Annotated in this window: 39 protein-coding genes and 1 pseudogene (1 of these 40 only partly in view); 21 read left to right on the top strand and 19 right to left on the bottom strand. The window is 38.4% G+C overall.

What is annotated here, in order from left to right; genetic code table 11:
• The 3 genes in view from HDE68_RS22050 to HDE68_RS22040 are tightly spaced (at most 24 nt apart) and all read left to right on the top strand, a layout consistent with a single transcriptional unit that may run on beyond the window.
• Nucleotides 1-420: the 3' portion of an MlaE family ABC transporter permease gene (locus tag HDE68_RS22050; protein ID WP_183884400.1), read on the top strand. Its footprint begins 315 nt before the window's first position; the window shows 420 of its 735 coding nt (coding positions 316-735); its start codon lies off the left edge, out of view; the stop codon is at nucleotides 418-420.
• Nucleotides 417-1,169, top strand: a complete 753-nt coding sequence (locus HDE68_RS22045; RefSeq protein ID WP_183884399.1) for an ABC transporter ATP-binding protein — start codon at nucleotides 417-419, stop codon at nucleotides 1,167-1,169. The genes HDE68_RS22050 and HDE68_RS22045 overlap by 4 nt, the downstream gene beginning before the upstream one ends.
• A 24-nt stretch (nucleotides 1,170-1,193) precedes the next feature.
• On the top strand, nucleotides 1,194-2,081 hold the full coding sequence (locus tag HDE68_RS22040; RefSeq protein ID WP_183884398.1) for a class I SAM-dependent methyltransferase: 888 nt from the start codon (nucleotides 1,194-1,196) through the stop codon (nucleotides 2,079-2,081).
• Nucleotides 2,082-2,096: 15 nt separating this feature from the next.
• Here the strand turns inward: HDE68_RS22040 and HDE68_RS22035 are convergent, their stop codons facing one another.
• Nucleotides 2,097-3,266, bottom strand: a complete 1,170-nt coding sequence (locus HDE68_RS22035) for an HmuY family protein (RefSeq protein WP_183884397.1) — start codon at nucleotides 3,264-3,266, stop codon at nucleotides 2,097-2,099.
• 217 nt (nucleotides 3,267-3,483) lie between these two features.
• Between HDE68_RS22035 and HDE68_RS22030 the strand changes: the two genes are divergently transcribed.
• Both HDE68_RS22030 and HDE68_RS22025 read left to right on the top strand, forming a co-directional pair.
• Nucleotides 3,484-4,536 (top strand): hypothetical protein, encoded by a 1,053-nt coding sequence (locus tag HDE68_RS22030; RefSeq protein ID WP_183884396.1) that lies wholly within the window; start codon nucleotides 3,484-3,486, stop codon nucleotides 4,534-4,536.
• Between the two features lie 170 nt (nucleotides 4,537-4,706).
• Nucleotides 4,707-5,300: a HupE/UreJ family protein gene (locus HDE68_RS22025; protein WP_183884395.1), complete on the top strand. Its 594-nt coding sequence runs from the start codon at nucleotides 4,707-4,709 to the stop codon at nucleotides 5,298-5,300.
• Between the two features lie 773 nt (nucleotides 5,301-6,073).
• Here the strand turns inward: HDE68_RS22025 and HDE68_RS22020 are convergent.
• Nucleotides 6,074-8,686, bottom strand: a pseudogene (locus HDE68_RS22020) (DNA gyrase/topoisomerase IV subunit A); the annotation flags it as partial.
• A gap of 105 nt (nucleotides 8,687-8,791) precedes the next feature.
• Nucleotides 8,792-9,280: a cytidine deaminase gene (locus tag HDE68_RS22015; RefSeq protein ID WP_183884394.1), complete on the bottom strand. Its 489-nt coding sequence runs from the start codon at nucleotides 9,278-9,280 to the stop codon at nucleotides 8,792-8,794.
• Between the two features lie 210 nt (nucleotides 9,281-9,490).
• Here HDE68_RS22015 and HDE68_RS26590 point away from each other — a divergent pair, with 210 nt between their 5' ends.
• The 5 genes from HDE68_RS26590 (at nucleotide 9,491) to HDE68_RS21995 (ending at nucleotide 18,719) form a co-directional block, all read left to right on the top strand.
• Complete coding sequence (locus tag HDE68_RS26590; protein WP_260171837.1) at nucleotides 9,491-9,691, top strand: Rpn family recombination-promoting nuclease/putative transposase; 201 nt, start codon at nucleotides 9,491-9,493, stop codon at nucleotides 9,689-9,691.
• Nucleotides 9,692-9,711: 20 nt separating this feature from the next.
• Nucleotides 9,712-10,167, top strand: coding sequence for an Rpn family recombination-promoting nuclease/putative transposase (locus HDE68_RS22010; RefSeq protein ID WP_260171836.1), 456 nt, complete (start codon nucleotides 9,712-9,714; stop codon nucleotides 10,165-10,167).
• A gap of 166 nt (nucleotides 10,168-10,333) precedes the next feature.
• A complete protein-coding gene (locus HDE68_RS22005; RefSeq protein WP_183884393.1) occupies nucleotides 10,334-15,352 on the top strand; it encodes a translocation/assembly module TamB in 5,019 nt (1,672 codons plus the stop codon).
• A gap of 14 nt (nucleotides 15,353-15,366) precedes the next feature.
• The gene (locus HDE68_RS22000) at nucleotides 15,367-17,658 is read left to right on the top strand and encodes a BamA/TamA family outer membrane protein (RefSeq protein WP_183884392.1); all 2,292 of its coding nucleotides are present in this window, start codon (nucleotides 15,367-15,369) and stop codon (nucleotides 17,656-17,658) included.
• A gap of 47 nt (nucleotides 17,659-17,705) precedes the next feature.
• Nucleotides 17,706-18,719 (top strand): YihY/virulence factor BrkB family protein, encoded by a 1,014-nt coding sequence (locus HDE68_RS21995; RefSeq protein ID WP_183884391.1) that lies wholly within the window; start codon nucleotides 17,706-17,708, stop codon nucleotides 18,717-18,719.
• Here the strand turns inward: HDE68_RS21995 and HDE68_RS21990 are convergent.
• On the bottom strand, nucleotides 18,716-20,632 hold the full coding sequence (locus HDE68_RS21990; protein WP_183884390.1) for a DNA topoisomerase IV subunit B: 1,917 nt from the start codon (nucleotides 20,630-20,632) through the stop codon (nucleotides 18,716-18,718). The genes HDE68_RS21995 and HDE68_RS21990 overlap by 4 nt on opposite strands.
• 108 nt (nucleotides 20,633-20,740) lie before the next feature.
• Between HDE68_RS21990 and HDE68_RS21985 the strand changes: the two genes are divergently transcribed.
• The 3 genes from HDE68_RS21985 (at nucleotide 20,741) to HDE68_RS21975 (ending at nucleotide 24,880) form a co-directional block, all read left to right on the top strand.
• Entirely contained in the window at nucleotides 20,741-22,117 is a 1,377-nt protein-coding gene (locus HDE68_RS21985; protein WP_183884389.1) for an APC family permease, read from the top strand.
• Nucleotides 22,089-23,426, top strand: a complete 1,338-nt coding sequence (locus HDE68_RS21980; RefSeq protein WP_183884388.1) for an MFS transporter — start codon at nucleotides 22,089-22,091, stop codon at nucleotides 23,424-23,426. The genes HDE68_RS21985 and HDE68_RS21980 overlap by 29 nt, the downstream gene beginning before the upstream one ends.
• A gap of 128 nt (nucleotides 23,427-23,554) precedes the next feature.
• Nucleotides 23,555-24,880: a DEAD/DEAH box helicase gene (locus HDE68_RS21975; RefSeq protein ID WP_183884387.1), complete on the top strand. Its 1,326-nt coding sequence runs from the start codon at nucleotides 23,555-23,557 to the stop codon at nucleotides 24,878-24,880.
• Nucleotides 24,881-24,960: 80 nt separating this feature from the next.
• Here the strand turns inward: HDE68_RS21975 and HDE68_RS21970 are convergent, their stop codons facing one another.
• The 3 genes from HDE68_RS21970 to HDE68_RS21960 all read right to left on the bottom strand — a co-directional run bounded on the left by HDE68_RS21970 (nucleotide 24,961) and on the right by HDE68_RS21960 (nucleotide 29,120).
• A complete protein-coding gene (locus HDE68_RS21970) occupies nucleotides 24,961-27,609 on the bottom strand; it encodes an outer membrane beta-barrel protein (RefSeq protein WP_183884386.1) in 2,649 nt (882 codons plus the stop codon).
• A gap of 93 nt (nucleotides 27,610-27,702) precedes the next feature.
• A complete protein-coding gene (locus HDE68_RS21965; RefSeq protein ID WP_183884385.1) occupies nucleotides 27,703-28,431 on the bottom strand; it encodes an acyl-CoA desaturase in 729 nt (242 codons plus the stop codon).
• A 191-nt stretch (nucleotides 28,432-28,622) separates the two neighbouring features.
• Nucleotides 28,623-29,120 (bottom strand): phosphoheptose isomerase, encoded by a 498-nt coding sequence (locus tag HDE68_RS21960; protein ID WP_183884384.1) that lies wholly within the window; start codon nucleotides 29,118-29,120, stop codon nucleotides 28,623-28,625.
• Nucleotides 29,121-29,389: 269 nt separating this feature from the next.
• On the opposite strand from HDE68_RS21960, the gene fabF reads away from it, so the two are divergent.
• On the top strand, nucleotides 29,390-30,634 hold the full coding sequence (gene fabF, locus HDE68_RS21955; RefSeq protein WP_183884383.1) for a beta-ketoacyl-ACP synthase II: 1,245 nt from the start codon (nucleotides 29,390-29,392) through the stop codon (nucleotides 30,632-30,634).
• Between the two features lie 54 nt (nucleotides 30,635-30,688).
• On the opposite strand, the gene HDE68_RS21950 is transcribed toward fabF, so the two are convergent.
• Complete coding sequence (locus HDE68_RS21950; protein ID WP_183884382.1) at nucleotides 30,689-31,294, bottom strand: TetR/AcrR family transcriptional regulator; 606 nt, start codon at nucleotides 31,292-31,294, stop codon at nucleotides 30,689-30,691.
• A 181-nt stretch (nucleotides 31,295-31,475) separates the two neighbouring features.
• On the opposite strand from HDE68_RS21950, the gene HDE68_RS21945 reads away from it, so the two are divergent.
• Nucleotides 31,476-33,164, top strand: a complete 1,689-nt coding sequence (locus tag HDE68_RS21945; RefSeq protein WP_183884381.1) for a sodium/sugar symporter — start codon at nucleotides 31,476-31,478, stop codon at nucleotides 33,162-33,164.
• A 251-nt stretch (nucleotides 33,165-33,415) separates the two neighbouring features.
• Here the strand turns inward: HDE68_RS21945 and HDE68_RS21940 are convergent, their stop codons facing one another.
• From HDE68_RS21940 to HDE68_RS21920, 5 genes are read right to left on the bottom strand one after another with little or no spacing between them, the layout of a single operon-like run.
• Nucleotides 33,416-34,162, bottom strand: coding sequence for a succinate dehydrogenase/fumarate reductase iron-sulfur subunit (locus HDE68_RS21940; RefSeq protein ID WP_183884380.1), 747 nt, complete (start codon nucleotides 34,160-34,162; stop codon nucleotides 33,416-33,418).
• Between the two features lie 6 nt (nucleotides 34,163-34,168).
• Nucleotides 34,169-36,085, bottom strand: coding sequence for a fumarate reductase/succinate dehydrogenase flavoprotein subunit (locus HDE68_RS21935; RefSeq protein WP_183884379.1), 1,917 nt, complete (start codon nucleotides 36,083-36,085; stop codon nucleotides 34,169-34,171).
• A complete protein-coding gene (locus HDE68_RS21930) occupies nucleotides 36,076-36,759 on the bottom strand; it encodes a succinate dehydrogenase cytochrome b subunit (protein ID WP_183884378.1) in 684 nt (227 codons plus the stop codon). Before HDE68_RS21930 ends, HDE68_RS21935 begins: the two co-directional genes overlap by 10 nt.
• A 19-nt stretch (nucleotides 36,760-36,778) precedes the next feature.
• A complete protein-coding gene (locus HDE68_RS21925) occupies nucleotides 36,779-38,248 on the bottom strand; it encodes an anion permease (RefSeq protein ID WP_183884377.1) in 1,470 nt (489 codons plus the stop codon).
• Between the two features lie 12 nt (nucleotides 38,249-38,260).
• Nucleotides 38,261-39,385, bottom strand: a complete 1,125-nt coding sequence (locus tag HDE68_RS21920) for a porin (protein ID WP_183884376.1) — start codon at nucleotides 39,383-39,385, stop codon at nucleotides 38,261-38,263.
• A 610-nt stretch (nucleotides 39,386-39,995) separates the two neighbouring features.
• Between HDE68_RS21920 and HDE68_RS21915 the strand changes: the two genes are divergently transcribed.
• Nucleotides 39,996-41,228, top strand: a complete 1,233-nt coding sequence (locus HDE68_RS21915) for a PepSY-associated TM helix domain-containing protein (protein ID WP_183884375.1) — start codon at nucleotides 39,996-39,998, stop codon at nucleotides 41,226-41,228.
• 292 nt (nucleotides 41,229-41,520) lie between these two features.
• Nucleotides 41,521-41,712 (top strand): pinensin family lanthipeptide, encoded by a 192-nt coding sequence (locus tag HDE68_RS21910; RefSeq protein ID WP_183884374.1) that lies wholly within the window; start codon nucleotides 41,521-41,523, stop codon nucleotides 41,710-41,712.
• Nucleotides 41,713-41,753: 41 nt separating this feature from the next.
• On the opposite strand, the gene HDE68_RS21905 is transcribed toward HDE68_RS21910, so the two are convergent.
• Genes HDE68_RS21905 through HDE68_RS21890 form a run of 4 tightly spaced genes read right to left on the bottom strand, consistent with a single transcriptional unit; the run spans nucleotide 41,754 to nucleotide 49,594 of the window.
• Nucleotides 41,754-43,709 carry a lanthionine synthetase LanC family protein gene (locus HDE68_RS21905; protein ID WP_183884373.1) on the bottom strand — a complete coding sequence of 652 codons (1,956 nt, stop codon included), beginning with the start codon at nucleotides 43,707-43,709 and terminating at the stop codon, nucleotides 41,754-41,756.
• A 12-nt stretch (nucleotides 43,710-43,721) separates the two neighbouring features.
• On the bottom strand, nucleotides 43,722-44,612 hold the full coding sequence (locus HDE68_RS21900; RefSeq protein ID WP_183884372.1) for a thiopeptide-type bacteriocin biosynthesis protein: 891 nt from the start codon (nucleotides 44,610-44,612) through the stop codon (nucleotides 43,722-43,724).
• Between the two features lie 6 nt (nucleotides 44,613-44,618).
• Nucleotides 44,619-47,339, bottom strand: a complete 2,721-nt coding sequence (locus HDE68_RS21895) for a lantibiotic dehydratase (RefSeq protein WP_183884371.1) — start codon at nucleotides 47,337-47,339, stop codon at nucleotides 44,619-44,621.
• Nucleotides 47,340-47,389: 50 nt separating this feature from the next.
• On the bottom strand, nucleotides 47,390-49,594 hold the full coding sequence (locus HDE68_RS21890) for a peptidase domain-containing ABC transporter (RefSeq protein ID WP_183884370.1): 2,205 nt from the start codon (nucleotides 49,592-49,594) through the stop codon (nucleotides 47,390-47,392).
• Between the two features lie 79 nt (nucleotides 49,595-49,673).
• Between HDE68_RS21890 and HDE68_RS21885 the strand changes: the two genes are divergently transcribed.
• From HDE68_RS21885 to HDE68_RS21870, 4 genes are read left to right on the top strand one after another with little or no spacing between them, the layout of a single operon-like run.
• Entirely contained in the window at nucleotides 49,674-51,101 is a 1,428-nt protein-coding gene (locus HDE68_RS21885) for a DUF3526 domain-containing protein (protein ID WP_183884369.1), read from the top strand.
• A gap of 3 nt (nucleotides 51,102-51,104) precedes the next feature.
• Nucleotides 51,105-52,523, top strand: a complete 1,419-nt coding sequence (locus HDE68_RS21880) for a DUF3526 domain-containing protein (RefSeq protein ID WP_183884368.1) — start codon at nucleotides 51,105-51,107, stop codon at nucleotides 52,521-52,523.
• A 26-nt stretch (nucleotides 52,524-52,549) separates the two neighbouring features.
• Complete coding sequence (locus HDE68_RS21875) at nucleotides 52,550-54,748, top strand: TonB-dependent siderophore receptor (protein ID WP_183884367.1); 2,199 nt, start codon at nucleotides 52,550-52,552, stop codon at nucleotides 54,746-54,748.
• A gap of 11 nt (nucleotides 54,749-54,759) precedes the next feature.
• Entirely contained in the window at nucleotides 54,760-55,455 is a 696-nt protein-coding gene (locus tag HDE68_RS21870; RefSeq protein ID WP_183884366.1) for an ABC transporter ATP-binding protein, read from the top strand.
• A gap of 64 nt (nucleotides 55,456-55,519) precedes the next feature.
• Here HDE68_RS21870 and HDE68_RS21865 read toward each other — a convergent pair whose 3' ends face one another.
• The gene (locus HDE68_RS21865) at nucleotides 55,520-56,755 is read right to left on the bottom strand and encodes an MFS transporter (RefSeq protein ID WP_183884365.1); all 1,236 of its coding nucleotides are present in this window, start codon (nucleotides 56,753-56,755) and stop codon (nucleotides 55,520-55,522) included.
• Between the two features lie 44 nt (nucleotides 56,756-56,799).
• Entirely contained in the window at nucleotides 56,800-57,621 is an 822-nt protein-coding gene (locus HDE68_RS21860; protein WP_183884364.1) for a glutaminyl-peptide cyclotransferase, read from the bottom strand.
• Nucleotides 57,622-57,671 lie beyond the last annotated feature (50 nt).

Here is a 57,671-nt window from a genome sequence, read left to right as displayed (position 1 = left end):
GAGATCGGGACGATGAGAGTAAGTGAGCAGATTGATGCACTTGAGATTATGGGCATCAATTCACCTGGTTACCTGATCCTGCCTAAACTGATTGCAGGCATTACCATGGTGCCTGTACTGGTGATTTTCGCCATGGTATTAAGTATTACAGGCGGTTATCTGGGTGGTACTTTGTCTGGCGCAGTAACTCCTGCTGAATATATCCAGGGTATCACAACCGATTTCAATCCTTATACGATCACTGTAGCGCTGGTTAAAGCATTTGTATTTGGTTTTATCATCACTACTGTTCCGGCATATGAAGGTTTCTATGTAAAAGGTGGTGCATTAGAAGTAGCCCAGGCAAGTACAAGAGCAGTTGTTGTGAGCTGTATCAGTATCCTGGCTTGTGATTACATTGTAACCCAATTATTACTATGATCGAAATCAAAGACATTGAAAAATCTTTCGGCTCCAATACTGTTCTGAAAGGCATATCAGGAATATTCAAAGAAGGTCTGACAAATTTAATTATTGGTGGTTCTGGTTCCGGAAAAACTACATTGCTTAAATGCATGATAGGTTTACACACACCTGAAAAAGGAAGTGTACAATATGATGGAAGAGAATTTATAGACATGAATTTTGAGCAGCGCATCGAGATCCGTAAAGAGATCGGTATGCTTTTTCAGGGCTCTGCACTTTTTGATTCTATGACTGTCGAAGAAAACATTATGTTCCCTTTGAATATGTTTACGGACCATTCATTCAAGGAGAAACTGGAACGCGTCAATTTTTGTCTGGAGCGGGTTAACCTTGCAGGCAAAAACAAGCTTTTTCCTGCAGAACTTTCAGGCGGGATGAAAAAACGTGTGGGGATTGCCCGGGCAATCGCGATGAACCCTAAGTATCTTTTTGTTGATGAGCCAAATTCTGGCCTTGATCCAAAAACCTCTATCGTTATCGATGAGCTGATTAAAGAAATTACTGAAGAATACAATACTACTACGATCGTAGTTACCCATGATATGAACTCTGTAATGGGAATTGGTGATTATATTCTTTTCTTACATGAAGGAAAAAAATTCTGGGAGGGTTCTAATAAAGAAATCGCCCATACAGATATAGAAGAACTTAATGACTTCGTTTTTGCCAGCCGGTTTATGAAAGCTGCCAGGAAAAACTTTTAATAACAATTTGTACAAAAATATTTTATGATAAGCCTATTAACGCCCACGCACTGGAAAGATTATGAGTTAATTGATTGTGGTGATTTTGAGAAACTAGAGCGCTTTGGCAATCTTATCCTTTGCAGACCTGAGCCACAGGCTGTATGGAAAAAAGTCCTTCCTGAACAAGAATGGAAAAAATTAACACATATCCGGTTCAAGGGACGCTCTGCTACTTCCGGAGAATGGGTAAGAGCAGCCGGGAATGTACCTGACCGCTGGAATGTGGGATATAAAAACGATGATGTAAAGATTAATCTTCGTCTGGGTTTGACTTCCTTCAAACATGTTGGTGTTTTTCCTGAGCAGGCGGTAAACTGGGATTATATCTCTTCATCGATTAAGAAATTTAAGACACCGAAACCAAAAGTCCTTAACCTTTTTGCCTATACAGGTGCCGCATCATTGATTGCAAAAGCAGCTGGTGCAGACACGACCCATGTGGACTCGATTAAACAAGTTGTAAACTGGGCAAATGAGAATCAGGAACTGTCTCAGTTAAAAGATGTGAGATGGGTTGTAGAAGATGCTTTGAAGTTTGTAAAGCGTGAATTAAAACGTGGTAAAAAATACAATGGTATCATTTTAGATCCACCAGCATTCGGACATGGTCCAAATGGAGAAAAGTGGAAGCTTGAAGATCATATTCAGGAAATGATGCAGGATGTAGTACAGTTACTGGATGAAGAAGAACACTTCCTGATCCTGAATACCTATTCATTAGGTTTCTCTTCTGTAATTGTAGAAAATCTGATTAAAACGTCTTTCCCTCAGGTAAAGAACCTTGAGACCGGCGAATTATACCTTCAGGCAACCTCAGGGATAAAATTACCCCTGGGTGTATTTGGAAAATTTAATACATTCTCTTCTTAACAAGAGAATGTATTCTTAAAGTGATGGGTTTGCTATTCCCTGAACCAGTCTATATTCAATTACAGGTCTTCCCATCGCACCTCCATCAAGATTACTAGAGGTTTTGAACCTGAGCTTATAGACATTTCCTTCGCCATCTTTAATCACATAAAAAAGATTACCCTTTATTTTAGATAAGTTTTTAGTCTTGGTTGCGTCATTCGGATCTGCAATAAGATCCCTCCATTTTTCACCTATAGCATCACGTGTTCTCACATAATCTTCGTCTTTAACATTTGCCAGATCAGCAGCTGTAAAATTCTCAAACGTCTTTGTAGCAGTAATTGTATATTGTATGGCACCAACACCCCCTAAATAGTTAACCATTACAAAATTATTTGTGGAGTCTGGCTTACCATTTGCATCCTTATAAGTGGTCCATGTCCATTCAATATCCCATAATGATTTTGCAGGTTCTACATTTACATTCTTGCTGTTAAAACTCATATAGTTGAAGTTATAAGAAAGATTCTTATTGATGGTAGCCGGACTAAAAGCCTGAGCATTCAGAAGTCCATATTTAACGGTATATCCATTGACCGTTTGATAAACTTTGAATTTATACCATGGAAACTGAAGCAATGATGGATCTATTATAGGCCCGGTAGCAGGTGGAATCCGATTTCTTGTAGTCCCTGCCATACCCGAGCTAACAATATAAACCGGGCTTTCACCTTCTGTTGCACCAACCTTCACCAGTGTCAGGCCGCTCAAATATTCAGCAGCAGTGCCTATTACAGGATCAATCCGTTTTGAGCTTTGAGATGATCTGAAATCCAGAGTGCCATTTGTCAGATCCTGGGTTATAGCGATGGAATCGGCAGCCCCTACCGCAGCAATATCCGTTTTCCCCGTATTAATAGCCATTGCACCCATAGAATGATTGATAATAGCTTTGAAATCTGCTCCCGGATACAAGCCAAGGTTCCAGCTATCCCGCCTCGCTGTAGAAACAACGCCTTTGCTAAAATCTACAAAAACACTATTGGCCGCATAAAATCCCTCTTCATTTCCAGAAATCCCAGGTAACTGTACAGTCTGCCCATCAAATGGCTGTGGATACTTATAGTCGACTTTATCCTTTTTACAACCTGTAAAAGCAAAAACTGCAAGGCAGCATATAATGATTATTCTAAATCTATTCATGTGATATCTCTGATTCTTTAAAACGCTAAGAGACGTAAAGATAATACTCCTGGCCTTGAATTTTATACAAATTCAAGGCACACCATACAGATTAGCCGATTAAAAGCGAACTAATCCTTATTAATTTGATAATTCTTATACAGATAGGAGATTTTGTCTGTCGAATGTGTAGTTTTGCAGACTTACGAAAATTCATATTTAAACCCTCATAGAACCTATGAAAATACCACAACTCGCGGGAACACTATTAATTGCATTTACAACTGTCACCTTATTTGCCAACTGCACTTCAGACACAAATAAGAAAGGTGAAAAAACAAAAACAGCCTTAAGTGCGTCAGGAGATTCTTCGGCAGTTGCTGTTACAGATACGACACGTAAACCTATTGACACGGCAAAATACAATGCCTTAATGTTGAAACTGGCACATGGTGATACCACGGGAAGATGGCCTGTTAAACCTCAGCCTTATCCTCTGCCAGGAGCTATCCTGCCTTACAAAAGGATCGTTGCCTATTACGGAAATATATATTCAAAAAGAATGGGTGCATTAGGTGAATACGCTCCTAAAGAAATGTTGTCCAGACTTGATGCTGAAGTAAAAAAATGGGAAAAAGCTGATCCATCGACACCGGTACAGCCTGCTTTACACTATATCGCAGTTGTAGCACAGGGCGATGGTGGTAAAGATGGCAAACACAGATTCAGAATGCCGGATAAACAAATTGATTCTGTACTGGCTATTTCAAGAATGCGCAAAAACATGATCGTATTCCTTGATATTCAGGTATCACTAAGTAATATCAGAACTGAGTTACCTTTATTGGAAAAATATTTAAAAATGCCTAATGTGCATTTAGGTATAGATCCTGAATTCTCGATGAAAGACGGAGTAAAGCCAGGAAAAAGAATTGGTACATATGATGCTGCAGATATCAATTACTGCTCTCAGTATCTTGCCGACTTAGTGAGAAAATACAACTTGCCTCCAAAGGTTTTCACCGTTCACCGTTTCACAAAGAAAATGGTAACGAATTACAAAAACATCAAGTTACGTCCTGAAGTTCAAATGGTCATGCATATGGACGGATGGGGTGAGCCCGAACTGAAAAAAGGTACTTACCGTCACTTTATCTTCAGCGAGCCTGTAGAATTCACAGGGTTTAAATTATTCTATAAAAATGATTTGAAGAAAGCACCAAACAGAATGATGACACCAGAAGAACTGCTAAAACTTGTACCTATACCAGTTTATATACAGTATCAGTAGAATTGATCATATTCCTATAAAAAACGCCTTGTTAATTAATTAACAAGGCATTTTTTATTTACAGGCCAAAAAGATCTTTAAAACGATTATGCTTTAAAATTATTAAATCAGGTGCGGGCAGCAGTATGATTATACTTTCATTGTTAATTAAAAATTAATAAGTTTGGTCTATGCAAGATTTCGCTTTATACTTTGAATTGGGCTGGCAGCATATATTAAACTGGAAGGCATATGACCATATTCTTTTTGTCATAGTTTTATGCGCAGCCTATACCCTGACAGATTGGAAGAGAATGTTATTGCTCGTCACTACTTTTACAGTTGGTCATAGTATCACACTTGCATTAAGTATTTTAAAAGTCATTACAGTAAAAACAGATTTAATCGAATTCCTGATTCCGGTGACAATACTGGTTACTGCCGCATCAAATATAATGTCAGGAAAATCATCGAGACCTAAAGGAGTACAATTAAAATATATACTTGCGCTGTTCTTTGGATTAATCCATGGATTATTGGGCTTTTCAAATTACCTGAACAGTCTTCGGGGCAAAAGCACCAATATTGCAGCAGAAATATTTGCTTTCAATATCGGGCTTGAATTTGGTCAGATACTTATTGTAACTGGTATACTGCTGATTTTCTTTATCCTGATCAATATTTTCAAGGTGAAGAGGTGGAACTGGAATTTCTTTCTGTCCTCAGCAGTATTTGGCATATCATTTATGATGGCAGCAGGGCGATGGCCCGGCTTATTCCATTAGAATAAGCCCAGCTGCCCTTTATCATCTATTTCAACATCATCAGGATTAGTAATTTCTAATCTTACATTTTTATTCAGCGTACCTTCTTTTGTGACCTTACTTTTAGCATCAGCCATTTTCTTTGGTTTTGCAGCAGGTTTAGCCACTGGTGTCTCCGTTTTTACAGGAGCAACCTGTACTTCCGGTGTTTTTTCAGGAACAACTGGTTTTTCATCTATCTGCTCAGGGGCTGCCTTTTCATTAATTACCGAGGATTCAGGAGTTACTTTTTTAACACGTTTTACCGGTGTAGCATCCACAGCCTTTTCAGCAGAATTAACTTCTTTGGCTTCTACACGTACCGTTGCCTGAATTACCGGTTGATTTCTAACCCACTCTTTTTTAGGAGCAGGGGCTGTTATTTCTTCTTTAGCAACAGGAACTTTTATCTCTTCTTTAGAAGAAGCTCCTTTTACCTCTTCTTCAGGAGCAGCAATTTTTATCTCTTCCTTAACTTTAGATACCTCTTCTTTTTTCTGAGGAACAATATCTCCCGCTATTTCTTTTTTAGTGATACTTTCCTCAGCAACAATTATTTCTTCAACTACAGTTTCTTCTATTTTATTATCCGTTTCCGGAGTTTCTTCTTTAATTACAACTTCTTTTTCGACAATAACCTCAGCATCTTCCGTTTCAGCTATCTTAGCTTCTTCAGCATTATCTTCTTCCTGATTATCTTCCATAGCTTCATCCGCAGCATTTACTTCCTCTACGGCTTCAACTATAGTCTCTGCATCTTCTGTTTCAGTCAGCTGATCTTTCTCAACCTGAACACTTTCCTGGTTCTCATCAGTAACCTCTTCCGCAACAGCGGCCTCTTTAGTTTCTTCCTCCAATACAGGCTCATTCTCCTCAGCATTACTGATGGTGATTTGTTTCACATCATGCTGGCTCAGTCTGTTACCATTAGCTTTTATACCTTTTACATCTATAAAATCAGCCAGTACAATCTCTAATGTTTCGGGGATCTGTGTTTTACCTTTCAATACATCAACAGTTAATATCGCTTCCGGATTGCTCGTAAGGTGCAGGAATTTAGAACCTGTTTCTTCACTGATCAGACTTTGTTTCTTCCCTATTGCGATAGATTCAAAAACAAAACGCTTAATAAAGTAATTCTTTGCTTTTCCTTCATATTGTACAACTGCAAAAGCTTTCTCCGGATCGAATTTCTGAATCAGTAAAAGATCAGCATCAAAATGATTGCTCAATTCAAAAGAACTCAGCTCATACCAGCCTTCTTTATGAACCTGAAGTATCCTATCGTCCCCATCAAATTCACCAAGATATTTACCTCTGCCGTCAACATTTAATCTTCTTAACAAATCATCATACCAGATTTTTAATCCTGATAAAGTTGAAACACCCTTACTTTTCAGTAACACCTTTTTAATAGGGTACTTAGATACAATATTTCCCTGAGAGGCACGTCCTTTGATCGCAATATCTGCGAAATCAATATCAAACTGCAATTTTTTCAGCTTGCTATGTGGTTTCAGCATTACCGTAACGATTTCAGCCTCACCGTTAGGATTAGGTGTGAAATATAACATTTTAGAGCCTTTACTGCCTTTTGTCAGGTCATATTCCTTATCACGGGTAACTCCCATTACAGCAAAACGCTTGATATAAGAAGTACCGCTTGCTCCGTCCTTATAAATTAAATTATAGATCGTACGGTCATCATTTTTCTTAAAGACCTGTGCGTAAACAATACCTTTTCCTACAAATGTCTTATCTGCGACTTTCGTGATTGTACATTTACCATCTTCTCTGAAAACAATAATCTCGTCCAGATCAGAACAATCAGCAATAAATTCATCCTTTTTAAGTCCGGTTCCAATAAAACCATCCTCACGGTTCATATATAGTTTAACATTGGCCAGTGCAACCTTAGATGCTTCTACCCTGTCGAACAGGCGGATTTCTGTTTTGCGCTCTCTGCCTTTGCCATATTTATCTTTTAATTTCTGATACCAGGCGATGGCATAATCAGTCAGATGACGAAGATGGTTCTTCACTATCTTAATTTCATCAGCGAGCGCCTTCATCTGATCATCCGCTTTTTTAACATCAAAGCGGGTAATACTGCTCATTGGTTTATCAATAAGTTTTTTAAAATCTTCTGGTAAGATCTCTCTGTATAGTTGTTCCTTGAAAGGGGCAAATAATATATTCAGAACATCTACTACAGCATCGAAATTACTTGCATTCTCGTAATCAGCATGCTTGTACATTCCTTCCTGGATGAAGATCTTCAATAAAGAACTAAAGAATATCTTTTCCTGAAGCTCATGCAGCTTTATTTCCAGCTCCTGTTTAAGCAGGTCTTTAGTATTCTTGGTATTCTCAATAAGAATAGCATTTACACTCAGAAACTGAGGTTTGTCATCCTTAATGATACAGGTATTTGGAGAAATAGAAACCTCACAAGAAGTAAATGCATATAAAGCATCGATAGTTACATCCGGCGAAATACCAGGTGCAAGCTGAATCACAATTTCCACATGTGCGGCTGTATTGTCTTCAATCTTCTTGATTTTGATTTTCCCTTTATCATTCGCTGATAAAATACTATCAATTACAGATCCAGTCGTTGTACTGTATGGAATCTCTGTAATAACTAAGGTCTTTTTATCTTTCTCTGTAATTTTTGCACGTACACGGATTTTACCGCCACGCATCCCTTCATTATAAGCAGAGAAATCTGCCATACCTCCGGTAAAGAAATCCGGAAGGATATTAGGTGTTTCACCCTGCAAAATGGCAATTGAAGCATCCAGCAATTCATTAAAGTTATGCGGCATAACTTTAGTAGCCAGACCTACTGCAATACCTTCTGCTCCCTGTGCCAACAGCAAAGGGAATTTTACCGGCAAAGTAAGTGGTTCATTATTACGTCCATCATAACTTAACTGCCAGATGGTTGTATCAGCATTAAATACAACTTCGGTTGCAAATTTGGATAAACGCGCTTCAATATAACGCGGAGCAGCAGCACTATCCCCGGTAATCGGGTCTCCCCAGTTACCCTGACAGTCAATCAACAGGTCCTTCTGACCTATTTGTACCATTGCATCACCAATAGAGGCATCACCATGCGGGTGATACTTCATGGTATTTCCAATTACGTTGGCTGCCTTATTGAAACGTCCGTCATCCATCTCTTTCAGAGAGTGCATAATTCTACGCTGAACAGGCTTCAATCCATCATTAATATGGGGTACTGCCCGGTCTAAAATTACATAAGAGGCATAATCGAGGAACCAGTTCTCGTAAAGGCCATTAATAGGTATTACGGTATGTTTTGTCTCTTCGTTTACGTTATTATCTAATTCGTCGCTCATTAAGAAAGGGTTTGGATGGCGTAAAGATAAGGCATCCGCTCAAATTTTGAGAACACAATTTCCCAACAGTTCTAAAAAGATTTTATTAACACCTGCAATTTGGGTTTACACCGCCAGGCGATCTTCCACAAACACAAATGGTAACAGACTTTTAACTCCTTTTACTTTCAGAATCTTACCATCAAGACAGTAAAACAACACCTCTATCTCTTTATTCTGTTTACGCTCAAATTCAGCTATCACCTGCAAACAAGCACCGCAACAAGTAATAGGCTGCTCAATTTTAAAATTGTCTGTGTGCGCAGTAATGGCCATGCTTTCAATGACAGCGTCCGGATAAGCAGCACCAATAGTAAAAAGCGCTACACGTTCTGCACAAAGGCCGGAAGGATAAGCCAGGTTCTCCTGGTTACTCCCTAAAATAACTTTACCGTCATTTAGTCTTACCGCGGCAGCTACTTTAAAATTAGAATAAGGAGAATAAGATGTTTTGAGTGCTTCCTTTGCTTTTATACATAAAGACTGATCAGCTGCATTCAGTTCCTGTAACTGGTCATATGCTTCATAAGCAATGGAAATATTTAATTTATTCATTGTATAAGTTTAAAATTTAAAATATAACAGACATAGTTATTGATGGTTCATGCCTGATGAAAAAATAGGGCTTACAATATACGTTGTTAAATTGAACAGCGCTTAAATAACATTGATACATGTAATAATTCAATATATTGTTTCCAATATAGATAAATATAACCACATATAAGAAAAATGGAATTGAGTTGTACATAAATCAGTTGAATTATGTCAGAGATAATAAATAAATACATTGATCCCCTATCGGATTTTGGTTTTAAGCACCTGTTTGGCGCAGAGCCGAACAAAGACATTATGATTGAGTTTTTGAATGCACTGTTTGATGGACAGAAGGAAATTACCGATATCGTTTATAGTCCAACGGAATATGCTGGTGATGAAAAAGAATATAGGAAGGTTTATTTCTGATTGCCATCCTGGATTTTAAAATGAAAAGCAGTTTTGAGGATCATTACCTGCAAAATATTTCTCTTGTCAATACAGGAACAGGTGAAATATTCCACAATGGACTGGGATTTAAGTTTTTGGAACTACCTGAATTTGACAAAAGGGAAGATGAACTGGAAAATGAACTGGACAAATGGGTTTATGTGCTTAAGCATATGCATAGTCTGGGCAAAATTCCTGAATATCTGGACAAACGTATTTTTCAAAAAATATTTAATGTAGCCGAAATGGGTAAATTATCACCAGAACAACGATTTCTATATGAATCAGACCTGCAGAAACAATCCGACTATCAATGTGTCCTGGCTGACATGGTCGAAAAAGGAAAATTGGAATTCTCTATTGAAATAGCCAGAGCAATGAAAAAAGAGAACTTTGATATTTATAAAATTGCAAAATTCACAAAACTCTCAATCGAACAAATTAACAATTTATAAATCTTCATTATCTGAATAAAGGTCCTGTAAAGGGTCTTTATTCATCCTTTCAAATATTTATTTAAACAAAGTTTTGGTTTATTTGTAGTATACTGCAGGTTAAAATTTGCAGTGGCATAGTTTTTATACCATACATTAATTATAAATCTATAAAAATCTATTTGAATTGAATAAATACGTACGTAAAAGTTTAAAGATTGTTCTTTGGATAATCGCCTTTATTATTTTATTGGTGGTTGGAATTGCAATTTCTTTAAATATCCCGGCTGTTCAGAACTTTGTTAAAGGTAAAGCTATCGATTACCTGAAAAATAAAACCCATACAGAGGTTAGCCTGGAAAGCATCAAAATAGCTTTGCCTAAGGATATTGTACTTAACAAATTCTATATAGAAGATAAAAAGGGTGATACGTTATTATATGCACAAAAATTAGCTGTTGACATCAGCCTCTTTAAATTATTAAACAAGAAAATTGAAATTAACAATATAGAGCTGGAAAAAATCAGGGCTAACGTCACGCGTATTAATCCTGACTCAACTTTTAATTTTTCCTTCCTTCTGGATGCATTCATGTCTGAACAGAAAAAACCAGAAGAGCAGGTAAAACAGGACACTACCTCTACTATGAAATTTTCAATCAGTAAAATATCTTTAAAAGATATAGGTATTGTTTATCGTGATGATGTTGCCGGTAATGATGTTAGTGTAAATCTTGGAGAATTTCAGACAAATATTAAAGACTTTGATCTGGATCATCAGCATTATGTGATCAAAGACCTGATTTTAAAAAATACCTCACTTAAATATTTACAGCAAAAACCACTTACACAGCTGGCTGCTCACCTGGAAAAGAGTTTGGATACCGCAAAAACAGCATCAGGAAAACTTCCGCTGGTAGAAATTCAGGATGTTGCTTTCAATAATGTGAAGATCAATTTCAATGATATGTTATCAGATATGCGTGCTGATTTAAATATTAATGAACTCAATCTGAAATCGCTTTTTGCCGATCTTACAAAAAGTAATTTCAAACTGGACGAAGCAACATTGAATAAATCTAATATCCTGTTTGCTTTTAAACCACTTTCAGTTGCTGCAGGCACAAAATCCGCAGATAGTACAACGGCTAAACCATCTGCATTAGCTGTACTGGTCAATAAATTAAATTTGGCAGGAAACAATGTACAATATGATAATCTGGCTGTAAAACCTGCCGCAAAAGGAATGGATTATAACCATTTAAAAATTAACGGGCTTGGTTTAGCAGCAGAATCGCTCTCTTACAGTAATGCTGGTATCAAAGTAAATGTGAAGAGTGGCGCATTAAAAGAAAGAAGTGGTTTTGAATTATCGAAATTACAGGGTGATGTCATCTATAATGATAAAATGATTAAACTGACCAATCTTGTTTTTAAAACGCCTTATACCAATATTGAGAACAATACAACACTTAATTATACTTCACTGGATGATTTAACGAAACATCCGGAAAAAGTAAAATTAGCCATACAACTAAAAAACTCTGTCCTTGGTTTAAAAGATGCCACCTATTTCAGTGATGCTATTCCAGCAAATTACCGGAATGAAAAAATTAAAGTCACTACCCGTGTAAATGGTTATCTGAATAATCTTTCCATTGCTCAACTTCAGATCAACGGACTAAAAAGTACAAATATAGATGTGAATGGTACTGTTAAAGGCTTACCGGATGTCAATAAAACATTTCTTGACCTGAACATCAAACGTTTCTCTTTGACAAAAAGCGATTTGCTGGTTGTAATCCCAAAGAAAACCCTGCCTGCTAATATTGAATTGCCAAACAGCATAGTTGCCAATGGAAAGTTTAAAGGTTCCATGACCAATTTCAATACTGATTTCAATATCAATACAGATATGGGTGCGGCCAAATTACTGGCCAGCATGAAAGGGCCTAAAGGCAAAGAGAGCTATACCGCAAATATTAATCTGAATAATTTTAATGTAGGCCGTCTGATCAAAATGCAGCCACAGTTAGGCAGAATTAGCGTGAAAGCTACCGTAAACGGAACTGGTCTGGATGCAAAAACAGCTAATGCAAAAATCAATGCACAACTAATCAGTGCTTATTATAATAAATACACCTACAAAAATTTACTGTTAAGCGGTACCTACTCCGGGCAGAAAATGAATATCAAAAGCGAAATGGCTGATTCCAATGCTAATTTCAACCTGACTGCTTTTGTAAATGTGGCGGGCAAATATCCTGCGGTTAAAGCTGACCTTAATTTAAAACAGGTTGATTTACAGAAACTGAATTTTAGTCCTACAGAATTGAGGATGGCAGGTGTAGTTAAAGCAGATATTCAAACTGCAGATCCGGATTACCTGAATGGGGATGTGAGCATCAGAGGGCTGCAACTGGTTAAAGAAGGTCAGCGGTTTAATGTAGATACTGTAAATGTGCATGCAGAAGCTTCAGCTACACATACCCTGCTCACTTTAAAATCAGAATTACTAAGTGCACGTGTTGATGGGCAGTATCAACTGACAAATCTAGCGCCTGCAGTAATCAACCAAATCAATAAATATTATGCATTTGGCGAGGTTACTAAAATTCCGGATCAGCGCTTCAGGTTCAGTATGAATATTTATAATCCTAAATTCATCAAGAATTTTGTTCCCCAGCTGACTACCTTCTCTCCTTCCCGGATCAATGGTTTACTGGATACAAAAAAAGATAGTCTGGTAATGAATGCATGGGTTCCACAGGTTGTATATGGAGATTATAAAGTAGATAGTACCCGTCTTACTATTGACAATTCTAATCAAAAGCTGAACTATAAACTGCTGGTAAAAAGCTTACAGAGTAAATCTATCGCCTTATACAATACTGAACTTAGTGGTGAAGCGGCCAATAACGTGTTGGGTGTAAATATTTTCCTTAGAGACAGTAAATTAAAAGATAAATACAGATTGGGTGGTACCTTTAAATCAATTAACAAAGATTTCAGATTTAGTTTTGACCCGGACAAGCTCTTGCTGAATTATGATAAATGGGCTGTTTCACCAGAAAATTTTATTCAGTTTGGTGCATCGGGCATTTTGGCTAATCAGTTTAACCTGAGCAAGTCGAACCAGTTATTGAGTATAAACAGTCTTAATTCTACACCGAACTCCCCTGTTAAAGTAGAGTTCAAAAATTTCCAGATAGAAACGCTAACTAAGTTTGCAGAACAGGATAGTTCATTAGTAGGCGGAGCAATTAACGGAACAGTAGATGTTAAAGAATTAATGGACAATCCGAAATTCGAAGCCAACCTGACAGTTGATCGTCTTCGTTATCAGAAAGATCAGCTGGGGACTTTACGTATCGCAGTCAATAACAACACAGAGAATGCATTTGAAACCAATATTGCTTTAACTGGTGTACATGAGTTAAGGGTAAATGGATTTTATTATACGAAAGCCGAAAATGCTTTGGACCTAACTTTAAACATTGATAAAATAGACCTTAAAGCATTGGAAAGTGTTTCTATGGGACAGATCAAACAAGGTTCAGGAACGATAACCGGGCAGCTTTCTGTTAAAGGTTCAATTGCTTCTCCAAAAATACTGGGAGATGTTAAGTTTAACCAGGCAGCATTCAACGCAACTTATGTGAATTCCTATTTCAGAATGCCAAATGAGACAATCAGTTTTACGGAAGAAGGTGTTAAGTTCAATAATTTCACAATCATTGATTCGCTGAATAAACAAGCTACTATCAACGGTGGAATACTTACAAGTGATTACAGGAACTTTAAGTTCAACATGGATATCAAAACTAATAATTTCAGGGCCCTGCATTCTACCGCAGCCGACAATGAAATGATCTACGGAACAGTTTTCCTTACCAGCCTGATCAAAGTAAGAGGCGATTTAAACCAACCGGACATCAATATGAATGTGCAGATTGGAAAAGGGACTAAATTCTTTTTCGCCTTACCGCCGGATGATCCGTCTGTGATTAGCCAGGAAGGTATTGTTCAGTTTATTGATGCGGATGCCGCACCATTTAATGGTCAGAAAGCATTAAAAGCAGACAGTATAAGTAAATCACCAATTAAAGGAATTAATCTGAGTGCCAATATTAAGATTGATCCTGAAGCAGAGTTAAACGTCGTGGTTGACCCACAGAATGGAGATAACCTCAGAGTAACAGGTACTGCCAATCTGATTGCGACAATGGATCCAAGTGGAAAAACAAGTCTGACTGGTCGTTATGAAGTAACTGACGGGGCTTATAGCCTATCGATAGGTGGCTTAGCAAAAAGATCATTTAAACTGGTTAAAGGAAGCAGTATCGTATGGACCGGAGATCCTATGGAAGCCAATGTTGATCTGACTGCATTATATGAGGTTAGTGCCGCTCCGATTGATCTGCTTAATATGCCCGATTTGGTTCAGGCTAAAACAAAATTACCTTTCCAGGTTTACCTGATGATGAAAGATCAGTTGATGAAACCGACCATATCGTTTAAACTGGATATGCCGGTAAATGAACAGGGTGCCCTGGGTGGCCAGGTTTATACCAAAATACAAAATGTAAACAGAGACGAGGGGCAATTGAATAAACAGGTATTTGCGCTATTGGCACTGGGCAGATTCATTGCAGATAACCCATTCGAGAGTCTTGTTGGCGGTGGCGGTGGTGTTTCCTCAATGGCCCGTTCAAGTGTAAGTAATCTGTTGACAGACCAGTTGAACAATCTGGCATCAGATCTGGTTAAGGGAGTAGATATAAACTTTGGAGTGAATTCATCTGAAGATTACTCTACGGGTTCATTACAGCAAAAAACAGATCTGGAAGTTGGACTATCGAAGAAACTATTGAATGACAGGTTAACAGTAACTGTAGGTAGTTCATTTGGTTTGGAAGGCCCTCAGGCACCCGGACAAAACTCAACAAATATTGCAGGAAACGTAAATGTAGAGTACGCACTTTCAGCTGACGGAAGATATCGTTTAAGAGCCTACAGACGCAATCAGAATGAGGGCGTAATTGAAGGGCAGATTATAGAAACAGGTGTTGGTTTTGCACTAGTGGTTGATTATAATAAGTTCAAAGAGATCTTCCAGAAAAGAAGAAAAAGAAACCAGATAACCACTGAACAGAAACCAAAAGCAAAGGCTGTAAATAATGCACCTGCGAAAAACGAAAAATAGATTTAACACAAAGCATGAAAAAAATAGTTTTACCCTCTTTATTAATCTTTTCATGTTTAGTATGGGCTGCCTGCAGTAATACTAAATACCTGAAACCCGGACAGACTTTATATACAGGTGCTGAAGTAAAGATCAATCCAGACTCATCTGCAAAAATTGCAAATGAAAAGAATGTAAAGAGTGATTTGGAAAGTAAAACCAGACCAGAACCCAATAAAAAAATTCTTGGCTTAAGACCTAAATTATATATTTATAACCTTGCCGGTGAACCCAAAAAACCAAAGGGTATCCGCCATTGGCTAAGAACAAAAGTAGGCGAACCACCAGTATTGCTGAGCAGTGTTAAATTAAAAACCAACAATGCCATATTAACCAGTTACCTGATTAGCGAGGGATACCTGCAATCAGTAGTTACAGGAGATACGATAGTTAAAAACCGTACCGGTAAAGCTGTTTACACAGCAGAGACAGGTGCCCGTTATAAAATCAATAACATTACTTTCCCTAAAGACAGCGGAAATCTGGCTGGTATCGTTAATCAGAATAAAGGAAAAACCCTATTAAAAAAGGGGAACTTTTATAACCTTGAGGTCTTTAAGAATGAACGTATCCGTATAGACAATGATCTGAAAGAAAATGGTTATTTCTACTTCAGTCCTGATTATCTGATTTTGCAGGTAGACAGCACAATTGGAAAAAATCAGGTTAACATTACGGTTAAAGTAAAAGATATAGCACCGGATGCTGGTCTTAAACCTTATACAATCAAAGAAATTAATATTTATCCAAACTATTCATTAAGAAGAGATTCTGTACTGAGGAAATTACAGCCCGTGGAGTATAATGATTTCAATATTTATGATGACAAAAAAACGTTTAAGCCCCGTTTATTTGACAGACTGGTTTTCTTTAAAAAGGGTGAAACGTATAATAGAAAAGATCATAACCAATCTTTAAACCGGATGGTGAATATCAATGCTTTTCAAGCTGTTAAAGCAGAGTTCTTACCTGTGGATAGTTTCAAAAATAATCAGCTGGACCTGAATATTTATTTAACCCCTTTAAAGAAGAACTCTTTATCCTTTTCAGTAACAGGAACAAGTAAATCAAACAACTTTGTAGGTTCAGAAGTCAAAATTACACAAACGACCAGAAACCTTTTCAGAGGAGCAGAACAACTGGATGTAAGTTTAAGCGGTGGTTTTGAGACACAGGTAAGCGGACAGGCACAAAATCTTAACTCTTATTCATTTACCGCACAGGGAAAATTAACCTTTCCAAGATTTATTGTTCCGTTTTATAAGCCAAACAGTACAACAGCTTTTATCCCTAAAACTATCGCTTCGTTATCTTACGAACTGCTTAGCAGGGGATCTTTATATGACTTAAGTTCATTTAAGGCTGAATATGGGTATCTATGGAAAGAAAATCAATACAAAGAGCATACTTTTAACCCCATATCACTGACTTATGTTCGTCCAAGGATTACAACCAAGGACACTGCCGGGTTATATCAGAATAACCCAGGATTAAAGAATATTTTAGATAAACAGTTTATTATTGGAAGCAGCTATAATTTCACTTACACCAATCAGATGGAAGATGCCAGAAGAAATAATATCTATTTCAATGGGAATATACAAACCGGCGGAAATGTATGGGGGTTATTTGTTCCAAAAGATAGCAATGGTGACAAATCAATTCTTAACGTTCCATTAACTCAATTTGTAAGACTGGAAACAGATCTTAGAGATTATTATAAAATTAACAGAAATGTAATCTGGGCTAACCGTCTTAATCTGGGGTATGGATATGCTTATGGGAACAGCACCTCAATGCCATTTGTTAAACAGTTCTTCGCTGGAGGGACAAATGATATTCGTGGTTTTGCCTCAAGATCGTTGGGCCCGGGAACCTATAAGGTAGCAGATTCTGTTCAATTTGCAGATCAGAGCGGTGACATCAAAATCATGCTGAATACCGAATTACGTTTTAAACTGGTTAGTGTTTTATATGGTGCCCTATTCGCTGATGCAGGAAACGTATGGTTAAGAAAAGAAGATCCGGACAGACTGGGTTCAGGTTTCAAATTAAAAAATGCCTTGAGTGAAATGGCTGTTTCAACCGGAGCAGGCCTGCGTGTAGATGCTAAGATCTTTGTTGTTCGTTTAGACGTTGCTTTCCCGATCAGAAAACCATATTTACCGGAAGGACAAAGATGGGTGATCGACCAGATTGCATTTGGTGACAAAGGCTGGAGAAAAGACAATTTAGTTTATAACATAGGAATTGGCTATCCATTCTAAAACAAAAACAGATCTCAGGAGTTTAAAACTCATCTAAGAAAAACCCAATGAAAGTAATACATCAGATCAAACATTTCTTCAAAGCACTTTACCACCTGTTTTTAGCAGCCGGGGAAGGTTTTATCGAGGATCGTGTGATGAAATTAAGTGCCGCGCTTGCTTATTATACGATCTTCTCTTTAACCCCTTTAATTATAATTGTCATCTCTGCTGCCAGTATTTTCTTCAGTGATAAACTTAATCCAGGAACAGAATTATTTGCTCAGATCAATGAAATGGTAGGTCCGGAAGCCGCTAAACAAATACAGGGATTTGTGGCGAATGCTAATCTTACCGGTAAAAGTACTATTGGTTTGATTATAGGGATTGGAACACTGGTGGTAGGTTCAACTGCTATTTTCATTGAAATCCAGGACAGTATCAATATGATCTGGAAAGTGAAAGCCGTTCCTAAAAAAGGCTGGTTAAAAATGCTGACCAACAGACTGCTTTCTTTCTCACTGATTATCTCTATGGGTTTCCTGTTACTGGTTTCACTGGTGATTAACAGTATTGTAGTTGGATTAGGTTCCAAATTAGGAGAGCTGGTTACGCAAAGCAGAATAGGCGAAGTTATTCCGGTAGCAGATACGACGACCACTCTTTTAATCTATATTCTGAATAATGCTTTTACTTTAGCAGCTGTTACAGCTGTATTTACCATTATTTTTAAAGTACTTCCAGATGTAATTCTAAGATGGAAATCGGCTATCATAGGTGCTTTATTTACAGCACTCCTGTTCAGTCTGGGTAAATATCTGATTGGTATTTATATTGAAAAAGGAAATCCGGCATCAGCATTTGGTGCGGCAAGTTCAATTATTGTAATCCTGCTATGGATTTATTATACTTCTATTATTTTATACTTCGGTGCCGAATTTACCCAGGCCTATGCAGAGAAATATGACAAAGGCATCAGACCAAGTAAATATGCAGTACATACACAGATTACCGTGGTAGAAGAGAAAGTTGACGTTTTACCGCCACAGCATCCTAAAAATACGAAGGCAGAACCGGCTTAAGCCGATTCTGCAATTTCATCTATAATATCTTCAGAAACTGCTGCTGTTGCAGCATCCAGATCAGAAGAAACTAACTCTTCTACTGTATCTTTTTCTACTCTTAAATTCCTGATGATATGCTGTTGTCTGTCAGGTGTATTTTTACCCATATAGTATTCCAGCAGATTTTTAATTGTCTGATCTTTCAGGATCACAGGATCTAAACGGATATCTTTACCGATAAACAAGCCAAACTCATCCGGAGAAATCTCTCCCAAACCTTTAAATCGTGTAATCTCTGGTTTATTTCCTAGCTTTTCAATAGCTTTTTTACGTTCATCATCACTATAGCAATAAATCGTTTCTTTCTTATTACGTACCCTGAATAAAGGGGTTTGCAGAATATACACATGTCCTGCTCTTACCAGGTCCGGGAAAAACTGAAGGAAGAAAGTCATCATCAATAACCTGATGTGCATACCATCCACATCGGCATCAGTTGCGATTACGATATTGTTATAGTGTAATCCATCCAGCCCATCCTCAATATTCAGTGCGTGCTGTAATAAGTTAAACTCCTCATTTTCATAAACTACCTTTTTAGTCAGCTCATAACAGTTCAAAGGTTTACCCTTCAAACTAAATACCGCCTGACAGTCTACATCTCTTGATTTAGTAATTGATCCTGATGCAGAATCTCCTTCGGTAATAAATAAAGTAGTTTCATAACGTTTTTCATGCGTGCTGCTGAAATGAACTTTACAATCCCTGAGTTTCTTATTGTGAAGCGATGCCTTTTTAGCACGGTCATTCGCTAATTTTTTAATTCCTGCAATATCTTTACGTTCCCGCTCCGATTGCAGAATACGCTTCAATAGAGAATCTGCTACATCCGTATGTTTATGCAGATAATCATCCAGTTCCTTTTTAACGAAATCGTTAATAAAAGTACGTACAGAAGGCCCTTCCGGCCCCATATTCTGAGAACCCAGTTTAGTTTTGGTCTGTGACTCAAAAACCGGTTCCTGCACCCTTACAGAAATTGCTGCGATAATTGAAGAACGGATATCAGAAGCCTCATATTCTTTTTTATAAAACTCGCGGATAGTTTTAACCACAGCTTCCCTGAAAGCCGCCTGATGCGTACCACCCTGTGTAGTATGCTGGCCATTCACAAAAGAATGGTAATCTTCGCCATATTGCTGACCATGTGTCATTGCGATCTCGATATCATTCCCTTTCAGGTGAATAATCGGATAGCGGATATTTTCCACATCAGCCACTTTATGCAGCAGGTCATAAAGACCACGTTCAGATAAATATTTCTGATTATTAAAATTAACAGTTAATCCGGTATTCAGGAACACATAGTTCCAAATCATACTTTCTACAAAATCAGGGATGTAATGGTAGTTCCTGAAAATAGTCTCATCAGGATAAAAAGTAATTGCAGTACCATTTCTTTGCGTGGTATCAATAACCGGATGATCCATGGTGATTTCCCCTCTTGAAAACTCCACCTTTTTAGTTTTTCCATCACGGTAAGATTGTACCACGAAATTAGTTGACAAAGCATTTACAGCTTTCGTACCCACCCCGTTCAGGCCTACAGATTTCTGGAAAGCATTGCTATCATATTTACCACCGGTATTGATTTTCGACACACAGTCGATCACCTTACCCAATGGGATACCCCGGCCGTAATCGCGCACATTCACTTTAGAATCGGAAACAGTGATATCGATGATCCGGCCCGATCCCATCACAAACTCATCAATAGAGTTATCCATGATTTCCTTTAGCAAGACGTAAATACCGTCATCCTGGGCAGAGCCATCACCCAACTTCCCGATATACATACCAGGACGTAATCTGATGTGTTCTTTCCAGTCGAGTGACCGTATACTGTCATCGTTATATATAGGTTCAGCCATAATCTTTGTGTAGAACTGCAAATTTAATGAATACCTGCCTCAATTAAATCACAAAGTTTCAACAAATACACATTTTGCCTTACCTTCGGCTAATTACTCTATCTATACATGCAGCCTAAAAAACAACTTTCCCTTTTCGATCTGTCTATGATCGTAGTCAGTTTAGTGATTGGAATGGGAATTTTTCGTACACCAGTTAACGTCGCCGCTAAGGCTCAGATACCCGAATTATTCTTTTTAGCGTGGATTATTGGTGGTTTAGTTGCTTATTGCGGAGCATTGATCTATGCAGAAATAGGCTCACGTTTCCCTGTCACAGGTGGTTATTACAAAATATTTTCTACCTGTTATCATCCCTCTGTTGCCTTTGCGATTAATGGTATCGTAGTGTTAACAAATGCCGCCTCCATGGCAGGAGTTACACTCATCGGGTCAGAATATCTGAGCAGCGTTATTTTTCCTCAAGCGCTGCAAACTGATTTTTACCGGCTTATTGTTGCTGGTATTACCATATTTATTTTTTACTGCATCAACCTGCTCGGCTTAAAAGCGAGTTCCAAAGTTCAGAATATCCTCACCGTGATTAAAATCACACTGGTACTTACACTGATTTGCGCTATATTTTTCAGCGGGCACACAGAAACCATTACCCCTATCTTTAAAACTGCCTCCGGAAGTTTACCGGTATGGTCAGATTATGGCCGGGCACTGGGCATTTGTCTTATCGCAGTAACCTTTTCTTTCGCAGGTTATACACAAACTATTAATCTTGGCGGAGAAGTGAAGGATGCTAAAAAAATCATTCCCAAAGGGATCAAGGTGGGACTGTTTATCATCATTGCCCTCTATCTGTTAATCAATTATGCCTACGTCAAAGTCATAGGTTTTGAGCAATTAAAAACAGCCCATAGTATTGCTGCTATATTAGCAGGAAAGATTTTTGGCCCGGCAGGCTTCACTATACTTTCTGCCGTTATTTTCCTGTCTGTTCTCGGATATGTCAATGTCAACCTGCTGAGTAATCCAAGAGCTATGTTTGCCATGGGAGAAGAAAAAGCACTCCCTTCAGTTTTTGCACAAAAGAGCAAGAAAACTGATGTCATGGTGGTCAGCCTGACAACTTTTACAGCTTTAGTAATGATTACGCTATTTTTCGCTCAGACATTTGATAAAATTGTAAACTATTCGATCATCCTGGAATGTATTGGAACGGCAAGTTCTGCGGCTACACTTTTTATCCTGCGCAGAACCACTGCTCATCTGGATAAAAATAGTATTTATATGATGAAATGGTATCCTGTTCTTCCGGTATTGTTTATTGCATTTTATCTGTTTGTAGGAATTAGTATTTATCAGGATGATCCATCCGCTGCTATGAATGGATTGTATATATTTATAGTATTCATAATCATCTATTTTATTTCAAAAATATTCAACAAAAAGAAAGTAATAGCCGATGCAGCAGAAGGAACTGCCCTTAAGTAAAGAGATTACCTACGCAGCCGGGATGATGGGCTGGAGCATAATGACCAATATTATTATTGTGATGCTCCCCTATTTCTATCTGCCGCCTACGCATTCTGGCTTAACTCCTTTAGTCCCTCAGCTGATTGTTTTCGGTGCTTTTAATATTCTTTCAATCATTGCTGCATCAGGCAGACTGTTTGATGCTTTTTATGATCCCTTTATTGCTTCAGTAAGCGATGGAAGCAAAAATCCTAAAGGCAGGCGTATCCCGATTATGCGTTATGCAATTATACCTGCAGTTATTTTTTGCGGATTAATTTTCCATCCCCTTGTCAAGGCAGAATCTACAACAAATGCCTGGTGGTTAACGCTGATGCTGATCGGATTTTTCATGTCAGTCACTACCTATATCATCCCTTACAATGCATTACTGGCCGAATTAGCACATACTACTGAACAAAAAGTAAAACTATCTACTTTCCAGCAGGTTGGTTTTGTAATGGGAATGATCCTGTCCGCAATGACTAATAATTTTGCCGATCTGATTCAGTATCTGTTCCATATACCAGAAAGAATGGAGGCGCTTCAATATACCATCATCGGGCTCAGTATCTTTTCCGGACTGGTGATGATCCTTCCGGTAGTGACTATCAATGAAAAGGAATACAGCTATGGGAAACCCACGCATATCGCATTGATCCCAGCCATTAAAAATACCTTTCGCAATTCAAATTTCAAGTATTACCTCATCTCTGATTTTGCCTATTATACCGCATTAAGTATCATCTCAAGTGGGTTACTCTATTTTGTCAGTGTACTCTTGAAACTACCAGAATCTGATGGTGGAAAGTACATGGGACTTATGGTTGTTCTTTCCCTTTTATTTTATCCATTTGTTAATTCAGGAGCCAAACATTACGGCAGGAAAGCATTGGTACTGGCAGCTTTCGCTATCTTAAGTCTTATTTTTGTCACTATTTACTTCCTTGGTCATCTGCCTTTTTCACCGGTGATGCAGATGTATATTCTGGTAGTCTGTGCTTCTTTTCCATTGGCTGCACTTGGTATTTTACCTAATGCGATTCTTGCTGATATTGCACAAAAAGACACCAGAGAGACTGGTGAAAACCACGAGGGCATGTTTTTCGCTGTCAAGTATCTGTTTGTTAAACTCGGACAAACTTTAGGTATTGCACTTTTCGCTATGCTTACTATTTACGGTAAAGATCCCGGACACGACTTTGGACTGCGTTTAAATGGTGTTGTAGGCTTTGTTTTATGCGTACTCGCCCTCTTGTTTTTCACCCGCTTTAAAGAAGACAAATAAGTTACGGAACTTATATGTATATTTGCGCCAGCGAAACGTAACTCTTTAAACAGCAAGGAATTCATTAATTAAACACCTGCTGATTGTTAACGTCTCTTCATTATTATACACATTAAATTTCAAACACATTGTTATTCGAAGAATTAAACCTGATTGAGCCTATTTTAAAAGCGCTGCAAGCAGAGGGTTATACTAACCCAACCCCTATACAAGAACAATCTATCCCTACTATATTAACCAGCAGAGACTTACTAGGCTGTGCGCAAACCGGAACTGGTAAAACAGCGGCTTTTGCAATTCCTATGTTACAACTGCTGAATAAAGAACATCAGAATACTAAAGGACCAAGACCAATCCGCGCGCTGGTATTAACACCAACACGTGAACTTGCCATCCAGATTGAAGAAAGTTTCAAAGCTTATGGTAAAAATCTTTCTTTACGTCACCTGGTTATCTTTGGTGGTGTTGGACAAAAAGCACAGACAGATGCCCTGCACCGTGGTGTAGACATTCTTATTGCTACTCCAGGCAGATTACTTGATTTAATGAACCAGGGTTTCATCAACCTGAAAGACATTGAAATCTTTGTACTGGATGAAGCAGACAGAATGCTGGACATGGGTTTCATTCATGATGTAAAGAAAACTATTGCCAAATTACCTTCTAAAAGACAAACACTGTTTTTCTCTGCAACTATGCCAGCAGAAATCCAGAAACTGGCTAATACTATTTTAACAGACCCGTTAAAAGTAGAAGTAACACCAGTGTCTTCAACTGCAGAAAAAATTGAGCAATCCATTTACTATGTAGATAAAAACGACAAGAAAAATCTTCTGATCCATATTCTTAAGGACAAAACGATTACGACAGCATTAGTTTTTACCCGTACAAAACATGGTGCAGACCGTATTGTTAAAGACCTGATTAAAGTAGGTGTAAAAGCAGAAGCAATTCACGGTAATAAATCACAGAATGCAAGACAAAGAGCTTTAACTAATTTTAAAGCTAAAACTACCCGTATCCTGGTAGCCACTGATATTGCTGCCCGTGGTATTGACGTAGATGAGCTGACTCACGTAATCAACTATGAATTGCCAAATGTTCCGGAAACTTATGTACACAGAATTGGCCGTACAGGCCGTGCTGGTAATAGTGGAGTTTCTTTCTCTTTCTGTGATGGAGAAGAAAAAGAATATCTTGACGATATCGAAAAATTAATTGCCCTTAAAATCCCTGTTCAGGAAGATCATCCTTATGCAATGAGCTGGCAGAGCCTGATGTCTGGCGCAGCAGCAGCAAAAGTAAAAGGAAAAAGCAAGCCTTCAAGAGGCGGACGTTCTGAAAGAACAGAATATAAACCAAACCTTAGCGGAGCAAAAAGAACCCCGGGTGGTGGTAATGGTGGTGGTAACCGTAGATTCAACGGTTCAAGGCCTAAAGCAAAAACAGATTAATCATTTAGCTTTATTTAAATAAGTTATTCCATATAAAGAAGCCCTGATATTTCTATCAGGGCTTTTATTTTTCAGCTTTACTATCCTCCAAAATTTTGCAGGTTCCAGGTAAGGCTCAGTAAAAAATATCTTGTAATCTGATTGGTCCTGCTATCTGTAGTTGTATTATCCACTACTGACCTGCTCAGGTTGTTACCCTGATTTAAAAAGTCATTCCCTTCCAATTTCACACTCAGCTGTTTATTCTTGAAAAAAAACTTTTCAATGGAGCCATTAATTATAAATGGGTTTGTTGCCGCAACCGAAAATCCCTTATTAATGGTCTTTCCAGCATTCAATCCTAAAATCAAACTCTTTAATATAAATACCCTGCTATCCATATTAAATGCCCAGGTCTGGATTTTATTAGATTCGAATCCTGGAATAGAAAAGACATTACTATTATAAGAATAACTGGCAGAAGTATGCAGTATAATCCATTTCCGGTTCATACGTAACCCTGTTCTCTGATTGATATTAATTCCTTCACCAATATTTTTCACCTGCTCTGCGAACGAGATACGACGGTTATAGTTGACACCTCCTACCAGCTCAAATGTAAATTTCCTTTTAGCAAAAGGTAAAGACCAATAATAATTGGTACCAAAATTATAATTACCATTGGTATTCAGATAATGAGTTTCCTGATTATAGCCACCAAGACCATCATCTTTCAATACTGTATTGGATACAACCTGGTTTTGTGTTACAGCCCCTCTTATTCCCACTTGCAGATTACTGCCATCCTTTGGGTTCGAATGGTTATAATTTAAGTTGATCAGATGGTTAAATGCAGCTTTTAACTTAGGGTTTCCGACGATTACATTTTGAAGATTCCTTGTGTCCTTTACAGGCTGCAACTGGTTAAAATTAGGTTCCACGCTATTTCCTGTATAAAAAGCGTTAAATTGATTTTTAGATGAAAGCGTATAATTGAAGCGTGCGATAGGAGAAACATTAAAACCGGCACGGTAAACTTTATCAGTCCGGCCCTCATATGAACCTGTTAATAAAGTGGGCTGCCCGTTAATCCCCAGAACGTAATTGAATTTTTTCGTTTCGTACCTGTAATTGATTCCTATGATATGTTTGGTAAACGAAGAAGTATAAGTATTACTTAATGAATCCACGTCCTGGATATTCCCCATGAGATCCCTGTTTTTAGTATCCAGGCCATTGTTTGTATGATTTAGAGTGAACAGATAACTGAAATCCAGGTTTTTCTTAACCAGTGTATCAGTTTTCTTACCCAAAGGTTCGGTAAAGGTAAGATTGGCAGTCACATTAGTAGTCCGGTTACGCTCATCTACCAATTGATTTAATAAAGAATCCTTAACTGGTAAGCCTGTTACAGCATCATAATATTTGATCTGATTATTCAGGTCTGTACGATTACTGGTCAGACCTGAACCTGCAAATATGCCCAGTGAAAATACGCTGCCTGTCTTTTTAAATTTACGCGCCATAGAAAAGTCAGCATTCAGATTTGGGTTTCGCTGATTGCCCATACGCTGCGTATTTAAATCCCGCTTAGTTACGCCAGTTTGTTTAGAATCAGTTTCCGAAATACTATTTGTTCCTTGTATTACTCCTCTTATCCCCCCCCTGATATAATTTGTTTCATCAGTTGATTCCAGGCTCATATCAAAGTTGTGTGTATTATTTTTCGAGGAGTTTGAATTGACCGACTTATTATAAAGCGTACCACGTGAGCTCGCTGTTTCTACAGAACTCTCCTGTATACTCTCATTTTTATTATAGCCATAATTATAGTTACCGCTAATAATTAGTTTTTCAGCTAATTTATCTCTGTAACTCGTTCCGAAGTTCGCATTGGTATTAATTCCAGCACCTGTATTGGTATTACCTGCACTTCCATTAAAACCAATCTGTTTAACATCCCGCCATATATAATCATTAGCATTCAGCCCATAACGTTTATTAGTTCCCCCACTTGCTGTTACGCTGCCGAAACTTCCGTTATTGCGGTCAGATTTAAGGACAACATTTAATATTTTCTGAGGTTCACCCGTTTTGATCCCTGTAAAATTAGCTTTATCTCCATAGTCATCAATAAACTGGAGCCTGGCTACCGTACCGGCGGGTAACTTTGAGATAAATTCTTTGACATCACCAGTAAAAAAATCTTTACCATTTACACGGATTTTGGTCAGTGTTTTACCCGCAGAAGTCACATTACCGTCTTTATCTATTTCAACTCCGGGCAACTGTTTCAGTAAATCATCGATCTTGTCATTTTCATGAACAGCATAAGCATCCGCATTGAATTCTACGGTATCCTTCATTACCCGCATAGGAACTACATTTCCTTTAATGATCACTTCATTCAACTGAAGCGTAGCTGATTTCAAAGTTACTGCAGGAACGTTTTGGTCCGGGGTACCCTCCTTCAATGTAAGAACAGTGCTATAAGACTGATAACCTATGCCTCTGATTAAAAGTGTTGCTGTGCCATTTTTAAGATTAGAAAAACTATACCCGCCGTTAGTATCCGTATTTGTGCTTAAGGTATCCCTGTCAGAAATTAAACGCACATTAGTGCCTGGAATTCCGGCATTTGTCGTGTCCCGCACCATGCCCGTAAGCTTAATACGGACTTGTGCATTTACAGAAAGGTGGATAAATACGTTTAAAAATATAAATAAAAACGTGGTTTTGTATAGCTTCAAAATTGAGATTGGCAGTTATGTAAATATGAGAATAATTTTTTATTCAAAGTGTTAAAAAATATGCCATCCTCCTATCGTAAAAAAATATTTTTTTTAGGTCTTTCTGATTCTGATGATATGCAGCCAGTGCATGACCTTCATTAATGGATAAGTAGGATCAAATTCGAACCATTTAGAAGCAAAGTTTGGATTATTAGGTTTTTTATGGTGGTTATTCTGGAACAGTTCTCCCATCATCAGGAAATCCAATGGCAGGGAATTTTTACTGTGATCGTTATTATCATGGTTTGAATAACCATATTTATGACCGCACCAGTTTACAATTGCACCATGCAAAGGGCCCATTAAAAAATGTATAGGTAATAATAAGAACATCCACCAGGCTGTAGCGAAGGTTACATAAAACCATACATAGAAACCAATAAATACCATTCTTGTAATCCACGAATCACCAATTTTATCAATCAGCGGCCATGAAGGATATTTATCACGGAACTGCTCTTCAGGTTCTTCATTATATTTCGCATAATTCAGATAAATATTTTTAGTCTGTATCATCATTCCCCAGACATCTTTTACAAAATGCGGTGAATGCGGGTCTTTTTCTGTATCACTGAAAGCATGATGCATACGGTGAAGTATCGCATAAGCACGTGGGTTTAAAAAAGAAGAGCCTTGAGACAGGAAAGTGATGGTATAAAAAAACTTTTCCCAGAAGCCATTCATTTTAAACATCTTATGTGAAGCATAACGGTGTAAAAAGAACGTTTGAGAAAAAAGTGATAAGAACCAGTGTAGCAGAAAAAATATTAATATGATCATGTTGAATTATTATAAATCAATCAGAGCATCCATCAGGATGTTTGATTCACAAAAGTAATGAAAAGAAAAGGGATTTGACGTGGAATGTTTAGATTACTAATTTGTTATTGAATAACGATATTACCAGGGAAGAGAAAAGAAAAAAAAGCATGTACCCTGCTCAATAAAAAGGGTACATGCCGAAATATATTTTATCTGCCAAAATCGTCAGATACACGAACGATATCAGACTCATCAGATGGATTAGACGGATCAGTATGCTGCCAGATTTCAGAAACAATTCCCCAATCATCTAAACCTACCAGGCGATGTCTTTCTCCTTGTTTCAATTTTATAGTCTGCTCAGGCGCAAGTTGCTTTACCTCACCCTGTTCATCAGTTTCACTGGTAATTACACCTACAGTACCGCTTACTACTCTCCATATTTCAGCACGGCGATGATGATATTGCCATGATAGACGTGTATCAGGTGCTACAATTAAAATTTTAGGACTTAATTTTCCTGAAATCTTAAGCTCTTCTACATTTAGTCCGTCAAAATAAACATTAGCAAACTGTTGTGCCTGTGCTTCATCTATAACAAAAAAACCACCCCATGGACGGGTCTCATCACGATTAACTACGTTAAAACCTTCAATTTTGAGTCGCTGAGCAACACTGTCGAATATTTCTTTTTTCTGATCTGACATTATATTTAAATATTTTAATGTTCAAATATAAGAAACTGTCTTATTTAAACAGTCTCTGATCTCATTAACATAAATTTATATAGCGTCATTTTTGCCTTTAATATTTGTATTTTCGCGTTATAATGGAAAAAATGGGAAACAGAACCCGGAATTATACCATTAGGTATTAAATATAATCTTACTTTTGCAGAAGTTTGAGAAATTTAAACAGACTCAAAGTTTAATCAGCGCCCTAAAGGCAATGATCAATCATTAATTTATATATGCATATGTTAAAAAGAGTTGTTATCACAGGGATCGGGGCATTAACCCCTTTAGGAAATGATGTAAATACTTTCTGGAGCAATACCATAGCTGGTAAAAGCGGAGCAGCAAAAATCACCCGCTTCGATGCCTCCCTCTTCCGCACGCAATTTGCCTGTGAACTCAAGGATTACGACGTTACAAAATATTTAGACCGGTCAGATATCAAAAGAACAGACCGCTTTACCCAATACGCATTAGTAGCGTCTGATGAAGCGATTAAAGACTCAGGTTTTGACTTCGATAAAATGGACCCTTTTGACGTAGGTGTAATCTGGGGATCGGGACAAGGTGGAATGGATACCTTCGAGCAGCAGGCTTCTGAGTTTGCTCTTGGTAATGGTACACCACGTTACAGCCCGTTCTTTGTTCCAAAACTAATTGCTAATATGGCATCAGGGATGATCTCTATCCGTAACGGCTACATGGGAATCAACTATACAACAGTTTCTGCCTGTGCAACTTCCAACACGGCAATTATGGATGCGTTTACTTATATCCGTATGGGCAAAGCAAAAATCATTGTTACCGGTGGTTCAGAAGCTCCGATATCTGCTTCTTCTGTAGGTGGATTTTGTGCAATGAAAGCAATGTCTGCACAGAATGACAGTCCTGAAACAGCTTCAAAACCATTTGATGTTAAACGTGATGGTTTTGTTATGGGCGAAGGTGCTGGTGCATTGGTTCTTGAAGAATATGAACACGCAGTAAAACGCGGAGCAACTATCTATGGAGAAATTGGCGGTGCAGCAATGACTGCTGATGCTTACCATATGACAGCAACTCACCCGGAAGGTTTAGGTGCATCTCATGCGATGAAATTAGCCCTTACCGAAGCTGGTTTAACTATCCATGGCATTAACTATTTGAACACACATGCTACTTCAACACCAGTTGGTGACCTTTCTGAAACGAAAGCTGTAACTAACCTACTGGGATCAGGTAAAAATGAATTATTTATCAGTGCTACTAAATCTATGACTGGTCACTTATTAGGTGCAGCCGGAGCTATTGAAGCAATTATCTGTTTATTATCAATGAGGGACAGCATTATTCCACCAACGATCAACACAGATGAGCTTGATCCTGCTATTGCATCAAATCTGAATATCGTAACTAAAGAAGCGATTTCAGCCAAAGTAAAAAATGCAATGAGCAATACTTTTGGTTTTGGTGGTCACAACGGGATTGTGGTATTTAAATCATTATAAAAAATTATAATCCAGAGCCGGAATTGTTTAAACAATTCCGGTTTTTTTGTGCCCCTAATTATTTTTAAGCTGAACAATCAGTGATTCTACAGTGATCAGAACACGGTCCAGATTTACTGGATGGCCAGTAATTTTCGCAATCATTATTCCCCCTTCAATCAAAGCAATAATAGAATAGGCTATCCGGTCAATATCTGTATCTGCTTTAAACTCTCCTGCGTCTATCCCTCCTGAAATCAAAGCATTTAAGTCTTTCTTCCAGTCTGCCACAGCCTTTGCTGCTTTTGCCTTTAATAAAGTATTTGTATCATCCGCTTCTATAGCCGTGTTTAAAATCGGACATCCGCCAGTCGGGAAAGATGCCCCGTTAAAACTATGGTATACCTGCGCATAAACCATTAGTTTATCATGGTAATTAGCTGCTTTTTGTATTCTTTGTACAATTTGCTTTCTTATTTTAGACAAATTATAATCAAAAGCTGCCAGCGCAACATCTTCCTTATTTTCAAAATTGCCATAAATACTTCCCTTAGTAAGATGAGTAGCATCGGTCAGATCTGACAATGAAGTTCCAGCATATCCTTTGGTATTGAAGATTCCTGCTGTAGTTTCAATAATAAACTGACGGGTGCGCTCTGCTTTTGATAATCCATTATCCATAGCACAAAAGTCCTGAAAATTTCCGTATCAAACCACAGAAGCTGTTTAAAATCAGCTGATAAATTGCATAATAAAATTATTATACTAAATTTATTTCGACAACCAATTATAAACCAACCCCCCTGATAAAGGAAATGAATTAAAGGACTACGAAAAACCTTCAATTCGAACCACTTAAACTATGAACTCATTAAGCATTTACGACGGCTTAGTTTTCCTGGTCTACTTTCTGATAGTCGCTTTATACGGCTGGACAGTATACCGCAAAAAACAAGCACAAAAAGAAAATTCAAAAGATTTCTTCCTCGCAAAAGATTCACTAACATGGTGGGCCATAGGCGCCTCCCTGATTGCATCTAACATCTCAGCAGAACAATTTATCGGAATGAGCGGCTCTGGCTTCACCATGGGTCTGGCTATTGCCAGTTACGAATGGCTGGCTGCCGCGACCCTGATTATTGTAGCTATATTTTTCATTCCGGTCTATATCAAAAACAAGATATACACCATGCCGCAGTTCCTTGGGCAGCGGTATAACAGTACAGTAGCGATGATTATGGCTATTTTCTGGCTCCTGCTTTATGTTGTAGTGAACCTGACCTCTATCCTTTATCTTGGAGCGCTGGCCATCAACAGTATATCAGGCATTAATATCACTGCCTGTATGTATGTCCTTTCAGTTTTCGCTGTAATTATTACCCTTGGCGGGATGAAAGTAATTGGCTATACAGATGTCATTCAGGTATTTTTCCTGATCCTTGGCGGTCTGGCAACCACATACCTGGCATTAGAACTGGTATCCACCCATTTTGGAACCACAGGCGTATTTAATGGCCTTGCATTGATCAAAGAAAAAGCTACCGATCACTTCCACATGATCTTCCGTAAAGAAGATGCACATTACATGGATCTGCCAGGATTATCTATATTAATTGGTGGAATGTGGATCGTTAACCTCAATTACTGGGGCTGTAACCAATATATTACACAACGTGCATTGGGTGCAGATTTAAAGACTGCCAGAAGCGGATTATTATTTGCTGCATTCCTTAAATTACTCATGCCGGTTATTGTAGTTTTACCAGGTATTGCCGCATATGTTTTGTACAAAGAAGGTTATGGAGACTTCCATAAGTCCATGTTAAAAGACGGCTCTTTAAATGCAGATTCTGCCTATCCGGTTTTACTTAATTTATTACCGACAGGGCTTAAAGGATTATCCTTTGCTGCCTTAACAGCAGCAATTGTAGCGTCCCTTGCCGGAAAGGCAAATAGTATTGCAACTATATTCACCCTTGATGTTTATAAGAAAGTTATCAATAAAAATGCTGACGAAAATAAACAGGTCATTGTAGGCAGGATTACTGTAATTGTAGCAATGGTCCTTGCTATTATTATAGCTCCCCAGCTTGGCATAGACAAAAAAGGGGGATTCCAGTTTATACAAGAATACACAGGATTCGTTTCTCCGGGTATTTTCGCCATGTTTTTACTTGGATTCTTTTGGAAAAGAACCACATCGAATGCAGCATTATTTGCTACCATCGGCGGTTTCATTTTATCCGTATTCTTCAAAGTACTGCCATCATTCGCTAACCTGGAATGGCTGAGCCCTTATGGTTTCTCTAAACTTGTTGAACAGAAAAATGGTGCCATGTTATATGAAATCCCTTTTATTGACCGTATGGGTTTTGTATTTGCAATCTGTGTCATTGCCATGTTCATCATCAGTAAACTGGAAAACAGAAATGGTATTAATCCTAAAGGCCTTGAAATAGACAGAAGTATGTTTAAAACCAATCAGAGTTTCGCTATAGGCTCACTGATTGTAGGCGGGATTATTGTCGCACTATATAGTCTGTTCTGGTAAAAATCAATTCAAAAACAAAGCCCCTCAATCTATAGGATCGGGGGGCTATTGCATCCATTTGTGTGTGTGTTTGGAATTTCATCTACCCAAAAATTCAAATTCCTGTTAATATCAACATTGGCAAGCAACAAAACACACCATGAAGATCCCTTAGGCAACTACCATTACCCGATTCCGGAGTTCGAATCTTAACCTATTTAACAGTAAAACGTAAGGAAATACTGAAACGCTACAGTGAATAAAAAAAAAATTTAATCTTTCAATAAATTGGCTTTTGTATACTCCCAGTTCATCCTGGCAATATTCAAAACGGATATCCCCTGCGGGCATTCCACTTCACAGGCTTCTGTATTACTACAATGCCCAAATCCTTCCTCATCCATTCGTGATACCATTTTTAAAACTCTTTTAGCGGCTTCCTTTTCTCCCTGAGGAAGCTTTGCCAGATGAGAGATCTTGGCAGAAGTAAAAAGGGCAGCACTCGAATTTTTGCAGGTAGCCACACAGGCCCCACAACCAATACAGGCCGCAGAATCAAAAGCGGATTCAGCACTTTCGTGTGTAATCAGTAAAGTATTTGCTTCTGCAGGCTGACCGGTACTGGCCGTAATAAAACCACCTGCCTGTATAATACGGTCAAAAGATGAGCGGTCTACTTTAAGGTCACGCTTTACCGGAAAAGCCTTCGCCCTGAAAGGTTCCACATAAATCGTGGCGCCATCTTCAAATTCCCTCATATGTAACTGACATGCCGTTAAACCAGGAACTGGTCCATGTGCCTGACCATTAATCATCATTCCACAGGTTCCGCAGATTCCCTCCCGGCAATCATGGTCAAATTCAACAGGCATTTCCCCTTTTACAATCAGCTGCTCGTTCAGCGTATCCATCATCTCCAGAAAAGACATATGATGATCTACCTGATCCAGCATATAATCTACCAGTTTTCCTTTAGTCTTTGCATCTTGCTGACGCCATATTTTAAGATGTATCTTCATGATTTGCTAGCTATAACTTCTTACTGATAATTTAATAAACTCAAATTCTAAGGGTTCAGGATGCAATACAGGGGCCGCATCAATTCCTGCCCACTCCCAGGCAGACACATAACAATAATTTTTATCGTCCCGCAAAGCTTCCCCATCTGCAGTTTGATATTCTTCCCTGAAATGTGCTCCGCATGATTCTTCCCTGCTCAATGCATCATGGCACATTAATTCTGCGATCTCCAGGTAATCAGCGATCCTGCCTGCCTTTTCCAGTTCTCCATTAATTTCAGCAGCACTCCCCGGAACAATCAGCTCCTTATAAAACTCAGCACGCAATGTTTTAATCCCTGCAATCGCTTCGGTCAATCCTGTCTTTGAGCGTGAAAGCCCGCATTTATCATATAATAATTTCCCTAGTTTTTTATGGAAGTAATCTGCTGTTTTTGTACCCTTAATTTGGCAAAGCTCATTTAGCTGTGTAACGACCTCTTTTTCAACCCGCTCAAATTCAGGATGCTCAACAGTTATTTTATCTTTTTTCAGCTCGCCTGACAAATAATTAGCCAGCGTATAAGGAAGGATAAAATAACCATCAACACAAGCTTGCAATAAAGAATTTGCACCCAGTCTGTTTGCACCATGATCAGCAAAGTTAGCTTCTCCAATAGCAAATAAACCAGGAATGGTAGTCATCAGTTCATAATCTACCCATAAACCACCCATAGAAAAATGCGCAGCCGGAGAAATTTTCATCGGGGCGATATAAGCATCATCGGCAGTTATCTTTTTATACATAGAAAACAGATTTCCGTATTTCTCTTTGATCTTATCTTTTCCCTGCTCTTTAATTGCCTTTGAAAAATCAAGATATACTGCATTTTTCTGCGCCCCAACTCCAAAACCAGCATCTATTCTTTCTTTTGCAGCCCGCGAAGAAATATCTCTCGGCGCCAGGTTACCAAAAGAAGGATAACGTCTTTCCAGGTAATAATCCCTTTCCTGTTCAGGGATATCATTTGCAGCCCTTTCCTCATTGGCTAATTTAGGTACCCAGATCCTGCCATCATTTCTGAGTGACTCGGACATCAGTGTTAATTTAGACTGGTAATCACCGGATTGGGGCAAACTGGTTGGGTGAATTTGTGTCCAGCTTGGGCAAGCCATCAAAGCACCTCTTTTATGTGCCCGCCAGATAGCAGATCCATTACAGCCCATCGCCAGTGTGGATAAATAATAGATTTTACCAAATCCACCTGTAGCTACAACCACAGCTTCTGCCGCAAAACGTTCAATTACCCCTGTATCCAGATTTCGTGAAATAATCCCCTTTGCCTTCCCTTCAACAACCACAAGATCCAGCATTTCATGTCTGCTGTATAAAATTACCTTGCCAAGAGAAACCTGTCTCATTAGCGCCTGATAAGCCCCCAATAGTAATTGTTGCCCGGTTTGCCCCCTGGCATAAAAAGTACGGCTAACCTGGACCCCACCAAAAGAACGGTTACTTAAATAACCTCCATACTCTCTGGCAAAAGGTACACCTTGTGCAACAGCCTGATCAATCAGGTTTAAAGAACATTCTGCCAAACGATAAACATTAGCTTCCCTGGCCCTGAAATCTCCGCCTTTCAGCGTATCATAAAACATCCGGTAAACCGAATCTCCATCATTCTGATAATTTTTAGCGGCATTTACACCACCCTGAGCAGCGACCGAATGTGCTCTTCTGGCCGAATCCTGAAAACAGAAAGAAGTTACAGGATAACCTTGCTCTGCCAGAGAAGCAGCGGCCGAAGCTCCTGCCAACCCTGTTCCAACCACAATTACAGGTAATTTTTTTCTATTTGCAGGATTTACCAGTTTAGCCTGTGCTTTATAGTGGCTCCATTTATTTTCTAATGGGCCAGCTGGTATTTTAGCATCTAATTCCATAATCCGAATTGAGTAAGATGAACATATACTGGAATGATAGCAAAACCTATCGTGATCACATAACTGTAAACTGTTCCAAAAACCTGTACAAGCCTGGCATAACCGGGATGATATAAACCCAGTGTCCTGACTGCACTTTTAAAACCATGTAAAAGATGAAAGCCTAATGCAAACATGGATAGTACATAAACAAACACATACCACCACGATTTAAAAGCGTACACTACTACTGTATATAAATCTTTATTTCCATTTTTATCAAAAGGCAGCACTCCAAATTTATAGACATACCAGAAATCTTTAAAATGGATCACCAGAAAGATCAGGAGTAAAGTACCCAGTATCCCCATATTTCTGGAATACCATTTACTGGCCTGCTTACGGTTATCATATGCATATTTTGCTGCTGTTTTTCTATTCCTGATCGTGATATACAAAGCATCTGCTGCATGTGCAATCAGAGATAAATAAAGGATATAAGAGATAGCCTTAATAAATATATTACCAGACAAAAGATTAGAGTAGTAATTGAAACTTTCTCCTGCACGGTCTGCGGGTAATAATAACTGGAGATTGCCCAGTAAATGTATAACCAGGAAAAAACACAGGAAAAGTCCGGTCAGGGCCATCAGGTTTTTTCTGGATAAAGTGCTTTGAAGAAAGGCTGCTGTCATATTTTTATATTTAAATTCGCTAATAAACTCCGGTAATTTTCCACCATAAACCACCCAGTCCCATCCAGATTGCCAGTAAGACAACCCCGATAATCAGTCCCATAATCCACCATTGTTTAACATCCACATATCCGCTTCCGAAATATACCGGTGCAGGACCATGCGCATAATGCGTGATGGTACCAAATAATGATCCTGTAAATCCTAACATTAATGCAAGCAACAATGGAGGTACCCCCATTGCAATACCTACGGCTAACAATGCAGCATACATTGCAGCGACGTGTGCCGTAGCACTTGCGAATAAATAATGACTTAGAAAATAAACCACAATAATGATTGGAAATGCCAATGTCCATGACATACCTAAAAGTATCCCTTGTATTAAGTGCCCAAACCAGGGAATAAAGCCTAACTCATTCAGTGATCCTGCCATCATTACCAATGTTGCGAACCAGACAATAGTATCCCAGGCCCCTTTTTCGGCTTTCACATCTTCCCATGTCAATACTTGTGTAAGCAATAAAATGGAAAGTCCGATAAATGCAGTCGTTGTCGCATCTATTTTAAACAGGTCACCCGTTACCCAAAGCACTAGTAAAATTACAAATGCCAATAGCATCAGCCACTCATTTTTAGTGATCTTCCCCATCTCTTTCAATTTAGCAACAGCCATTGCAGGTGCTTCTGTTGTTTTCTTCAATTCAGGAGGAAAGATCTTATATAATAAATAAGGGATAATAATTACCGAAGCCATTCCCGGAACAATGGCTGCCCAGAACCAGGACATCCAGCTGATATGAATTCCCATATCTGCCGCAAACTTCTGACACATTGGATTACTCGCTGTTCCGGTAAGAAATATGGCAGAAGCAATCAGATTCATATAATAACTGTTTAAAGTAAGATAAGCACCTACTTTACGATGTGTTTCTGGTTTATCCGGCATAGAGCCCAGACTCATCGCCATAGATTTCATAATCGGATAAATGATCCCCCCACCCCTGGCTGTATTACTTGGAATAGCAGGAGCCAGCATTAAATCGGCAGCGCCAAGACTATAAGCTAAGCCCAATGAACTTTTACCAAATAATTTGATAAAAATATAGGCGATTCTGCTTCCCAGGCCCGTTTTGATAAAGCCACGGGCGATAAAAAAACTGATCCCGATCAGCCAGATGACTTTATCACCAAAACTTCTTAAAGCAAGTGTAATTGATTTTCCGGGGTTTCCCGGAGCAAGAACTCCCGTCATCGCCACAAGCGCAATGGCCATCATACAGAGCGTACCCATACTTGCTGCTTTCAGGATAATCCCAATAATAGTAGCTAAAAAGATAGCCAGTAAATGCCAGGCTTCTGGTTTAACTCCTTCGGGAGCCGGAATAAACCAGATAGCAAGCCCAAATACCACTGTAATCAGTAATGGAATAAGTTGAATTTCATTTTTTGGAGGCGCTGCCGCCGCTGGAGCAGATGTAGTTTTCATGGTTTATATAACTTATAATCTTGATTGAACCTGTATCACAAACATTTCATTATTGTATTGTGTAGTTGCAGGAATATTTCTTTTATAACGGTCAATATTTACGCCCACCTGAATACGGGCGCTATAGGCTTTCAGGAATTCTGCACTGACCATAGGCGTCCAGGTTTGTCTTGGATTAGAAGCATGTTTAAAATCACTGTCAAAATTTTCATACCTGCAGGAGAACTCCAGAGAGCTCAAACGGTGATAATTGATTGCATATCTTAAATTAGGCAGAAAATACATCCCGCGCATCTGATAATTCCCTACCCCACCCACACGTTTTGCAGAGTCAAGTCCAAAATAATAAGTATGATTATTGCCTTGTTTAAATTCTGTTTCCAATTCCAGGGACCACTTTTTACCTAATGGAATAACCCCTGATAAATCTACACCAGATGCGTATACATTGTCGCCAGAAACCGTTGCAAACCCACCATTCAACCCTAATTTTATATTCAGGCTTTTCTGTAAACCCAGTTCAACTCTCGAAGAAAAATGCTTTCCGTTATCATTATCCATCACCTGGTTCCTATTATTTCCATTAACCACAGAAAGTTCATATTTCACAGGTATTTCTCCATGGGTAGCTCCGTAAATACTTGCACCGATCTGAAAACTCTGCCATCCGTTATTACCAAAAGCTGCATACTGATTAGAATAATCCAATGATTTGATCACATCAACAGGGTACATATCTTCCAGACCAAAGGCTGGTCTGAACTGCCCCATTTTTAAATTGATATAATTGTCCAGTCTATAAGTGATATAAGCATTTTCGAGTACCTTATTTTTAGGGTCGCTTTTAAAATCTGCCAGGTTTAGCAATAAAACTACATCTGTACGGTCAGAAATTTTTGAAGTGAATTGCAATCTTGCCCGCTTGATATCAAAGTCATTGTAAACAGCTTTTCCATCAGGATGCTGCAGACCATTCAAATCAACATTTTTATTTCCGCTAAAAACATATCTGGCCTGGAACAGTCCTTTCATCGTAATTTTGCCTTTAGCCGTAGAATCTTTTTTGGCAATTTCCTGAGCTGTTACGTGGAAAATCCCAGTCAGCGAGAATACTAATATCATTAAGAGTTTATTCATATATATTTAATTTTCAGCTAAAAAAAACCGGATCATTTATAAAAAAAATTGTTGATTTATTTGGTCTATACAAAGATCCCTGATAATATGACACCCTGACGTGTCCACAATCATATCAAAATATGACCTTCATCAATTAACTTTACTCATTAAAACTATTAATAAACAATAGAGAAAAACAATAAAAAGAATAAGCTAAACAGAATTAATAACATTTAATTATTAATACTCTGGCCAATGAATATAATAAATATATTTCTCAAAAATCGCGCTTGATCTCTGAATGAAGGATTAAATAAATATAAAGCTCTAATTTTTAACGATTACAAATACATGGAAAGAAATAAGAAATACAGTTTACTTAAACTATCATTATTTTCTTATTATATCCTGATTTAGCAGGCAGAACTGAAAAAAGTCAAATTATATTTCAAAGGTCTAATACCTGGTCTTTATTAATCCGGCGATTTTATTTAGAATGATTACACTTATCACTAGGAATCTTAAATTAATATCATTTACTTTGCTCGCTTTATCTTAATTCATTCTAAATAAATTAAGATATTATTTTTTTCAGCAGCTCAAACGAATTAGTTTTTAGATTTCAGTTATGACTTTAAAAAAAATCAATGCATGGTTACATTTATGGCTTGGAATTGGTTCAGGTCTGATTGTATTTATAGTAAGTATTACTGGCTGCATCTATGTTTTTGAAAAAGAAATAAGAAGTCTTTACCAACCCTGGCAGTTTGTACAGCCTCAGGAAAAATCATTCCTGCTACCCACTCAGTTAATTAACAGTGCAAAGCCACAATTAGGTAAATTAAAGCCTACTTCAATTAATTATGGTCAGAAAAGCGAAGCTGCAACTGTTAATTCTGTAAATAGAAAAAAGGGCACAAGTCTGGTTGTCTATCTGAATCCCTACACAGCCGAAATATTACATATTGAGAAAAAAAGCAAAAAAAGTAATTCTGATTTCTTCAGGTTTATTCTGAATGGGCACCGCACGCTCTGGATGGGTAAAACAGGTTCTAAGATTATCGGCATAGGAGTTCTTATATTTGTATTTTTACTCATCTCAGGAATTATCTTATGGTGGCCTAAGAAATGGATTAAATCTATCCGGGATAAGAGCTTCAAGATTAAATGGGATGCTAATTTTAAAAGAGTCAACTACGATCTGCATAAAGTTGCAGGGTTTTATGTTTTCCTGATTTTACTCCTGATTTCCCTGACCGGCCTTGTCTATAGCTATAAATGGTATAGTAAATCTTTATACTGGGTAACTTCCGGAGGTAAATCTTTACAGGCACAGCCGAAAGCATTATCAGATACGACAGGTAATCACAAATTTCAGCCCGAAAATATTGACAAAATATACAGCAAACTTGCTACTACCGATCAGGCCTCAGGAATGTTTATTACACTGCCTTCAAAAGCTTCGGATGCGCTGGGCTTTATCGTTTACTTAAAAGCAGGTGCGATTTATAAAGCAGACAGATATGCCTTCGATCAATATACCTTAAAGCCTATTACAGGTAATTCACCATTGTTAGGAAAATATAAAGATGCAAGTGTAGCCGATAAGATCAGAAGAATGAACTATGATTTGCACGTAGGTGCAGTGATGGGCCTTCCGACTAAAATTATAGCATTTCTGGCAAGTCTTATATCTGCAAGTCTTCCAATTACCGGATTTATAGTTTGGTACGGTAAAAAATTCAAAAAGAAAAAAGGTAAAAAACCACTGGTTCAGGAAAAAATGGTCTTGAAAAAGAAAAATGCGCCATGGGAGCTTAAAAAAGTAAGCACTGCAGCTATGCAGGAACCTGTTGCTTAACCACATTCAAAAATAATTTCAGGAATATTCAGATTTTAGCTGTAATAAGATCCTTATCGGACATATTGGGGTATTCAAATGCGTCTGCTTATCCTGTTCTGCTCCCTTAACATTTATTTAAATTTTCATATCAATATATTTTGCAACTATGTTGCAAATAACTATATTAGCATTGTTGCAACCGGGGACAAGCCAAAAACCCGTTATCACTCAGGCATTATTATATCAATGTTATGGATCATGATGTGCAATAGCACATGATAGCTTCATTCATGTTAAAAAAAATAATCTTATGAAAAATCAATCAGAAAAAATCAAGTTAAATCTTGAAGATCTTCAATTAGAGAGCTTTGTAACAAGTATTGACAGTGAAGTTGCAATGCGTTTATCAGGTGGTTTAGGTAATGTATCAGAACCTACACATACAGAACCAACAGACGATCACCATACACCTCCAATTAAGTGTACTACAGTTATCTGCTAATCAATTCAATACAAATAAAAGGGGGCCGGTGCGGCCTCCTTTTATTCATCTTCTTCCTGCATACCAATTATTCCACTCATAACCAGTGACCTGATTTGCAGTATAATTCTTTCCTTCAATACAGTAGTCTCTAATTTCAACTGTTCATTTTCTAAGAAACTATCTATGATTAAACTGATCAGTCTTTTTCCTGTAACAGACTGCTGATCGAGACGGCTAATTAATAAAGCACTGAGCTGCCCGATGTAAACAGGACTTACCCCATTCGGTTCAGCTATAAACAATACAGCCTGATGAGTTTTCGCCAATACCATCAGCTCTTTAAGTCGCGAACCCAGACTATAAAAAAACACATGATCCTGTAGCTTAAAAGACAAATTACATAACTCTTCATCAGTAGCCAAAGACAACTGTTTAGCCTTATTCAGAATATATTCATTTTTCTTTTGATAACATAAATACCCTTTATGCCTTTTCCACCAGGCAGCCATTTTATTTTCAAAACAGAAGATTTCAGCGCCTCCATGATCTTTATCGTTTGATAACTGACCTATTTTCTCCAAAACCTGCTCTTCAAATTCCCTGACATTTTCAGCTTGCAGCTGATCTGTAAAACCAGGTGCATACGTATTCAAAAAATGAATCGTCCGCGCATAATGAGTTGAAAACAGGTGGTGCTGAATAGCTGATTTATCAGGACTGACCAGTGTAGTGGTCATTTTTTGATTTCGGGGTAAAACCGGATAAACTGCATTATTCATTTCTTTGTTCAATAACTGCAAAAGCATATACCCTGCTCCCGCCTTACCTGATAGTAATCCATAATCAAATTGATTAGCCGATATATAAGTATTATAACTCCTTTTTCGCTCATACTGAGTCTTAGCCTGATCCATAACCCGCATAAATAAAGTAGAATAATCTTTCTCCATAAACCCAGAAAACTCCGATACAAAAAGCAGTATACCTGCATAACCACTGCAAAGGGTAAAATCAGTTCTATCCAGCTCCTTGAGATCCTTTAAACACCTTTGCATCACTAGCTTACATTGCCGGAAATAAAGCTCATTTCCCGTTATTTTATAAGCGAAAAGCCTTGCCAGCCCTATACCTGCTGCACCATGAGCCCATGAGTTTACTTTTTTCATTTCCGGAAGGAAAATATTCAGGTCCCATTTATAGGCATCCGGCAAACTTAATCTATACTTCCCTAACCTCAGATCAAGCCAATTTCCTGATTCAGCATGAAAATACTGCATTTCATAGGCTAAAGCCTGTTCTCCAAGATAAATCAACCCCTCATCTTTAAAATAATTGCCCACCTGCATTAAAACATAGGCAATGCCAGACGCACCATGAGAAAATCCAGCCAGACTATCAAAAGCAGATTTCGATTGATTATAATCCCACTTCAGCCCAGTTTCAGAAATCCTTGCTTCGCTAATAATTCTATCAATAAGCTGGCGAATAATAGCCAGTAAGTTCTTTGTTCTGAGATGATGATATAACAAAGTTATCACCAATAAACTACCAGAATAACCGCTTAAAAAATCGGCCTTAGCAGTATTATTAAAGATATTTTCTTGATTGTCCAGCATTAAACGGGAAGCAGTGCGAAGATATTTTTCTTCCTGATTATGCTCATATAATTTAATACATACATAAGCTACACCGGTTAAACCAGTGTAAAACCCAAACGACTTTGGACTTATTACATCCTCCGACTGCAGGACTTTATTCATGACATCTTCTGCCATTTTCAGGTCTTCTCTTTTACCGGAAAATTCAAAAAGACCTATATAAAATAACGCAATACCACTATTTCCATTAAAAATGTCAAATGTTGTTTTAAAAACAAACTGGTCTGCGGACTCATAATAGGGACTTTGCCAGTAAACACCAGTTTCATCTCTCCTGCAAGAAGAAATCAGATCGTTTTTAATCTGCTCCAGCTGTCCTTGAATCTTTTTGATTTGTAAAGGGCTAAACGAAATCATACATTTTTTAAATTAAGTACCAGCAATAAAATGAAGACATTGAAGCGTACAGTACATCCCATAAGCTTCTTCATAGTTAGATATACCCAGGCGGTTGTTATTCATATGCAGCATACTGGTTATAATTCCTGTAAGTTTTATTTCTTCAAAACCGGCCGACTGATAATTTTGAAGCAGCTGAATATTTACATTTAATAACTCCTGAACATTTTCATTTGCTGTACCCGCAGCCAGATCATCCCAGAAATCTTTTGAGGCAGGTAAAATGAACTCCTTATTTCTGCTAAACGAGATTTCGAATTCTTTGAACCATTGTGTTTTTTGTCCAGCCGCATCTTCTTGCTGCTGATAAAGCCGGGGAAGCCAGCCTTCAATAAAAAAAGTACAGATGTGAATTAACCGGGGGATTTCGTTCCGCAAAGCAAACAATAAGATCAGGTGCAGCTGCAGTGCTTGTATTAAAACAGAAGCGCCCGGTTTTTTTGTATTGATCCAGTTTAAAATGAAAGCTGAAGATTTAAAAAAATGAACTTCAGCCCAGGGCAAAGACCGCTGATCACCATAACGCTCTGTTTCAGGCTCATAAGCTGTAAACCGGATATAATGATTGACAAATAAGTTTTTTTTGTTCAGAGAAGAAGCTTCACCTAAATCCGGATATTGAAAGAAAAAAGAATTGGCCCTTTCTTTCAGTTCTTTAGACAAAATCTTATGCATTGCAGGATCAGCATTCATTCTCAACCTGATATGACTTCCGTTTTCCCAATAACGAATAAAGAAATAATAATTATCCTGCGCCGGTTCAGGAAAAAAGTCCTGGATAAACGGAGTCACCAGCCGGCTTAACATCAAGTCCAGATCTCCGGGATAAAACAAATAAACGGCCAGCCATGTATTGCCCATGAAGTGCTAATTTTTAAACGATTCATATTTATACCACTGCAGCAGATATTCTTTTACAGGTTCATGATGATTGGATTTCTCTGTACGATGTGTAGCAGGAAGCATTTCTTCGATGATCAGATATTCCCCTGCCCTTGCCAGTAAACGTTTAAACATTTCAATCAGCAAGGGTTGTTCAAACGAAATAAACTGAGGTTTATAATCATCATTTAATCCCTCCTTTTTGCCTTTTACAGCTGAAACTGGCTTAATTACAAAAGATCTTTTTCGCAGAAACAAAAATATATCCACAGGGATCCCATGCTGGATCCGCCATGTATTGATACGAAGAAAATAAGCATATGCCGTTTCTGAAGCCCCCTCTACAGGTATTGAAGCTGTTTTTACCCTCCAGGTTCTCCTTCTGATAATGACCGTGTCTTCATAAGTAATCCTTGGCAGGGATTCAATATCCTGCTCTTGTTCCTGATCAATATTCAGATAACAGGCATCAACCAGGTTTATAAATGGCTGTAAAGCAAGTTTCGTTTCCTGGTTAAAATGAGACATTAACTGATATAGATTAGAGCGGTTATAAAAAGACTCCAGACATAAATCGTAGGTAAATACCTCCTCGTCCTGATAACTCAGTTTTAAAGAATTTTTACTTTGTTCAAAACTCACAAAAAGCGCATTAACTGGTATTTGCTGTTCTTCAGGATAACTTTTATTTCCACCTGGCAAAGCAAGTTCATGACTGAGCAATGAAGGATGGATATTCGCGTTAAAACTGGAGGCATCATTTAATTCTACCTTGAGTGTTTCCGGGTGGAGCTGCGTATTGTATCTGATAAAATCAGATGTAATATCAGGGTTAAATAAGGATAAGAACCTGCCACTTACTTTCCCCATTCCTGGCAGTACGGTATTGATCACGCCAAAAAACCGTTCCTGACCTCCTTGTTCACCGGCTGGTTTCCCTTTATAGAACTGGACAAAAATACCTCTTGAATACTGATTTGCGGTTTTCAGCGTATCCGGTACTGACAGTTCTGTAAAGAAGTCATTTCTAAGATTTAACAGATTGGGTCTATGCAGTGTCAATGCAACCAGTTTTTCACTTATTGCTTTCTCCCAATCACCAGAAACAGGAGCCGGAAGCCCTTCTTTTGCAATTTTTTCCTTTTCTGGTTTTTTAACATGAAAATAGTATGCCTCGTAAAAATCAATCACTTTAACCTTTGCCTGAGCAGGATAATGCTGCAGGAAAAAATTAATCATTTTTTCACGTTCAGTATTTAACAGATCCATAGGAAGTAAATGATTCAAAAACTGATCGGTTTTTGCCGTGAATTCATGAAGTGCAATGTCAGCGAGGATTTCTTTCTCAGTTGTATAACAATCTTCATAAAACAACTGCCTGCCAGAGAAATGATGAGGCTTGAAATTCATAGTCTCAAAAGTCCCGTCAGCAGGCTTTACCGGAGTTTTTTCCTTAACAGATACCGGCAATCCTGCTTCTGTCTGCAATTTTTGAAAAACATCAGCTACAATCTTCTCCGCATAATCTAAAATCAACTTTCGTTTTGTAATATCGCCACCAGCATAGGCCAGCCGATATTGCTGCAATTGTTTGAATAAATAGATCAGTTGTAAAACGGCCGGCTCTTCTGACTTCAGCTGTACAAAGAAATTTAATAATTTGTGGTCCCAGTGCGGGTCAATGCCCGATGTTTTCATTCCTGTTTCCAGTAAACCTGCGGCAGCTAATTTGAAAAGGTAATTTTTAATTGCAGGGTAATCAGCTCCTTCTACAGACTCTGACAGGTTATTTGCCAATTCTTTAACAGTGAGCAATTCCAGTCTGTCTTTAAGCTGATCAAATACCAGAAGCTGCAAACCTGAGGCAGAAATCTGCTGAAAAGATTCAATATTATTGAAGTTGACCAGGAAATGTATTTTATCCGCTCTGATGACGGCCGTTTTATTGAGTTTTACGGTCAACAGTTCATGAATAACAGGATGATGAACTAAAATAGATTTCAGGTATTCAAATAATGCATTATTGAGCCGGAGGCTATTTTCTACTTCTTTAACTACCGGTGCAGAATTTAAGGCCCGGACAGCTGCCAACTGCATAATTCCGGTATAGGTGAAAGTGCTGAATGGAGAAGTTTTAAAACACATCCTGGTGAGGTAGCGCAGCAAACTGAATTCTATCCTATATTCTTTCTGACGAAAAGAAGCGGGCTCCTTAACGCTATATCCTGGCAATTGTTCCAATAAAACCGGGCTCGATAATAGCAGTCCATTTTGCAACCTTGAATCCATTGCCAGCGACTGAAGTTTTTTACTATGTTCAACCAGCAAATTCTTATAATTCAGTGTATTTGTCTGATGAAAGGTCTCCATATTCTTTGCTATTTGCATATAATCCCGAAGATCCAATAGCAAACCGGCAGGAAATATCCCCACAAGTTCTTCCAGTTTTTGGGCAGAAACTTTCTTATCATTAAATACCTGTCTTTTAAGATTAATCAAGTGCTGTCTGAGCACATCATCTGTCTGAATAGTAATTAAATCAAATAAACCATCACAGATCAATGTTCTAAGTCTTGCTTTTGCAGCTGCCATACGCTGCTCTTTTTGTAATATCCCTTTTGATTCTTCCAGTTTAAAAGAATCAAAAACCTGGTAGTGCATACCAGCATATCTTACCAAAGAGTGCGGAAATATCTCAATACTCATCCTTTTCTTGTTTAAATTTTACGGTCCGGGTTTATTTTATTTTTCATCCGTTACTTACTCAGTTCCAGCTGATTTTTAATCAGTTTATAATAACTTCCTTTCAATCCTATTAACTCCTGATGTGTTCCTTTTTCGACAAGCACGCCCTGGTGCAATACCACAATCTGATCCGCATTTTTCACCGTACTCAGCCTGTGCGCTACGATCACCACAGTTTTCCCGGCAAAGAAATTATTCAGGTTATTGACAATTGACAACTCATTATGTGCATCAAGAGAATTGGTAGCTTCATCCAGAAATATGTAGGCAGGGTTCCTGTAAATCAGTCTTGCAATCAGTAGCCGTTGTTTTTGGCCTTCACTTAAGCCGTATCCGTCTTTTCCAACAACAGTATCATATCCAAAAGGCATTGCCATAAAAAAATCGTGCATATTAGCCAGTTTGGAAACTTCATAAAGACGTTTCTCATCTTTTATCGCCGACCCGGCAAAAATATTATTGGCTATCGTATCCATAAAGACATAGCCATCCTGCATGACTACCCCACAAGCTGCCCGCCACTGTTTAGCATGCACCTGATCAACTGGCTTATCGCCTATGGTAATAGATCCCTTACTCACCTGATAAAACTTCAGTAACAATTTAATCAAGGTGGTTTTCCCACTTCCGCTCATCCCTACAATAGCAGTAACTTTTCCCGCCGGAATAAACAGGTCAACATTTTTCAACACAAACGGGGCCTGACTATTTCCATATTGAAAACTTACCTGTTTCATCCTGATATCTTCGGGAGCAGCGGTCAGGGGTTGATACTGCACGTCAAAATCTTCTTCAGCTTCCTGATGTACTTCGGCCATCCGCTGTAAACTGAATTTTGTATTTTGAGATACCCTTGCAAACTCAACAAGCTGGGTGACGGGGGTATTGAGCTGTCCGCAGATATATGTAATAGCCAGCATCCCCCCCAAGGTGACCTGGTCGTTAATCACGAGCATAGCCGCAGCATAGGTAATCAGGACATTTTTAACCTCATTAATGAAATAACCAATGCCCTGCATCAGCTGATCTAATTGTAAAGCTTCGAGTTTGAGGTCATAAGACTGATCTTGTAAACCTTCCCACAATTGTTGTTTTTCATTTTCACTACCAGTCAGTTTAATCTCCTGCATCGCATAAAAGATCTCCAGTAACAATTGCTGATTAGCGGAAAGTACTTTGAATTTTTTCTGATCAATCACTTTCCTTTTCTGTTTAAAAGAATTTGACCAGGCCACACTCAAAAGAGCACCGGTAAGAAAAATCAAAAAGATCTGCCAGTTATAATAACATAATACCCCACCAAGTACAACCAATGTAATTGCAGACAGAATAAAGCTGATCAGCGAGTTAGTCAGAAATTCCTCTACCCGTTGATTGTCATTGACCCGCTGCATATTATCACCCGCCTGGCGGTTATCAAAAAAAGAAAAAGGCAATTGCATGAGCTTTGCTAAAAACTCTTTCAGTAAAATAATACTTGTTCTGGCCCCCAGTCTGAATAGTAATCTTGCCCTTAAAAAGTCCATTAGCATTCTTCCTGAAAACAACATCAGCTGTCCGATACAAATCAGGAAAAGCAGGTTCGTATTTTTCCCATGAATGCCCTTATCCACAATCTGCTGAGTCAAAAAGGGGATAATTAAAGAAAAAACGCTGGCCAGTAAAAGGCTAAGGCCAACAGGGATCAGACTTTTACGGTGTAACTTAAGATAAGGCACTAAAGACCATAAAGAAGCTAAATGAGCTGTGATACTTTCTTTAGCCTGAAAAACAGCCGTGGTTTCCAGTAATAAAGCTCTGCCAACCTGACTATCCTCTTTAATTTGCCATGAGCTAATAAAATCTGCTCTTCGTACTTTTACTTTTCCACTTAAAGCAGGGTCAGACAAATAAGCGAATTTATCTGTAAGCCGGTATAAAACAACATAATGTTCCTTTTCCCAATGCAGGATACAGGGTAAAGGGGCCTTATTTAAAAGTTGTTCAAAAGGCAGTTCAGCTGCCAGCGTCTTAAAGCCCATTGATTGTGCAGCTTCGACCATACTGGTCATCGTCGTTCCCTGTTTACCTATACTGCATAATTTCCGGAAATAGGCAATAGGAAAAGTTTTACCATAAAATTCAGTAATAATTTTCAGACAGACAGGCCCGCAGTCCATCGCATCGGGCTGTTTATAAAACGGAAATTTCCTGTCAGAAAAGAAGTGACGAAACATAGATGAATTATTCTTAAATACAACACTGTTGCAAATATTATAAATATAATGCAACTTTGATGCAATTAATTATTAATAAATGTCTTTAACAGTACATACTTCTTTACGTACCTTAATCTGGAAAGAATTCAGGTTAGCTTTCCGCGATAGCATGATGGGCACCTTAGCCATTATTATCTATATGCTGTTCATTGCAAGCGGATTACTAACAATTGTTCAATACCAAAAGGACCGGGGGATTATTGAGCGTTCCAATAAAAAATTCCGTCAGCAATGGGAGGCACAACATAACAACCCCCACGAAGCAGCACATTTTGGCACTTATCTTTTTAAACCATTAAACTTATTAAGTGCATTCGATCCCGGATTAAATGATTATTTCGGAACCACTTACCGTGTAGAAGCACATGTGCAGCACGAAGTAGATTACAGTAATGCAGAACGCAATGATGCCCTGATGCGGTTTGGTCAGTTCACACTCGCTCTGATTATGCAATTGCTCATCCCTTTACTGCTTTTATTTATCAGTTCTTCTGCACTGACCTTTGAAAAAGAATCCGGTACTTTTAAAATGCTGATGGCACAAGGTTTAAAACCGCATCAGCTGGTTTGGGGGAAAATCTGGTCAAATTATCTGATGGTAATTTTATTGGTAGCACCTATTTTTATAGTACTGGCCATCGCCATATTATGCTCCCCTTCGGGTAGTATTTTATGGGGCCGTTATCTGATACTCCTTTGCGGTTACCTGTTATTCTACCTGTTGGTTACCCTGGCTGGAGTCCTGGTCTCTATCCTGAGCAGCAGGTCAGGAACGGCCATACTCATCGTTTTAACCATATGGCTGCTGAGCAGTATCCTGCTTCCAAAAATAGCAGCCAGCACCGCTACAGACCGCTATTCTTTACCCTCACGTACAGCATTTAATAATGATGTGAGGCAAGGGTTTTTAAAAGGTATCCATGGAGATGGCCCTTATAATGACAGGGGAGAAAAATACATGGCTGCCCTGTTAACAAAATACAAGGTAAAAAATGCAGATCAGCTCCCTGTAAATCCAGATGGACTGATTCTTCAATACAATGAAGATTATCAGAACAAAGTGTTTGATCATTATTATACCCGGATAGAAGACACTTTTAACACACAACAGTCTTTCCTTGCTTATACTGGCCTGGCAGATCCTTTTATAAGTTTAAAACGGCTCTCTATGGCAATGTCAGGTACAGATTTTTATCACCACCAGACTTTTTTTCAGCAGGCAAAGTCCTACCGCAATGCTTTTATCCGCAGCCTGAATCTTCAGTTAGCGATGAATCCTTCAAAATTTAAAGAAGGTTACCAAACAGACCCCCGGTTTTATGCAAAACTCAAAGACTTTCAATATCAGCCTCCCTCACTGATCATACTAATCTGGCTGCAAAGACAGGCTATATTATCACTATGCTGCTGGGTACTGATCCTTTCTTTAACAATACGGTTTATTACAAAATATTCACTGATCTGATCCATGCACTTATTTAAATTAATTTTCCATTTCGAATGGCGCCAGTTTTTACGTCAGCCCGCCCAGCTGATCACCCTGCTGTTTTTCTTCTTCATGGGATTATACAGTCTGCATAACGGGTATCACTTTGTAGAAAGACAAACAATCGGACTGGATACACTGTCAAAAAACCAACAAGCACATCTTCAGGAGCTGATCAGCAGATTTGATGCCGATACCACGAAGATCAAAGGGAAGATACTGGCCAGCCAGGCAGGACTGCCGCAGGTTATAGAATTCAGGGCTTCACCAGCTGCAACTAATCCACCAGACGGATTAGCCTTAATGGCTATTGGGCAGCGGGACATCCTTCCCTATTTCGATATAATCAATAGTAAACGTGATATCTTAACTCCGCCAAATGCAGAAATTGCCAATCCGGAGAAACTCGCTTCTGGTAATTTTGATTTCTCTTTCGTACTGATCTATCTGTTTCCACTTTTAATTATTATCCTGAGTTATGATCTTTTTTCTAAAGAAGCAGAACAGCAAACCGATCGTTTGCTCACTGTCCAAAGCGGAGAAATAAACCGGATATTAGGTCATAAACTCCTTTTTCGTCTGCTCCTGATCAGCCTGCTGACAACATTACTCAGTTTAACAGGTTTTTTTATACATCCATACCCTACTGCCCTGCATCTGCCTGATGTTTTATTATGGATGTTTATTATTCAGACCTATCTGCTGTTCTGGTTCTCTATCTGCTGGCTGATCATTGTGCAGCGAAAATCATCACGTATTAATGCGCTTACCCTACTTGGGATCTGGTTATTTCTCCTGCTGATACTGCCAGCAATGACCAACAAAATTGCAGCTTTAAAACATCCTGTGCCACTGCGGACAGAACTGGTTTCCAGCCAGCGAGAAACCATGCTCCATACCTGGGAAATGCCAATACCACAACTCCTGAAAGAATTTTATAAAAATAACCCCCGGTACCTACCGCTAAAAAGCACTGCAGATACAGCCATATATGGTAATAAAAGATTTGTAGCCTATTATGATCTTTTAGGAAGACGCATGAATAAAAACGTTAATATATATAAAAACCAGGCAGAATCTCATAACAACTGGTTAAGTAAAATGGCCTGGTTTAACCCTGTAGCCCAAATGCAAAGCTTGCTCAATGCGACCGCAAAAACCGGATTGAGTGATTATATCTATTATCAGCAACAGGTTACGCTCTTTCAAAATCAGTGGGTAAAACTGATGAACGGTTATTTGCTGTCCGAAAAAAAACTAACTGTAAACGAGGTAAAAAATCTGCCCGTCTTTAACCCTGCAGAAGACAAGACAAGATCAGTTCGTATTCTGATCAACTCACTTTCTATCTGGCTGGCCATTCTGCTGATCCTGCTGCTTTCCAATAAAACCTCTAAATAATTAAACCTCCAATAATATCCGCACAAATGAAAAAAAACCTTTACTTATTAATCCTCAGCTTTACCTTTCTGCCCTTTTTTCTTCAGGCCCAGCAGCCTGCAAAAGCCACTGATACAACTGTTCATCAATTAAACCAGGTCAATAAGCTGAATCAGATCAATGTAATCAGCAAAAGAAAGATCAGGATCAAAACTGACACCCTTTCCAATACCCTAAAGCTGCAACTACCTTTAATCCAGGTACCACAGAATATTATCAGCATTTCTACCGATCTGCTGCAACAACAAGGGGCGCTGGAACTGAAAGATGCAGCACGTAATTCAAGTGGTATTTATTTTGGTTATAACAGTACGCCTTTTGATAATTCGGCAGCTGCACAAATCCGCGGATTCGTCGCTTATACCACCTTAAATGGGATGTCACGCCGCTTCAGTTATGGCGCGTCCATTGATGACGATGCAATTATAGAGAATGTAGAATTCGTGAAAGGACCAGCAGGTTTTCTGAATTCAGTTGGGGAACCAGGCGGGTCAATAAATATTCTGACCAAAACACCCGGACATCAACTCATCAATATTGTACAAACTGCCGGGAGTTTTAATTTATACCGCATTTCAGCAGATATAGGCTCCGAAGTTCAGAAAAAAGGATTCTCTTTCCGTTTCAATACCGCTTATCAGCACAAGGATACTTATCTGAATGATTTACGGACCGAAAAGTATGTAGTTGCCCCGGTATTGCAATATAATTTCAGTCCCAATACTTATGTTCTGGCCGAATATGATTTTATCAAAGGTGAAGTCCAGAATGGTTCTGCTATAGTCAAAGTACGCAGTGAACAAGATATTTTAACCGGTCCGATCAGTGCAAATTATAGTTCAGCAAGGGGTTTACCCACAAGTTATACACAAAATGAGACTGGCAGGATCTACGCCATCCATAAATTCAATGACAAATGGCAGATCACTTCGCAATCTTCTTATTTATCCTCTCCTTATCAAAACTGGAATATGACCTCCAAAGGAAGTATGGTAAATTTTGATGCCAGCGGAAATACTAAACGCAGGTCAAGTTTATCTATGGGCGCTGGTCAAACCTTTTCTTCCCAGTTATTTGCAAACGGACAAGTCTATACAGGCGCTGTTAAACATCAGTTATTATTTGGGGCTGATTATACCAACAGCAGAGATTCTTTGTCTCTTAACAATGGAAAAGTAGAGTTTGACTATAATAAATTCACGGCTAACAGTTACGTCAACCCTAATACCGTTAATCAGATTACACGTATCAACAGAACTAACAATAATACTTTTTTGAAATCGGCCTTTATTTATGACAATATCCAGTTGCAGAAGAAACTGCTGTTAACTCTTGGCGCAAGATATACCTGGTATACCAATGAAAAGGAAACAACGAATGCCAAAGGCGTAGTTAAAACTAATAATTACAGTCAGAAAGCATTATCGCCACGTGCCGCCCTTACCTATATGGTCAATCCGGCTACTTCAGTTTTCTTCTTGTATGATCAGTCTTTTGTGCCTCAGAGTTATCAGGTCGCTCTTGTCGACCCTGTCACCAAAGAACTGATCGGATCAGCCCCTATAAATCCTCAGCAAGGTAAAGACATGGAACTGGGAATTAAAAGAAACTGGTTCAGTTCCAGATTACTAACTACACTGAATGCATTCCATACCACCAAAACAAATGTTCCGATCCCCGACCTGGTTAATACCGCATTTGTCAAACCAGCGGGCCAGGTTACCAGTAATGGGATTGAAGCTGATGTGATCGGTAATATTACTGACCGTCTTTCTATAACAGCTAATTACACTTATGTCAAAGCAACAATTACCAAAGATGAAGACCCTGAACAGGTTGGAAAAGAATTACCACAAACTCCTCAGCAAATCTTTAATACCTGGATACAATATCGTTTTTTATTAAAAAACAAAGCAAGTCTGAATATTAGTGCTGGCCAAACCAGTATGATGAAGCGCAGTACCTCAGAAAAAAACCAGTACATTCCCGATTTCACCAAATTTGATGCGGGTATCAGTTATGTACAGGACAAATATTTCTTCCGCCTGATTGCTGATAACCTGACAGGTAAACGCTATATGTCTTCGGGAGATATTATTACAGGTTATCCTTATGATGGCCGGAACTTCTATTATATCGACGGTGACCCTTTTAATGTGAAAGTCTCTGTAGGAATTAAGTTTTAAAACCAATAATCATGTTACAAGCAATAGAACTGACTAAAAAATATGGCGATCAGGTTGCACTCCACAAGCTGAACCTGAGTATTGAACCAGGCGAAGTATTCTGTTTACTGGGCCAGAACGGTGCCGGTAAAACTACAACGATTAATTTGTTTTTAGGTTTTACCGGAGCTTCATCAGGAAAGGCCCTTGTCAATGGAATCCTGGTTAACCAGGCCCATGCTGAAACGAAGAAATTCCTGGCCTATATCCCCGAAATTGTCATGTTATATACAAATCTGACCAGTCTTGAAAACCTTGATTTCTTTAGCCGTATTGCCGGATTTAAATACAAAAAAGAAGAACTGGAAAAGTATTTACTACAGGCAGGCTTACAGCCAGAAGCTTTCAATAAGCGGGTTGGGAATTACAGTAAAGGAATGCGTCAGAAAGTAGGGATCGCTATTGCCGTGGCAAAAAATGCAGAGGTTATTTTAATGGATGAGCCAACCAGCGGACTGGACCCCAAAGCCACTCATGAATTCAGTGAGATTGTAAAACAACTTTCTCAAAATGGGAAAACCATTTTTATGGCTACCCATGATATTTTCAATGCTGTAAATGTGGGAACAAGAATAGGGATCATGCGCCAGGGATCATTAATTCATACCCTGAATGCAAAAGATATTTCTGCCAGTGATCTGCAGAAATTATATCTGGAAACTATCTAGAGCCCGTTAAAATTCATATCATAAATTTAGAAAGACCTTTAGTCAGCTAAAGCAGCCAGGAGGATTAAACCTCTTGTGCTGCTTTAAGTTTTTTAGCCTCATTGATCCTTAAAAACCGGAAAAGGGAGAAGCCAATGATTAAAGTGATAATTCCCTGAATCATGACCGTATCGGGCGTCCCTATCCATTGAGAAATTGTTCCAATCAGTAAACCGCCCAAAGGCTGCATTCCAAAAAAGGCCATTGCATAAAAACTAATGACCCTTCCACGCATTGATGGATCTACAGTCGTTTGAATCAGCGTATTGCTGATCGTAATCTGTGACATCATTCCAAAACCGGATATGGCGGCAAAAACCAATGCAATGGGATAATAAGTACTATGCGAGAATAAGACCAGTCCTATTCCAAATATAATCGTATTTGTAGCCAGGATCTTTCGAAGATTCCTGCCAGGTTTCAAAGAAGCGAGGAAAATAGCGCCACAAAATGCACCCAGTCCAATTACACTATCAATCACACCGAAGGTGGATGCTGTACCTTTAAAAATATCTTTCGCATAAACCGGGATCAGCGTACTGAATGGCAAAACCAGCAGACTGATCAGGGCGAGCATAATCAATACAAATGCAATAGAAGGTGTTTGTTTGATATACTGCAATCCCTCTTTAAGCTCTCCAAAGACATTCTTTGTTCTTGGCTTTTCAAGAAATGCAGGAAGTTTCATCATCAGCAAAGAGCCAATCACAGCAATAAAACTTACAGCATTGAGGCCAAAGCAAATATCTTCTCCAAATTTTTCCAAAGCCAGTCCTGCAATCCCCGGCCCTATCAGCCTGGAAAGGTTAACCATAGAAGAATTTAAAGCTAAGGCATTAGGTAAATCAGCCTTATTATCCACCATTTCATAAACTAATGATTGTCTGGCCGGTACGTCAAATGCATTAATGAATCCTAACAGGGCACTTAATGCAATAATCTCCCAGACAGAATAGTGTTTAAAGAAAATCAAGGCCGTCATCAGTATGGCCTGCCCCATAGAGGCAAACTGTGTAATCAGCAATAACTTATACCTGTTATACCTATCGGATGCGACACCTCCAAGAAACGAAAAAACAAAAGAAGGGAACATACTTGCAAAAAGCGTAAGACCGAGCATAAACTTGGAATGGGTTTCTGAATAGACTACCCAGCTCACCGCAGTTTTCTGCATCCATGTTCCGATCAGCGAAATGGACTGGCCGGTAAAATACAATCTGTAATTACGACTTTTGAACGCGCTAAATGTACTAATATCCATGTTCTGCTTTAATTCAGCTCTGCTTATTTAATCGTTCTTATTGTTTAATCCAGTTTCAGTTTGAAAATCAGCGGCCAGTTTTTACCAGTCACGTACAGCAACTGATGTTTTTTATCCCATGCAATACCATTTAGTACGCTGTCATCAGATTTGGGTGTATAATCAGGTGCATAATTAGACAGTAAACCAAAACAGTCAATCGTTCCTACTACCTTTCCGCTTGCAGGATCAACTTTTAATATTTTTGTAGTCTGCCATTTGTTGACATAAATAAAACCATCGGCATATTCCAGTTCATTTAACTGGTCGACAGTTCCCAGATCGTCTGTGACTTGTATCTGTCCTGCAACAGCAAAAGATTTCGGATCAAGTTTATAAATAATAGAACTTCCTACGCTCACATAAAGATTTTTACCATCGTTGGTCATTCCCCACCCTTCATAAGGCCATTTAAATGTTCCAACTACTTTATTCAGATCTTTCACGTCATATACATAGGCAATATGATTTTGATAAGTTAACTGAAAAAGCTGGTTGTTCAGAATAGATATCCCTTCTCCATAAATACTTTTATCTTTAAGCGGAAATCTCTTTTCTACCTTTCCTGTAGCTGTATCTGCAATTGAGATAAATGAATTTTCGTAAGTTCCGGTTCCTTCGTAGATTTTTGCACCATATAATTCAAATCCTTCAGTATAGGCAGCCGTATCATGCGGTAAGGTACCAGCAACTTTATAAGTCAGATTTTTAGGGGTTTGTGTTGAATCTGCTGAAGCAGCAACTGTCTGTGTTTCTTTCTTTTTATTTTGGCAGGAGGCAACAACGATTGCCAGGCCCAATGCCAGTACTATATACTTTTTATACATTAAATTGATTATTTCTGCGGTGTGTAATCTGCAGGAAATATATAAATATT

It is taken from the genome of Pedobacter cryoconitis (assembly GCF_014200605.1).
Taxonomy (GTDB): Bacteria; Bacteroidota; Bacteroidia; order Sphingobacteriales; family Sphingobacteriaceae; genus Pedobacter; species Pedobacter cryoconitis_B.
The sequence above is the reverse complement of the archived record's forward strand: the minus strand, read 5'-3'. Positions and strand labels throughout refer to the sequence as shown.

Excerpts from the sequence above, each read along its gene's own strand:
- HDE68_RS22045 (WP_183884399.1), top strand. The coding sequence starts at position 417 with ATGATCGAAATCAAAGACATTGAAAAATCTTTCGGCTCCAATACTGTT.
- HDE68_RS22040 (WP_183884398.1), top strand. The coding sequence starts at position 1,194 with ATGATAAGCCTATTAACGCCCACGCACTGGAAAGATTATGAGTTAATT.
- HDE68_RS22035 (WP_183884397.1), bottom strand. The coding sequence starts at position 3,266 with ATGAATAGATTTAGAATAATCATTATATGCTGCCTTGCAGTTTTTGCT.
- HDE68_RS22030 (WP_183884396.1), top strand. The coding sequence starts at position 3,484 with ATGAAAATACCACAACTCGCGGGAACACTATTAATTGCATTTACAACT.
- HDE68_RS22025 (WP_183884395.1), top strand. The coding sequence starts at position 4,707 with ATGCAAGATTTCGCTTTATACTTTGAATTGGGCTGGCAGCATATATTA.
- HDE68_RS22015 (WP_183884394.1), bottom strand. The coding sequence starts at position 9,280 with ATGAATAAATTAAATATTTCCATTGCTTATGAAGCATATGACCAGTTA.
- HDE68_RS26590 (WP_260171837.1), top strand. The coding sequence starts at position 9,491 with ATGTCAGAGATAATAAATAAATACATTGATCCCCTATCGGATTTTGGT.
- HDE68_RS22010 (WP_260171836.1), top strand. The coding sequence starts at position 9,712 with ATGAAAAGCAGTTTTGAGGATCATTACCTGCAAAATATTTCTCTTGTC.
- HDE68_RS22000 (WP_183884392.1), top strand. The coding sequence starts at position 15,367 with ATGAAAAAAATAGTTTTACCCTCTTTATTAATCTTTTCATGTTTAGTA.
- HDE68_RS21995 (WP_183884391.1), top strand. The coding sequence starts at position 17,706 with ATGAAAGTAATACATCAGATCAAACATTTCTTCAAAGCACTTTACCAC.
- HDE68_RS21990 (WP_183884390.1), bottom strand. The coding sequence starts at position 20,632 with ATGGCTGAACCTATATATAACGATGACAGTATACGGTCACTCGACTGG.
- HDE68_RS21985 (WP_183884389.1), top strand. The coding sequence starts at position 20,741 with ATGCAGCCTAAAAAACAACTTTCCCTTTTCGATCTGTCTATGATCGTA.
- HDE68_RS21980 (WP_183884388.1), top strand. The coding sequence starts at position 22,089 with ATGCAGCAGAAGGAACTGCCCTTAAGTAAAGAGATTACCTACGCAGCC.
- HDE68_RS21965 (WP_183884385.1), bottom strand. The coding sequence starts at position 28,431 with ATGATCATATTAATATTTTTTCTGCTACACTGGTTCTTATCACTTTTT.
- HDE68_RS21960 (WP_183884384.1), bottom strand. The coding sequence starts at position 29,120 with ATGTCAGATCAGAAAAAAGAAATATTCGACAGTGTTGCTCAGCGACTC.
- fabF (WP_183884383.1), top strand. The coding sequence starts at position 29,390 with ATGTTAAAAAGAGTTGTTATCACAGGGATCGGGGCATTAACCCCTTTA.
- HDE68_RS21950 (WP_183884382.1), bottom strand. The coding sequence starts at position 31,294 with ATGGATAATGGATTATCAAAAGCAGAGCGCACCCGTCAGTTTATTATT.
- HDE68_RS21945 (WP_183884381.1), top strand. The coding sequence starts at position 31,476 with ATGAACTCATTAAGCATTTACGACGGCTTAGTTTTCCTGGTCTACTTT.
- HDE68_RS21940 (WP_183884380.1), bottom strand. The coding sequence starts at position 34,162 with ATGAAGATACATCTTAAAATATGGCGTCAGCAAGATGCAAAGACTAAA.
- HDE68_RS21935 (WP_183884379.1), bottom strand. The coding sequence starts at position 36,085 with ATGGAATTAGATGCTAAAATACCAGCTGGCCCATTAGAAAATAAATGG.
- HDE68_RS21930 (WP_183884378.1), bottom strand. The coding sequence starts at position 36,759 with ATGACAGCAGCCTTTCTTCAAAGCACTTTATCCAGAAAAAACCTGATG.
- HDE68_RS21925 (WP_183884377.1), bottom strand. The coding sequence starts at position 38,248 with ATGAAAACTACATCTGCTCCAGCGGCGGCAGCGCCTCCAAAAAATGAA.
- HDE68_RS21920 (WP_183884376.1), bottom strand. The coding sequence starts at position 39,385 with ATGAATAAACTCTTAATGATATTAGTATTCTCGCTGACTGGGATTTTC.
- HDE68_RS21915 (WP_183884375.1), top strand. The coding sequence starts at position 39,996 with ATGACTTTAAAAAAAATCAATGCATGGTTACATTTATGGCTTGGAATT.
- HDE68_RS21910 (WP_183884374.1), top strand. The coding sequence starts at position 41,521 with ATGAAAAATCAATCAGAAAAAATCAAGTTAAATCTTGAAGATCTTCAA.
- HDE68_RS21905 (WP_183884373.1), bottom strand. The coding sequence starts at position 43,709 with ATGATTTCGTTTAGCCCTTTACAAATCAAAAAGATTCAAGGACAGCTG.
- HDE68_RS21900 (WP_183884372.1), bottom strand. The coding sequence starts at position 44,612 with ATGGGCAATACATGGCTGGCCGTTTATTTGTTTTATCCCGGAGATCTG.
- HDE68_RS21895 (WP_183884371.1), bottom strand. The coding sequence starts at position 47,339 with ATGAGTATTGAGATATTTCCGCACTCTTTGGTAAGATATGCTGGTATG.
- HDE68_RS21890 (WP_183884370.1), bottom strand. The coding sequence starts at position 49,594 with ATGTTTCGTCACTTCTTTTCTGACAGGAAATTTCCGTTTTATAAACAG.
- HDE68_RS21885 (WP_183884369.1), top strand. The coding sequence starts at position 49,674 with ATGTCTTTAACAGTACATACTTCTTTACGTACCTTAATCTGGAAAGAA.
- HDE68_RS21880 (WP_183884368.1), top strand. The coding sequence starts at position 51,105 with ATGCACTTATTTAAATTAATTTTCCATTTCGAATGGCGCCAGTTTTTA.
- HDE68_RS21875 (WP_183884367.1), top strand. The coding sequence starts at position 52,550 with ATGAAAAAAAACCTTTACTTATTAATCCTCAGCTTTACCTTTCTGCCC.
- HDE68_RS21870 (WP_183884366.1), top strand. The coding sequence starts at position 54,760 with ATGTTACAAGCAATAGAACTGACTAAAAAATATGGCGATCAGGTTGCA.
- HDE68_RS21865 (WP_183884365.1), bottom strand. The coding sequence starts at position 56,755 with ATGGATATTAGTACATTTAGCGCGTTCAAAAGTCGTAATTACAGATTG.
- HDE68_RS21860 (WP_183884364.1), bottom strand. The coding sequence starts at position 57,621 with ATGTATAAAAAGTATATAGTACTGGCATTGGGCCTGGCAATCGTTGTT.